Source organism: Sphaerothrix gracilis Ecp01 (genome assembly GCF_030405905.1).
Classification (GTDB): Bacteria; Cyanobacteriota; Cyanobacteriia; order Phormidesmidales; family Phormidesmidaceae; genus Sphaerothrix; species Sphaerothrix gracilis.
On sequence record NZ_JASATW010000002.1, the window covers coordinates 1 to 52,413 of the forward strand.

Genomic DNA, 52,413 nt, shown 5'->3' on the forward strand with positions numbered 1-52,413 from the left:
AGTTCACTACCTTTTAATCGACTCTCTGCTGTGCAGTTCTCAAGGCTCTGCCTTAACTGCTTTCCTGGTGCTTATGGCGGTGTGGAACCACTCCGACCCATCCCGAACTCGGTTGTGAAACGCACCTGCGGCGAAGATACTTTGGGGGTTGCCCCACGGGAAAATAGCTCAGTGCCAGGGTAACTTTCAAACAAAAAGCGCTTGCCAAATTTGGTAAGCGCTTTTTGCATAGGTTACTCTTCTAGTCTGACCGGGTAGTCTTAACTTGCAGCTTTATTGTCTGCGATTGTACTTCTACTCAGGGATGATTTATTATGTCCAGCGCAGGATTGAACAAGTGGATTGTTAGCGGTAACTTAGCGGCAGATGCTCAGATTAAAGTAGTTGAACTCCGCAATGGAGAACAAGCTCAGGTCGCAACGGCCACGCTTTATGTACGAGGTGTCCGCGATCGCGAAAGCTCGTTTACCGTTGCTCTCAATATCTGGCAAAAATCAGCCGCTTGGCGAGCCTTGCCATATTTGAAGAAAGGATCCTTAGTTATTTGCACAGGCAGCATTGAGCCAAGCCCATACGTTTCCAACAGTGATGGACAGCCTAGAGCGGGACTGAAGATGACCGTGCTAGATGTAGACTTAGACCGGGTTCGCAACGAAGAAAACGAAGCGGCGGCAGAATCTGACAAGGTAGCTGCGATCGCATAGCCTAGATACAGTGCAATAGCTCAGAGTGTTAGAGCGATCGCAGTTTTAAGCAGCTTTCCAGCTTTGAGCCGCTTTGTTCAAGAACCGTAGGAGACGGGCTGCAATTCAAAATAGCTGTAGAGTGTATTTAGAATAGCTTCTTTTTGAGCTGTCATTTCTCCGCTCTGTGCAGCAATCTGTTCGCAGCGCTCAACGAGGGGCCTTGCCAGTTCCTGATCGAGTTTTGGTAAAAGGGCTTCTAGTGGCTTGGGTGCTCGTGCATTGTCTGCGATCGCTTGGGCTGACTGCTCGGAAATAGCTAGCTTTTGCAGTTCTTGAGAAATTTGTGACCAAGACTGCTCTGGGTAGCTAGCCAAAATCATGTGGGCTGTAATCTGATCCATGATGGCCTGCTGCTCAGTGATAGATTGCATGTATTTGGCTTGGTCACGCTGAATAGTTTCTGCATCCTGCTGGGTAAACTCACCGTTTTGCTTGGCTTGGTAGAAGCGGCGAGCTGCATATCCTAAGCCGTACAGCAGAACTAAGTTGCTGGAAGCGCCGACAACAGCGCCGACCCCAGGAATAATCTCAGCAAAACTAAAACCTGTTTTGAGCAAGCCAGATCCTCCCAGGGAAAGGCCAAAAATTGTCAGCACCTCTCCTCGCCTAGCCGGATTGTCTAGCGGAAAACCGTAGGCATAGGCAATCCGGTAAATCATCTCAGACTGCAGCTTTGTTGTAGCGGCTAAATCAATGGCCAATAAAGCAATCGCCACTGGAGGGATAATATTGGTCATCAGGCCAATGCCTCCAGCCTTTAAGGCTGTATCTACAATGATGCGATGGGCAATCTCGTCTGCGCTCTCAGAGGGGTACTGCTGCTTGAGCTGCTCAACATCCGATTCTGCCTGTTCGATATCGGCCTGTCCGAGCGATCCCATCCAGCCCAGGCCAGGAATTTTAGAGATAAGCTGCAGCAGCGGATTGTCAAGGATGGGTGCAATCAGCTGCCCGGCAATCTCAGTCGTTTGTTCAACCGACTTATGGGCTGTGGCTTCAGCTTGGGTGCTAGCCTCGGTAACGGTCTTCGAGGCCGTGCCTGCTATCCACTGCAGCCCCTTAACCGCAAAGTCAGCAGCAAATTCACCGGCCTGCTGCGCCGAAGCCAACGCCTCGGCAATGTTTTGAGAAAAATCTGTTTGATTCTCAGCCATGCTTTCTATCTCCCAAGCTAGGCCCACTTTACCGCTGACTGAGAGTAAATACGTCCAACTTGAGATAGGCGTTGCCTAATTAACGATGTTAACGATATTGCAGATTGAACTGATTGTCTTGATTCACGGTCAGCACTGAGCCGCAAATCGGCACGTTGCCCCAGTTGAGGGGCAGATAGTTACCGCCTAACTGAATCGTTAAGTTTGCTTGGCAGGCCGCATTTGCGTCTAAGCTGATTGTCTGGGTTTGTCCGGGCGCTAAAGTGCTTGCTAAGGCATCAATGCCTGCAATTTTTAGAGAGAGCAAGTCAACAGTACCTCGATTAATGACTAGGAACTGGTTATCGCTAGCGGGTGCAGGAATGCTGCTGAGATTGTCACCATTAGCAGCGCGATCGCTTGTCTGAGCATAGTTGATGACACAAACGGTTTGATAGACAGCATGTTCACCACACCCAGCGCCAGCTGCTGTCCAGCGAGGGTTGAACATATTAGTGCGGTGTCCTCGATTAGCTACCCCATCATCAATAATCAGGCTCATGATTACGGCTTCAGCGGTGCGAGAACCATAGTCAATGTTCTCACCTACTGATTGCCAGTTGACGCCAGCTTGAGTCAGTCGTTGGCCTACCGTGCTGCCATCAGCCCCGATATGACCAGTAGCACCGTTTCTTTGGTCTTGGGCCTGTCTTTTGGCTGCCTGAGCGATCGCTTCTGAGTCGATGAGAGAGCCTACAGATGGCTGATCTCGCAAAAACTGAATGGCTTCTATGACGGCGCGACGTCCTTCATTGGTGCGCAACGTGCAGCGAGGACCGCAGCCACCAGGAATATTACCTTGGGCATCCATGCGGGCTAGCCAAGATTCTAGCAAGGGAATATAGCTTTGCGGATCCTGCCGTACCTGGTTTTGCTCTGCAATAATTTCCTGTTCTAAAGTTGCCCAAGTGCTGATTTCTGGGGACTGAGTCTGAGCTATGGCTTCATTGAACAGACCAGGCAATGTTTGTGGCAATAGAGCTGTCAAACAAAATGCAGCGAAGCCGATCTGGAAGCGCCGTGAGAGCAGCATAGACCCGTAGCGGATGCCTAGAATATCCATTTTTTAGTCTGTCAAAACTCAAAGTCCCAACTTTAAAGAAGCTATCAGCGTCTCGATTGTTCCAAGCAGTTACAATCTTCTTGGCGACCATCAGGCAAAACAGTACGGCAGAGTTTGGCCCCTTCTAGCTCGTGTCCCTGCAGCTCGGCCCATCTCAACTCTGCATCTGTTAAGTCAGCTCCCCAAAATGCTGCTTTCCATAGCTCAGCCGCCCGCAGCGAGGCTCCCGTCAAATTTGCTTCCTGCAAACTGGCCCCGGTGAGAATAGCATCTCGTAGATTCGCTTTGTGCAGATTGACGCCACGCAGGTTAACGCCTTTCAGATTTGCTTTTTGCAAGTCGGCTCCCCTTAAATTGGCACCTCTAAAATCCACTCTTTGCAGGTTAGCGCCGCAAAGAATAACGCCTTGCAAATTTGCGCCTTGCAAATTGGCTTCAGGCAGTTCAATCTGGGCCAAGTTAGCCCCAGGGGCATCCAATCCTCGCAAAGAGATACCGTCGTGATGCAGATCTTGCAAGGCTCGCTGCCGTGCATAGCTAGTAGAAACTTTGGCCGCTGCTGCACTATCAATTACACGCCATGCCTCGTAATGCTTTTGAGCTTTGCGATCGGGAGCACCTTTGAAATACAGAATAACCGCCGCTACGATTGCGATCGATTCAGCTTCAGAGAAGAGGATTTGTAGAGCTTCGCGAGAAAATATAGTCTGAATAGAATCGACAGGAATTTCATTGACCCAAAGGGCGAGAACTGCCAGACATACAACTGAAATAGTAACTGCTAACCAAGCTGGAATTGTTTGAATACATTTTTCAAGGTGATGATGTGCTTTGAAGGGCTTCCATCTCATAGGGAAACTGGCCTCTGGCTGTTGCCGCGGTTGCAAGAGAACCCGCTAATAGAGAAACATTGCTGCATTGTTTGTATCGTGCTCAGTTTTTCAGAGATAAAAAGCTAGCAAAGGCCGGATGAATGCAAAAGTGCTGGATGTTCTCTAGGTTAATAGTCGGAATTTCATAATGGCCCAAGTAAGCGTTAGCATTGCAGGGTTGCTTTTGAGCAGCCTTTGGAATAGCGGCCTTGAGAAAACCGATGTGCCATAAAATTTTCTTGAGTTCTAAGTAGTCCATATTGATTACCCAAATAGCCTGATCGACATCGACATCACCGCAGACAATCGCCAGTATAAATAAATCAAGTTCATCTTTCGAGAAGTAGATACATTTGCCGCGAAATACTTCAAATAGATCAAGCAGATAAGGATACTGAAAGCGATACTCTGCTGCTAAATCCTTGATTTTTTGCTCAGAGTACATTTCCTCCGCGGCTAAAATCGCTGGTTCAGTCACCTTATTACCCTTGACGTGGCGTTCTAGACAAAGCTTACAAAACTGTAGTAATTCTCTTGGTCTAAGCTGAGTCCTATTGATAATATAATCTGCCGAATCTTCACGCCGAGATGATAGCTGAGCTGAAAAAACTGAATTCCAGCGACGATGACTGGTCAGCTTTTTGGCTTCTGGAAAAGAATGAACGATTCTTAGACCTAGCAGTTCGATCAGCTCGTCTCTGCCCCAGCGAATAATTTCAACGTCTTCTCGAATTTTCTGAGCATCGTCATAGATTTGTGGGATATTGTCAAAGAGTTCTTGCCGAATAGAAACATATACTTTAAGATTTGAGCTAATTAGATTTATCTTTTGAGTGGCCTGAAAAAGTCCCGCAATAAAGTAGCGAGCATCTTCTGAATTGTCCCAACCTTTGTCTAGCTCATCGACCAAGATTTTAATGCGAGTTTTTTGCAAGACTTTCTTCAAGCTTGGAACTAGCTCCTTGATTTCTTCTAAGCTGTAGAGAGCTTGTAGTTCTCTGGTTTTTGTAAAAGTTTCTTGAGATTCAAATTTAGCTTTTTCTAATCGCTTTAGATAGTTGACTAGAATACTAATTGAATTGAGCTGCTGGTTTTGTAAGTTATTACGGACATAGGCATAAATATCTTTTTGAGGACCAAGCAGTAAGCCTCGTTTATTGGCGGCGATCTTGCTAAAAATTAGATTGTAGAGTAGGTATTGCCAGGCAACAGAGTAGGCGCTTTGTTTGCCCCAGGAGCCTTCACTTTCGCTACGCAGGTATTCGCAGAGCAGCTCGTATGAATATTCTTCAGGGGAAAGCTCTAAGATCAGATTGCCTTTTCTAGCTTCTGTGAGAGCAATATATTTGAAAATTGCGCTTTTTCCCGTACCGCGATTACCTACCAGGATCGTTTTATGGCTTTTAAGAAATTTGTGGTAGGTTGAGTTTTGATAAAAATATTCGGATAGGCCAACTGCAATATCTCGTTCCGCAGAGTCTGATCCTAGATTAAGCTTGTGGATATCTAGCCGCATAAGCCAATATTTGACTACGTTTGGTTGTGTAGGTGAAACTTCAGCTTGAATGCTCAAATTTCCTCAAACTGATATAGCAGACTGAACTTTATGAGTAATATGCAATGTCAATCATACGCGATCGCTAATCTTTGCCAATACGTTGTCTATCAAATAAGCTCTGCCCGATGACCCAGGTGGAAGCACTGCGAGCCTTGTATTCTAAAAGTGCTGAAAATATAGATGCTGAGAAACGCGATGAGCGACTGGAAACGCCGACTATCGCAGTGGACAAGCCAGCTTAATGCTACTTTTGGTGCTTGGAAATCTGAGCTAAATAAGCTGCTTCATATTCGAGAGCCTCTAAAGATCGTGCCTTATCGCAGCTATGGAACGCCCAAGCGCGTCTGGCTGATGGGGCGCGTATTGCAGAATAAAGGCATCCGTTCACGACCTAAAGATGCTTCTCTCTGGAAAAACCTACTCAATATGTATCGTCGCTTTGAGAGCGATGAGGTGCCCAATGCCAGAGTGGCTGTTACTTTTGCTGAGCAGAGAGTAGAGGTTGTCACCAACCGTGAAGGTTACTTTCAGGCCGAAATCAAACTGCCAGAGGCTTTAGATGGCGATCGCCTTTGGTATTCCGCCTGCCTAGAATTGTTGCAGCCTCAGCCGCCGCAACAGCCACCAGTTATTAACAGGGGATCTGTGCTGGTCCCCACTGCCGCAACTCAGTTTGGCGTCATCAGTGATATAGACGATACGATTGTCCATACGGCTGCGACCGATTTTTTTCGTATGGTGCGTATTGCCTACCTGGGAAATGCCCGAACGCGCTTGCCCTTCAAAGGGGTAGCTACCTTTTACCAGGCTCTACAACAGGGCCACCAAGAACTAGCCGTTAACCCAATTTTCTACGTTTCTAGCAGCGCCTGGAACATGTATGACCTTTTCACGGAATTTTTAGAGCTGCAGGAAATTCCGGCTGGGCCGCTGCTGCTGAAAGATACTGAACTGTCTATAGAGAACCTGTTGAGCTTTGACCATATGGCTCACAAACGCGAAAAAATTGAGCCCATTCTGCGTTGCTATCCTGATTTACCGTTTATTTTAATTGGCGATAGTGGCCAAAAGGATGCTGAAATCTACACCCAAATTGCCCAAGACTTTGCAGGTCAAATTTTGGCTATTTATATTCGAGACGTGAGTCAGCAAAATGCTAAGCGGCAGCGGCAGCTACAGGCGATCGCGCAGGCAGTGAGACGAATCGGTACTCAGTTCTTAGTGGTTGCGGATACCGAAATGGCGGCTATGCACGCTGCTGAACAGGGTTGGATTAGGGCGGAAACGCTGGAAACGATTGCTCAAGTTTCAAAACAGGAGCGGCAGGTTGCCTAGCCCCTATTTGCGTAGCAGGGCCGTTTTGTTAAAAAATTAAGCTTCCTGACAGTCTGCTGCAAATGTGGCATAAGCTGCCTTAAGTAGGGAAAACAAAAACGTTTGGTCAAGCGGTTAAAACATGGGGACTTGGATAAAAGAAACGGCACAGGCCATATACCTCATGCAGGGGGGCTACTATATCGACAAAATCGAGAAGCGTCCCTACAACGACGAATATCGTCTCACTATTGTCAAGATGCACGAATGGTTTAGTCGCCTTGATGCACCGGGAGGAATGACAGTAGCTTGGGAAACCGACGAGCCAGAGCCAGAACCGAAGCCCACTCCCCGGCAGAAGATTGAGCTTACTCAGGTGCCTAAGTCTGTTGAGGTTAAGGAGCTTTTTCAGATTGAGGGTAGGGCTGACCGCAGCTATGTCGGTCAGTCAGTGTCGCTTTATTCAGGTGATTTTCTGGCCACTTCTGCGCCCAGGGTGAAGCCAGAAGGAACCTGGCTGATCAACTACCGCTTCTTTAGTGAAGGCAGGCGCAACCTGAAGATAAAGATTGAAGATCAAAGCATAGACTTCGTGATTGAGGTTGTCGATCCCCAGCCAGAAGCTAAAGTGATTTCTTTGAGCGGCAGCGTGGGGCGGGGCGGAAAAAATTATGCTGAAGATGTTTTGCAAGTCAAAGAACGTTTGGCGGAACTAGGGTACGTTTTTTTTCGGCCTGGAATTTATGTCGATTCCGGAATGCTGCGAGCGATTCAGCTTTTCCAGTCAGTTATTGCGGGTAGGACTACGCTGGGCGGGGATGGGCGAATTGATGTCGGGCAAAGAACCCATCAGTTTCTCCAAGCGGCTAATGCGCCTAAATGGATGCTGATGCCGATTAAGGGAGATGGTTTTATCAACTTTGAGCGGGCTGACCTGAGCGATCAGCACGACTACGGCACCAGTTGGCTGGTAGACGTGATTATTGCGGCGGGCGAACACTATGAGAAAAATCATCGCCGAGGACGGCGGTCGATTTCGCTAATTCCGGTCAACGATGTCAGCTATCCCAGCGGTGGTTACACTCCTGACCACAGCGGTCATCAATGCGGCAATGCCTGCGATCTTTCAATTCCGCGCACTGATGGCAGTTACGGAACCACTTGGCAAAGCAGCAACTACGATCGCGCTGCTACCCGCGCGATTATTCAGGCGCTGCGATCGCAGCGTTTGGTTACACGAGTTTTCTTTAACGATCCCCAGTTAATTAATGAGGGACTGAGCCAGTATATAAGGGGACATGACAACCATATCCACTTTGAGATTGGGGTACCTGCCATCTCCTAGTAGACAAGGGAGTAAGACTGAGCGCATGCCCTTGTAGCGAGTAATTGGTAGCTAAAAACTATTTTTCCTGACTGCTGTGAGTCTAGCTGTTCTGGGTGCGAAGCGATTTGAAGAGGCTGCAGCCCGCAGGCTGAAAAAACTGGAGAAAATTTCAAATAGCCCAGATTAGAGCACTTACTCAAAGACTGAATCAACTAGAGTATAAGTATTAAGTTCACAGAGGTTGACTTCGTAATCTTCAACGAGTACGTCGTCTGCGAACACGGCTAAGATCTTGTATTGGCAAGTATTTAGCTCCTCTACCTCAATCATGCCACCGCCCCCCTGGGGAACAGCCGAGAATAAGATATTTTCTTCCCAGTCGGCGCTGTTAAGGGGGCTGAGATATAGTTCAACTAGCGTTCGGCTAGTTTGATTTTCCAGCGTGAAATAAAGATTTTCTGCGCGAACAGCATGAGTGATCGTACCGGGGACGAAACTGAAGAGGGCCGCGGCAGTTGTTAAAAATACCTTTCTCATAGTCAGTAGAGTTGTGTGTGGCGCCTATCTCTAGAGTGCCCGAATAAGGGCTTTTCAGGCATAAAGAGTTGGTAAGATTTCAATAACTTTAGTTAAAGTCTTGAGCGCTGAATTCTACGTTAGCTCAGTGAAACTACGGAAAACCGCAAATTGTATCAGTCATGCTCATTAAAGCTGTTGGCTGGGTCTATGTGAAAGCTCGCCGACTTCTCTGCGTCCGCTCTGCAGGTAAAGATGCGTTTTATTTGCCAGGGGGGAAACCAGAGGTGGGCGAGTCAGACTGGCAGGCCCTATCCCGCGAGGTCCGCGAGGAGTTGCGGGTTGAGCTGTCTCAGTCATCTTGGCAGCTTTGGGCAACAATTGAGGCTCCGGCTCATGGGTATTGCCCACCGGCTTGGGTGTGTCTGACCTGCTATCGGGCAGAATTTGTCGGAGTGCTACAGCCTGACTCAGAAATTGAAGAACTGGCTTGGCTGCAATATGGCGATCGCGATCGCTGCGCCCCGGCGACGGCTGAGGTGATCGCGCTACTATTCTCGCAGCGGCTAATTGACTAAAGTTTTTTGACCGAGACAGGTGAGACAAACTGAGCGCCCCTTACTTCAAGGCTGAGCTATGACTCTTAATCAGTGGACTTCTGCCGACCATGCTTTAGACTATCTGGCTAGGGCAGATAAAATCCCTCATCGTACGGAGGGAGAAGCTGTGCTGCTAGCTCATGTGCCGCTTCAAGCCAAGCGTGTTTTAGATCTAGGTACGGGAGATGGCCGTTTGCTGGGCTTAGTCAAGCTGGATCGGCCTGAACTTCAGAGCATTGCTTTGGACTTTTCCCCCACAATGCTCAAGACGGTTCGGGCCCGCTTTGCCGAAGATGAGACAGTATGCGTCATTGATCATAATTTAGACAAGCCGCTGCCAGCGCTGGGCCAGTTTGATGTAGTTGTCTCCAGCTTTGCTATTCACCATCTCAGTCATGAACGCAAGCGATCGCTCTATCAGGAAATTTTTGCTCATCTAGAGCCTGGCGGCATCTTTTGTAATTTAGAGCATGTTGCCTCACCCAGCCAGCGCCTACACGAACAATTTCTCGCTGCCATTGGCTATGGGCCGGGCGAAGAAGATCCGTCTAATCAGCTGCTAGATGTGGAAACTCAGCTTCAGTGGCTGCGTCAAATCGGTTTTGTGGACGTGGACTGCTATTGGAAATGGCTAGAATTAGCTTTGTTAATCGGGCTTAAACCTATAGCCTAAAATTCTTTCAGCTTGGACTAGCGATAGCGAATCCAGAAATCCAGTTCGCGGCGAACGGCATCTCGTTCAGCAGGGGTGCTGGTGTAGCGAAGCTGGTGGCGCAGTTCTTGAATGATCTGGTTGCGATTGTTGCGATCGCGGCGTTCTGACTGATGCATAGTTCATACCTAGCGCTTTCAGTCTCTAGCCTAGATCAAAAAGGAAAGAAAGGAGATGTTTTGTAGCGTATTTTACAGAAATAATTTATTTCATTCTGGCGGAAGCGTCCAAATTTCAATATCGGGGCTGTCTATGCTGGCGGTAATGATAAATCCCTGAGGATGAACAACGAGATGGTCAATATGATTGGTGTAGCCAACTGTATCTAGCTGGAGTTCGCTAGTGCGAACGTCCCAAAACTTAACGCTGCGATCGGCTCCGGCACTCAAAACGAGGCTGCCATCGCTGCTGATAGCCAGATCGTTGACATAGCTTGTGTGGGCGGGGAGGGTCTTTTCTAAGGCTCCAGTTTCCACGTCCCAGAGCCTGAGAGTGGTGTCGGCGCTGCCGCTGATTAGATCAGCTCCGTCCGGGCTAAACTGAATCGCATTGACAAAGCTGGCATGACCCGACAAAACATGGATGGCTTCACCGCTGTTTAAATCCCAAAGCCGGATAGTTTTATCGGCGCTGCCGCTTGCTAGAAGCTGATTGCTAGGACTGACGGCAAGAGCGTTAATGGCGCTGGTGTGGGCTGTCCAAGTATCTAATAGGTCTCCGGTAGACAAGTCCCAGCGCTGAATGACGCCTTCAGCATTACCGCTGATGATCTGCTGGCCGTTGCGGGTGATAGCTAAGGCATTGATTGAAACTGAGCTATCTGCAAACGTTTGCCGCGTTTCCCCAGATGCCAAATCCCAGAGCCGAATTTCACCGTCGGCGCTACCGCTGGCTAGCTGCTGCCCGTCTGGACTCACCGCGATCGCGTTGATAAAGCTGGTGTGCCCGCGCAGGGTTTGTAAAACTTCGCCACTGGTAAGATCCCAAACTTTAACTGTTTTATCGGCGCTAGCGCTGATGAGCTGATTATTACCCAAAGTCAGCAGCAGAGCATTGATGGGGTTGGCGTGTCCTTGTAAAACCTGTAGGGGATTAACCGTAGCGACTTCGGCAGGCACCGACGGAGAGCCGTTCCACGGAAACCAGGTTTCTTGCTGAACGCCGTGCCAAATCCCAGCCGTGAGCGTGACCAGCAGCCCCAAAACGGCAAGCCCTATGAAGCGGGACTGCCAGCTAGAGCGCGATCGCATCTGAGTCAGGAGTTGGCTTTGCCAGGCTGTGTGATTATCGGGCTGCGTAAACTCAGAAGATGGAACGGTGGAAGTGATGTTTCGGCTGGGGGGTCGAGAACTGGAAGCAGCGGTTTGTAGTGCCTGTAGCTCCGTCAAAATGGCCTGTGTGTCGGGAGGACGATCCATCGCTCTAGGCGAAATCATTCGATCGAGTAGCTGAGCAAAGCGAGGAGAAAGCTGAGGGACGGCGGTGCGCCAGTTGAACTCGTTGCTAAAAGAGTTGTAGATACCGCTGTCTGTAGGATGTTTAGCCGTGAGCAAATAGATCAGGGTGCGGCCTAGAGCGTAAAAATCGGACTGGGGAACTGCCTGCCCCTGCTCTTGTTCGGGGGGCGTATATCCGGCTGAGCTGAGGGCAGTGATGCCGCCCGACTGACCGAGCTGAGCTAGATAGGTGGCGGTGATGTGCCGGGCGGCCCCAAAGTCCACCAGCACTAGCTGGCCGCTGGAGCGCAGCATAATATTTTCGGGCTTGATATCGCGGTGGAAGTAGTTTTGGTGATGGATCAGGTGCAGGACTTCTACAAGCTGATACAGCCAGTCTAGAGCCTGCTTTTCGCTAATCGGATTGTTGCCCTGCTGCTGCATCCACTGACGCAGATTCGGTCCGTCGATTTTCTCCATGACGATGCAGTGCAGCGGCTGGCTGCTGTCAGAAGGAATGAAGGTGAAATATCCGTCTGCTTCAACCTGGGGAATGCCAGGATGCTGAAGCTGACTTAGCACTCTGGCTTCTTGCTGAAATAAATCGATGACCTTGGCGTTATGGTTAAAGTCTGCTTTGAGAACTTTGAGAATTTTCGGTTCGCTGCGCTCGTAGGCTTCGTAGACTTTGCCGAAGCCGCTATCGCTGCTGATCAGCCGCATGACGCGATAGCGATTTTGCAGCATGAGTCCAGAGCCACAGCTCTGGCAAAACTGGCTGCTGCTATTACCTGGATGATCCGGCTGACGACACTGAGGATTAATACAAAGGCTCATTAAAATTAACGGTAGCGCATCCCTGCCACTTTCTATTTTTCATGGCGATTACGGCTTCTGGCTAAAAAACAGCAATATCTTTCAGGTTCTCAAGGTTTTAATTGAAGGAGGCGATCGCTAGACATGACGTTTCAATATCTCTCATTGGCTGCTGTAGATGCAGTAGAACCGCTAACAAGCGTAATGGCTCAGTGCTTTGTAGAGACGCCGACGGCGATCGCCAGCTACCTGCGGCGAATTGGCAACCCAAATTTACGGGCGCTCTATCGAGACAATACTTTCTTAGGCGGACTGGCGCAAATTCCAATGGGGCAGTGGTTTCACGGGCGCAGAATTCCCATGACGGGGATTGCTGCAGTGGCGATCGCCCCAGAGTGCCGCAATCAGGGGGCGGCCATCACGCTGATGCAGCATACGGTTGAAGATCTCTTTGAGCAAGGAACAGTGCTTTCGGTGCTGTATCCGGCAGTGCAGCGGCTTTATCGGCAGGTGGGCTATGAACAAGGCGGTAGCTATTGTGGCTGGCAAATTGAGAGCGATCGCATTGACATTACCAAGCCTGTTTTGCCGGTTGAGCCAGTTGCCCTTACCAACAAAGAACTACAGCAGGTCTATAACCAGCAGGCACCGCGCCACAGCGGTCATCTAGATCGCCATCCCTATTTCTGGCAGCGTTTACAGCCGGAGGCAGGGGACGGCCCCGTGTATGCTTATCGTTTGGGTACCGCTGAGAACCCTCAGGGCTACGTTATTTTTGAGCAGAAGCGTCTGCCGCAGGGAACCTGCTTGGAAATCAAAGACTGGGCTGTTTTAACGCAAGCGGCCACCCAGACTCTTTGGGCGCTGTTGGCCTCCCATCGCTCAATCGTCAAAACAATTCGCTGGCAGAGCGGCCCAATCGATCTGCTGACGCTAACCTTACCAGAGCAGCCAGCTACGCCCCGATTTGCCGATCGCTGGCTGCTGCGCATTATCAACCTGCCCCAGGCGCTAACCCTACGCGGCTATCCTACTGGCTTAGACGCTGAGCTACATTTGGCAGTGACCGATGAGAATTTGCCCGCTAACACCGGGCGTTATGTGCTGTCTGTAACGCAGGGGCAAGGCCACGTTAAACTAGGCGGACATGGCGCTTTGCAGCTCACCTCAGCCAGTTTGGCCCCGCTGTATAGCGGCCTGTTTTCAGCGACGCAGCTATACTATGCCGGATATTTAGAGGGAGATGAATCTACGAGAGCGATCGCCGACCAGCTCTTTGCAACGACTTCTCCCTGGCTGCCAGATTTCTTTTGATTTAGCTCTGGGCTAAGGTGACTAAGGGATAGCTAGAAGGATGCATAAACCGGCTGCGTTACCTTTTGCTTGGCCTTGACTGGCGGCTGGGGCAGCGCAACTTGAGCTTGCTCTGTTTCAGCGGCTTCAAGCAGTTGCTGATCGGCTTTAACAGCTTCTGCTTCAGCAATTGTCTGCCGCTCAATTAACCGCTGTTCTGTCCAATAAAAAGCATGAACAATGGCGGCTATTCCCATATAGCCGAGGCCCCCATAAAACGTCATAGAAATTAGCGCATCAATGGTTGGCATGGCTTTTTACCTTAAGCTTTAATGATTAATTCTAGTGTATTTGCCGTGGGGATCAAGTGACTGATGCAAACGTATCAATCCCCTGGCAGAGACGATCGATGACAGAGCTATCTGTATAGGGATTGAGCAAAACAACTTTTAGCCAGCGCTGTCCCTGATAGCTTGGCAGGGAAATAAAGACATCATATTTCCGCAAAAGATACTGCTGCAAATTGGCATTCCATTGATCCCAATCGGCAGGTGAAATCCAGTCTGGCGTACCTCTAAAACAGAGAATATTCATTTCTGGCTGGCTGGCTAGCTGCAGGTAGGAACGCTGGTGCAATTGTTCTAATAAATAGGCTGTCACCTGATAGTTTTGTCGAATAATGTGGGCGTAACCCTGGGCGCCAATGTGCTGCAGCGATAGCCAGAGCTTCAAAATATCGGCATGACGCGTTCCCTGGACTGAAAGCTCGCCTAGATTAGGCCACTGGGCATCTTCTGTCATGTAAGGAGCGGCGACTTTAAAGGCTGACTGCAATACCTCAAACTGACGAAACAAGACCATAACGCAGGTTTTCGTGACGTAGAGCCACTTTTGTGGATTAAAAGTCACTGAGTCTGCCTGGTCAATGCCCTTGAGGCGATGGCGATGCTCTGGCGAAAAAATCAGCGCCCCGCCATAGGCGGCATCTACATGGAGCCAAAGCTGATACTGCTGAGCGATCGCCGCAATTTGAGGCAGCGGGTCAATGTTGCCAGTGATGGTGGTTCCTGCCGTTGCCACAACTGCGAAAGGCTGTTGTCCCTGGGCGATCGCTTGCTCAATAGCGGCCTGTAGGCTATCTAGCTGCATCTGCGCATTTTGATTGACAGCCACCGGAATGACGGCGTCAGTGCCCAAACCCAGAAGCATAGCGGCTTTTTGCACAGACGTGTGCGCTAACTGAGAAGCCAGAATCACAGGAAGCCGCGATCGCTGGCTTAGCCCCTGTTTTAGCGTTTGCAGCTTGACATTTCGGGCCACGGCTAAAGCTTGTAAGTTAGCGAGACTGCCACCGCTCAAAAGCAGTCCTCCCGCCGCGTCCCCTAGCCCAAACAGTTGGGCCATGTGCTTAAGCAGTTGAGGCTCCAAGCGAGATAAAAGCGGCGACATCTCGACGCTGAGCATGTTGTTGTTCATGCCTGCCGCCAGTAAATCCCCCATGACAGAGGCAACTGCTGCCATCGGATCCATGTGACCCATGTAGCCCGGATGGGCTGGATTCATTGAATTGGCCAAGACTGTCCGCACCGCAGCTAAAAGCTCACCGTCTGTCAGACCTACTTCTGGAACGGTGGCAGGCAGCAGGGTGCTAACCTCTGGCAGCGGCGACTGCTGCTCAGCGCTGGCTAGAAAGTTTATTAGGGTTGATAAAGTTTGAGTCAGCAGGGCTTCTGCCGACTCATGGTTAGTTCCAGTGGGAGCAATGAAAGCAGATTTTGGCAGCGGTGAATCAGGCATCGGGCTAGATCAGCATGAGCTGGCCTATGTATGGTATCGCTCTTAGCTGGTCTATTTAAGTGCTCAGAGCCGCTTTAGGGTTTCTGAAGGGGACTCGCCAAACATCGCCTTGTAGTCCACTGAAAAATGACCCATATGGTGAAACCCCCACTGACGGGCAATATCAACCACTTTTTCTGTGCGCGGATCAGCTAGCTTCAGATAGCGGCGTACTTGGTTAAGCCGCCTCGCCTTCAGGTAAGCCATCGGACTCATATCAAATAGATCTTGAAAGGCGTAGTGTAGCGATCGCTCACTGATTTCCATCGCCTCACAGATTTGCCCCAAAGTCAGCGCTTGCTGCATATGGTCTAGCATGTATTCCTCTACCCGTCTGGCGAGGGATGTCCGCCTCAGAGGACGTAGGCTACTTGAAGGGGCGTCTTGGGATAGCTGGATTGAATTGAGCAGTAGGCGAACGATAGTCTGCGTGGTGACGAGGCTAACCTGAGCGTCGTAAACGCAGAGGGGATTGTCCTGCACCTGCTGAAAAACATTCTGCAGGTAGCTGCGAAGCTGGTCTAGCTGCTGCGGAATACCGGCTACCAGGCTTTTTTGATCTAGCTCTTTGACAATATCTTTGCGATTGAGCTGGTAGGCAATTTCTGACAAGGTTTGGCGATGAATTGTAATCACGAATAGCTCGTAATTATCAGGCGTGGTGAAATCAACCTCGCGGTTTGTATTGAGCAAAATCTGATTATGATCGCACTCGTAGCCATGCCAAATGGCTCTACCCGGTACCTGCAGCGGAATGCCAAATGCCAGAGTACCCTGGGGAGAGCTGCCTAAGCTTCTGACAGAGCGATTTATCTGACTGCGAAAAATTTGAATACTGCCAATCTGAATTTGCTGCAGACAGCCACAAACCGCACCGGGCTGTAGCTGCTCATAATGGATATCCCACAGACGCAGAGATTCTGAAAGCTGGTCAATGTCATAGCTCCAGAGCGACATGACCGAAGGATTAAATCGAGATTGTGTACTTTGAGCCATTGAAGACCCTCAACTAAGGAAAACATCTACAGGGGAAACTGGTCTGAGTGAGATAACTCTGTTACTCTCTTGTACTCTCTTGACAGCTTATTGACAGGATGCCACTAAACTAGAACGCTGGCTCTACAACTCTAGTTAGAATCTGAGAGCCGTAAAACGGGAATTTCAACTGGATCAATAGCTGGTGTCTTCCTCGGTCAACTCGAGGACAGAAGACGCTGCTATTGCCATGAGTGGCAGCTAATTCAGCGATACTTGCGGCTTATCGGCCTATCGTAGAACACTGCGGCAGTCCTGCGTTCTAAAAAGGAAAATTTCGCAATAGTGTAAGGCTAGCTTTGGGTAGATCCAACGAGCCTATAAATTTACCAAATGTCCAGGCTGTTTGGGTTTGCAGTTTCTAGATAAGCTCATAGAATAAGGGAATCTGAGCGACCATTTAATTGGCAGCGCTGAGAGAACCATGATTTTTCTGTTATAAGATGTGGATTGCTTGCTAATTGTTCCCTAAATGCCGAAAATTCCTAAGGAGTGACTAAGATCTCTAAACCCTCTGAAATAGCTTGGGATTTAACCGATAATCCACACGCTAGCTCAGCAGATAGGATCCTGCTGTATTTAGCCATCAATACGATGAAGCTGGGAGGGCATCGCTACGGCACGTTTCTAGATGCAGCGGCAACTGCAGCAAAATTTGCTATCTACAGCACGTATCTAGAGCAGGGGCGTAACTTGCGCAAAACGGGCTTTTTATATCACGTTGAACCCAAGCGAGTCAGGGCGATCGTGAAAGAGGTAGAATTTGCTGTGCGAGAGGGTAAATCTCTCAAGTCACTGGATGCCGATGCTCCTTACTATCTTATCGGAATTCCGCATCTTTGGCAGGAGAAGTACCCCTGGCTATCGGGTCAGCCCCGGGTTGCTTGGGAAGGCTTGATGCCTAAGGAAAAGGAGCAGCTAGAGGAGTCCTTGCCTCAGGATTTGCCCCCGGCACAGCTACTCAATTCGTTTCAGTTTATTGAGCTGTTGGGCCTGCTGCACGTCAAGTCTCAGGAGGACTTGCCGCCGGAACACCGGACGCCGCTGAGCGATGCCATGCTAGAGCATATTAAATTTCGGCTGCTGTATTCGGGAACGGTGCTACAGATTGAATCACCGCTGCTGAAAATTCCTTTTTACGCCCTGACCCGGACTCACTATTCCCCCAGGGGCGATCGCGAGCGCGCCTTTGTCATGCTCAAGGATGTGGCTCAGTTCTTTCAAATTTTGCAAGCTTGGGCTCAAGGTGAAGAGGGCGTGTTTAGGGGCGTTGAGGCTTTTGACATTGACATTCAGCAGCGGGAACAGGCCCTGAGCGAATTAGATACCCTACTGCAAGCCTGGGCTGATAAGTACCACCAAGATGGCGGCTATCCAATGATGCTACAGCTAGCCGTGGGAACGCGAACCGGAGATCACGCTGAATGTTGACCGCTGACGGGGCCACAGACTGCCTGATTATTTTTACTCGCTATCCGACGCCGGGCAAAACCAAAACGCGGCTGATTCCGGCCCTGGGCGAAGCTGGAGCAGCAGCACTGCAGCGGCAGATGACGGAGCATACTTTAGGGCGGGCACAGGTCTGTCAGCAGCAGCGATCGCTGGCAATAGAAATTTGCTTTACAGGTGCTACCCAAGCCGCCATGACGACTTGGCTGGGGCCGCAGTGGGCCTATCAGTCTCAGGGAACTGGCAGCTTGGGCGATCGCCTAGAGCAAGCCTTTCACCGAGCTGAGAAGGTCGGCTATAGCCGCACCGTCGTCATTGGCATTGACTGCCCGGCCCTAGAAGCGGCTCACCTCAATCAGGCGTTTGAGCAGCTAGGCGATCGCGACGTAGTTTTAGGGCCAGCCGCCGACGGTGGGTACTATCTCATCGGCCTTAAGCGGCCTGTTGCCGCCTTGTTTCAGTCCATAGCTTGGGGAACAGAGACTGTCTTGAACCAAACGGTGGCGGCGGCTGAAGCGGCTGCCCTTTCAATTGCCTATTTAGAGGTTTTAAAAGACGTAGACTATCCCCGAGATCTTGCTGTCTGGGAGGCAGTCCGTGACGCCTGCTAAGCGCATTTCCGTAATTATTCCGCTTTTGAATGAGGCCGCAACTCTGCCTGCTACACTGGCCTCTCTCACCCCCTCTGCGCAACTGGAAATTATTGGCGTAGATGGTGGCAGTCAGGATGACACGGTAGCGTTAGCTCGCCGTCTGGGCATTCAGGTGCTGGAAACTAAACCAGGCAGGTATCACCAGCTCAATCAGGGGGCGGCGGCGGCAACGGGGGAGATTTTACTGTTTTTACATGCAGATACGCGCCTGCCTGCGGACTTTGAGACGGTGGTGCAGCAGACCTTAGCGCTGCCTCAGGTGGTAGGCGGTGCTTTCCGGCTCAAAATTGACGCTGAGCTACCGGGTATCCGCCTAGTTGAGTGGGGCGTTTATTGGCGATCGCGCCTGCTACAGCTGCCCTACGGCGATCAGGCTTTCTTCCTGTACAAAAGTCAGTTTGAGCAGCTAGGCGGTTTTGCGGCCATGCCCATCATGGAAGACTATGACTTTGTCCGTCGCCTGGGACGCTACGGCAAAGTTGTCATGCCTGCAGCAGTCGTTACGACTTCCGGTCGCCGCTGGCAGCGGCTCGGCGTTTGGCAAACAATGCTGCTCAACCAGCTAATTGTTTTAGCCTATGCCTGCGGCGTTTCCCCCCGGCGACTAGCGAATTGGTATCGTTGCGGTGTTACCCCTAAAAAGTAGCGATCGCCTGCGTAAGATCCCGGAATACTGAAGGCCACACAGCAAAATTGAGCAATCTTAGTTTATTCAATTTAATCACGAAGTAATTCGCTCAGCTAACTTTCTTGAAGAGAATTGTCAAAACCCAATAAGTCTTTTCAAGCGCTCGCGAGAGCGACTTTAAAGATCTGATAAATTCATCGAGAATGGGTGACAGAGCGCTTTGCTTGGACCATTCAAGCTACCCGAAAGCTAGTGAAATCAGGCTTTGAGGGAACTTCGTATCTGGATAGGACATTCGTTCTCTAGGCATTTAGCCATTAAATTGCTATGGAGCAATAGAACGGCCCAAGCGGCTGCTTTCTTGCAAAAGATAGACGAGATTCTGATATATTTGTAGTAATAGCAAAGAACTTTGAAGTAATCGCTTTTGGCAAAGGTTACAAATTGACCGAGGTACTTACGTCTTTAGTAGCTGCTTTTATTTGACCATTCAGCCCCGTTCCAAAAATTAGGTAAACCGGCACGTTTGTTGCTGAATCACTGTGCATTTACGGCTGCATCAACTTTGTTAAAAATCATCTGACAACTCTGGGGGTTTCAGTGATTGCGATTTCAACACCTTCGGCTGCTCATCAGTGGGGACGTCTAAGTTTTCCGTCAACGCTCTATCTGCGTCCTATTTTAGATTTGCTACTGGCAAAAGTACCGCGTCGATGGCAGGCAGAAGTTCGCCTTGGACTTCAGGAAGCCCTCGTCAATGCGGCCAAGCACGGCAATCAGCTTGATCCTTGCAAAGCCGTTTCTGTCAAATTTTCGGTTGCCGCTGACTGTCACTGGTGGATTATCGCCGACCAAGGCAAGGGCTTCCGACTGCCGGGAGTCTGCGGCCTACCTGCTGAGACTGAGGTCGCCTACGACATGGGGGAATGTGGTCGTGGCCTGTATATTCTCTATCAAATTTTTGATGAGGTGCGCTGGGTTGAGCACAGCAACGAGCTACATCTCTGCAAGCGGGTTAAGCGCTGGACGCGGATTCCGCTAGTGCGATAGCGCTACTGCTGGCTGGCCTGAGCAGCTTTGGCCTGCTGCTCTCGGTGAGTGGGGCAGGGCGGGGCTGAGATGGAGCGATCGAGCCAGCCTGTTGCCTGCTGTAGCCGTATTTGGGCTTCTGCTGGCTGATCTTTGAGTAGGTAGACTAAAGCGGCGGCTATCTGTTCTTGGGCCCGCACTTGGCGATTGGCGCTGAGACGGTGCCAGTCGTGGGGCTGAATAGCGAGCTGAGCGGCTAAAGCCTGGGCAAGTTCTAAACTGCTAAAGTGTTTGAGAGCGTCTGCGCTAGCTGAATGAGACATGGCTGAAAGCTGGTTTGATAAATGGCGATCGCGGGCAATAATCCCAGTTCCATACTAGTGTCTAGTTAGGCTCTCAGACATGAAGTCGGCTCGTGGTTCCGGTGCTAAGGCAAAGACATTTCGCCCCCTAACGGCTGAGGACATGGGCCAGTTTGAAGCCGCTTTGAGCGAAACCGCCCAAACTTTTAAAGCTGTGAGACAGCGCTACCGCGAGGTGCGGCAGGCTCAGCAACAGCATCAGCAGCTCAGTCAAGCAGATCTGCCCCGGCAGGAGCTAGCGCGATTGCAGGCGGAGTTGGAACAGCTAGAGCTGACTTTAGAGAGTCGGCTAGTCACCTGGCGTAATTTTCAAGAACCTTTTTGGCAGGCAGTGCGTTTTGGTGGTTTGGGGCTTTTGCTGGGATGGCTGCTGCGAGGCTGTGCCGGGTAGTTTTTGCGGGCGGTTATCTAAATAGGTAGGCATCTGCAATAGCGCTCCGGCCCAGTGCAAACCTGTCAAAATGAGGATTGGTAAAAGGCTAGAAAGGGTGTCAACCTAGTATCAGCCACTCGTAGACGAATACCGACAACTACGCTAATGACCATTCGACGTGTCAAAGAGATTTTGCAAGCCGGACAGCCGGGAGACAACATTACGGTTCGTGGCTGGGTCAGAACCCGGCGAGAGGCAAAAGGTTTCACTTTTATCGAGATCAACGATGGCTCTTCAATGGCGGGCTTACAGGCGATCGCGGCTGAAGATTTGCCCAACTATGCGGACTTAATGAAGCGACTGGGGACGGGGGCGTCGGTAGAACTGTCAGGTCAACTAGCGGCCTCACCGGGGAAAGGTCAGCGCGTGGAACTGCAGGCCCAGTCTCTAGAACTCTACGGCGAGTCGGACGCGGAAACCTACCCGCTACAGAAGAAGCGTCATTCATTTGAGTTTTTGCGATCTCTAGGGCATCTGCGATCGCGCACCAATACTTTGGGCGCGGTGTTTCGGGTACGCAATGCCTGCGCTCAGGCGGTGCATGAGTTCTTCCGGCAGCGAGACTTTTTGTGGATTCATACGCCAATTTTGACGGCGAGTGACTGTGAAGGGGCTGGAGAAATGTTTGCCGTCACCAGTCTTGATCTGAAGAACGTGCCGCTGACGGATGAGAAGGTGGTGGACTATAGCCAAGACTTTTTTGGTAAGCCGACCTATTTGACCGTGAGTGGTCAGCTTGAGGCGGAAATTATGGCGATGGCCTTTACCCATGTCTACACGTTTGGGCCAACGTTTCGGGCCGAAAATTCCAACACCTCGCGCCACCTCGCTGAATTTTGGATGATTGAGCCAGAAATGGCCTTCTGCAACCTGGAAGGCAACATGGATTTGGCCGAGGCGTTCTTGAAGTATGTCTTTCGCTACGTGCTGGAGCACTGCGGAGAGGATATGGAGTTTTTCAACCAGCGGATTGACAAAACCGTCCTGGAAACAGCAGATAACATTATCAGCAGCGAATTTGAGCGCATTAGCTACACCGACGCTATTAAGCTGCTAGAGAAAGCTGATAAAAAGTTTGAGTATCCGGTGTCCTGGGGGCTAGATTTACAGTCGGAGCATGAGCGCTATATCTCGGAAGAGGTGTTCAAAAAGCCGGTAATCGTGACGGATTATCCGACCGAAATTAAAGCTTTTTATATGCGGCTGAACGAAGACGAAAAGACCGTTGCGGCGATGGACGTTCTAGCGCCAAAGGTGGGCGAGATTATTGGCGGTTCCCAGCGGGAAGAGCGCCTAGACGTGCTGGAGCGACGGATTCAGGCCAGTGGCCTACCGTTGGAAGACTACTGGTGGTACCTCGATCTGCGGCGCTATGGCACCGTGCCTCATGCTGGTTTTGGCCTCGGCTTTGAGCGCCTGATTCAGTTTATGACCGGGATGGCGAATATTCGTGACGTGATTCCTTTTCCGCGGACGCCAGATAACGTGGAGTTCTGAGCGCTGCTGTGGCTCGTGTTAGACAAAAAAACTGCGATCGCTGTGGCGAAACCGCCTCTGTGCTCTATCGCGTCCAGATTGATGCTGCTGGAGGCTGGCTGTTTGTCTGCGATCGCTGCTGGTCTGAGGTCAGTCCGAATAACCCGGACTATGTCTATGGCGGTACCTGGAAAGCTCGCAAAAAACGTTAAACAGCCAATTAACACATCAAGGTTATATCTGTGTCACAGCTTCGTCACATCCCGCTCTTATAGTTTTAGACAGTTTCGTTTGCTCCTTTTTATTGGTATCGCCGGGAAGTTTGCCTTCTCGGCTTTTTTCTTACGTTACAGTCTTTATCCGAATATTGCCATCACTTCCTGACATCATCAATGATGAGAGGTATTAATGGACTAGGTAGCCCGTTGCAAAGGATTTAGGTGATGGTAGATTATCAAGCTGCTCTTGTATGCGCCCGGCTAAGCCAGGAAGTCTACCGAGACTTTGTCAGTGATATCCAGTTCGCTGCCCTGCCTGTCGCTAAGGTGACGCTGTTTGAAAGTGACGATCAGGGAGTGACTGATACTCAGGTCGCTTTACTCTACGAGCCTGAAATTAGTCAAATGCACATTATTTTTCGCGGCAGTGATAAGGACATCGATTGGTTCAATAACTTTCAGCTGCGGCAGAAGATTTATCCCTATGGCGATGATGATTCTACTAATGTGCGTTTCCATCGCGGCATTATGGCAGCTTACTTTTCGGTGCGCGATCGCCTGCTAGCGGCTGTGCGAGAGGTCACAGTCAACAGGCTTATCGTCACCGGGCACAGTTTGGGCGGAGCGCTTTCTACCGTGGCGGCGCTGGATATTCAATACAACATCACCCAGCACACCCAGCAGCAACTAGAAGCCTACAGCTTTGGTTCACCGCGGGTAGGCAACGACGCCCTCACTGAGTCATTTGAGCGACGGGTGCCAGAAAACTATCGCTTTGTCTACGGCTGGGACTTGGTGACACAGATCCCTCGCATCTGGCAGGGCTACGCTCACGTCGAGAAAGAAGTCAGGCTTGGCCCCTGGTTTACCTGGAATATTTTTAGCCGCCAGCTTCGAGATCATGAGATTATTCGCTACATCACGGCGCTAGAAGAAAAGGTTGCTAACGGCGGCTAGGTCATAATTGAGGCATGTGCCGCCATGAGGAAGTAGTTTCATGGAGCAGATCGCTAGCCTGCGTACAGATGCCTGGATTTCGGCTCCTTGGTCAGTCTTTTTGCAAACTGCTGCAGATCCCGGCTCAGGTCGGCACATGGCTGCTGCAGCGGTTGCAGTCAGGACCGAATCAGTCAGCCGAATAAGCCAGTTTAGCGATTCAGGATTTCACATCGCAGCTTATTTTTGCCGCTCTGCTTGACGGTATACATGAGCTGGTCGGCTTGCTGAATCAGGCTTTCTGCCGACTGAGGCAGTGTCATGGCTGTCAAAGCGCCAATGCTGAAACCCACGGCCCACGACTGGGACAGACTGAGCTGGTTCAGCTCTTCGTGTAGACGGCTGAGGGCTACTTGGGCCTGAGCATGCTCAATCTGGGGCAGCAGCAGGGCAAATTCATCGCCACCCAGCCGAGCCACGACGTCACTGGTGCGTAGCGAGGTAATGATCTGCTGGGCGATCGCCTGCAAGACGCGATCGCCTTCACTATGGCCGAGGCGGTCGTTGACCTGTTTGAAATCATCAAGATCGAGGTAAGCCAGGGTGAGCGGATAGCCGTAGCGGTGGGCACGCTCACATTCAGCCTGCAGGGTTTCTAAAAAAAAACGGTGATTCAACAGACCCGTGAGGCCATCAGTCCGGGCCCAATACTTTTCCCGCTCGTAAGCCTTTTTTTGAGCTGCTAGCAGATAGGTCACAATGACAAAAAAGCCGAGTCTAACAGCCGCATTCCAGTAGGCTAGCAGCGGTGAGGTATAGGTCTTAGCGACAATATCTGCTTGGAACCAAAAGATGGTAGAAAGCGCTGCCACTGAGAAACCAGCTTTGATATTGATATACCAAGCCGCCAGGGCAATGGGTGCGAGATAGAAAATTGACAGCGCTATGTCTGTCTGCACAAAGTAATCCAGGCTGCCAATTAGCAGACACAGCATTAGGCTAAAGCTGAAGATGAGTAACTGCGATCGCGTCTCTAACCAGTTCACTAAAGCGGCAAACATGCAAATAAGGGAAAACACAGAACTGCATTTTCTTACTTTCTGGGTGAATTTACGTGATCGGCGATCGCAAAATTAACTGACTAGATTTGAGTCTACGTCCTCAGAGCGGCGAAGAAAGCCCTTGGAGTCCGCTCTGAGGACGTATAGGATATTACCTGCTGGCTAAAGGCTAGTTCTAGGACTGCGGTACCCAGACCGAAACTGAACCTGCCGGACAGCGGAAGTCTGCCCAGCCCTCATCGTTTGTCGTAATCGGCTGATCGATGTGTTCAGTAATGTCTACGTAAGAGGTGTTGGGCTGGCCCACTTCCATCCACTTCGAGCCTTCATCGCCATTGCTGAGAACAACAGCCATACCGCCAGGATGTTCCTCATCCCCCAACCGTGTCCAGCCAATGGTATTGGCGTGATCAAAATAGTCATACTGATCGCCATAGGCATAGGTCTGGCGGGCATACAGGAACTTGTCGATCAACCATTGATGACTGTCTAGCCAAATTTCGTACTCGTTGCCGTCATTCCCCGTGTCTTTGTAATGCGCTCCGTAATAGTCGGCGTAGAAAATGCAGGGATAGCCATCGCGGCGCAGCAAAATCAGGGCATAGGCCAGCGGCTTGAACCAGCCTTCTACAACGGACTCCAGCGCCTGCAAGGGCTGTGAATCGTGGTTATCGACCAAAGTAACGGCCAAAGCAGGCTGCTGCTGTACCAGCGTGTTGTCGAAAATCTGCCGCATATCATAGTCATTCCCGGCCTGACTGGCTTCGCTGAAATTGTAGTGCAGCGGGGCATCAAACAGGGCCACATCGCCACCCGTCACCTCGATAAAGTGATGCAGAGCTTCAATCTCGTAAGACCAGTATTCACCGACTGCAAACAGGCTATGTCCGGCATGGCGACGGCAGTGATTCAGCCAGTCAGGAAAAAAACCGGCCCGGACGTGCTTAACTGCGTCAAAGCGAAAGCCGTCTACATCAGTCGTATCTACATACCAGGCTCCCCATTCCTTCAGTGCTTCCTGCACCTCGGAATTTTCCATATCAAGATCGCAGCCCATGAGGTAGTCAAAAACGCCTTTCTCTAGGTCTACGTTGTCGTCAAATGACTTGCCTTTAAGCAGATAAACGGCGTCTTCGCCATCGTTGTAGGCGTTGTAGTCTACGGCATCAAAATGCCACCAGTGCCATTCCATATCGGAATACTTGCCTTGGCGACCGGGAAACGTGAAGTGAGTCCAGACCTGCGCTTTTTGGTATTCTCCAATCACCTGATGACGGTTCTCTGGGTCGAAGGGTGTCACCTCCACCTCTTCAGCCTCGTCTGCGCCCATCATGTGGTTGAGCACAACATCGGCATACACCCGAATCCCTGCTGCTTTGGCCGTTTTGATGGCGCTGACGTACTCGTCCTTGGTGCCATACTTGGTGCGAACTGATCCTTTTTGATCAAACTCACCTAGGTCGTAGATGTCGTAAACGCCATAGCCAACATCGTAGCCACCGGCTGTCCCTTTATAGGCTGGTGGCAGCCACACAGAAGTAACACCCGCCTCAGCCAGAGATTCGGCTTCTGCGGCTAACTGATTCCACAGGCTCCCATCGGGGGGGATATACCAGTGAAAGTATTGCATCATCACGCCATTGGGTGCAGACATGACAAAACCTCTCTCCCAAGGAGACTAAAAAGTATTCGTAAATAGAAAGGGGTCAATCAGCTAGATTGCAACGGGTTAGCCTTGGCGGAGCGTACGGCTTTCATGGCTGATCAAAAGTAATGTGACATAAATTTAACTTTTCTCTATCGTTCTTCAGAACGATTTACGGCTTATTTTGATTCAGACGTAGAATCGGCTGCGGCTGCTTGCGAAACAGTGTCGGCTAAAGTTTGCAGAATCTCCTCGGCTGCAGTGCCCGCTTCTCCATCCGTTGGCGCTGGTAAAATCTCTTCTTTGGCCGAAACTTGTTCTAAGTTTTCCTTCAGAATGTCTAGAACGACCTGGGGATCGGCTGATTTTTTCATGATTTCGGCTTCCCAATCATAGCGATCGCGCATATTGGGCAGATCAGAACGTAGTTCTTCAATTAGCTGAATCAGCTTGGCAGTTTTTTGCTCGGTTAAAAGGTTGATTTGCAGGCTCAAATGCGATCGCTGCTCGGCTAGCTGATCCTGACGGGTCTGCCGTACTAAAACGCCTGTTGCAATCAGCAGCGAGGCCACATCTACCCCCATCTCCTGCAGGTCAAACTTGAGCAGGTTCCAGGGCAAGGGATCGGGGCCGAAGCGGCTGAACAGCCACCAGCAGACAAAGAAAATAAGCTGAAAATAGAGAAACTGGGGCTTGCCAAAAATAGTGGCAACTCTCTCTAAGATCCGTTCATGGAACGGCGCACTGCGTTCCTGCTGGGCCTGTAAATTGATAACAGTTTCAATATTTTTGACCACTTGCTGGGGCAAGGGATATTTTTCGCCGTCAATATACACCGCGCCTGAAGCTGTTTGAATAACTGAGGATGAATTAGAAATACTAGAGTCCACGCCAAGGGCATTTGTCTTATCTGCTCAAACCATAAACGATAGAAGTGCGGGTGCAAAGAGTACTAAGACAGAGATTGCAGACTTAAACAGAGGCTCTTACCCAGTAGCCGACGACAAGTCCGCCAATTGAAGGACCGGGAGTAATCCTTTTGAATGATGAGGCTTGCCTAAAAATTTTTTTACGGTATTAAAAGCCTGTCTGCTCAAGCTTTCAGCCATCGTAAGTAGACTGCCTTATGTGTTTGTAGGGTGGGCAAAGCCCGCCGGGCATGGCTGCGCTAAAGCGAAGCGTGACCCATGCAGGCGTTGGTTTATTACCTCCGGCAAGGCTACGCCAACGTTCCTCAACCGCAACCTACAAATGCTTATTTCATTTATGGCAACCTGTTTGGCTAGAAAAATTGCTAGCGACAGGCTAAGTAAATACAGCACCAACTTCTGAAATGAAATATTCTGAATTTCTCGACAAGACTCAGGCTGCAAGTCAGTTTAGCTCTGCTAAAGAGACGGAAAACTTTATTCAAGCGGCTTTTGAAGTTTTAAGTAACCGAATTTACGGCAACGAGGCTAAAGATCTAGCTTCTCAGCTACCCGAAGAAATCGGCCAGTACCTGCGCGGCCACGAAGACGAAAACGGCACCTACATGGAGCTGCAAACCTTTTATAGTCGTGTGGCTGAGCGGGCGGGTCTGAGTCCTCAAGCAGTCCCTCAAAAGCTGCGAGGGCTATTCTCCGCGATTCAGCTAGCCGTTACCCCCGGCCAGTTTGATCACCTCAAGGTGAATCTGCCAGAGGAGTACGCCGACTTGTTCCCAGCACAGTCTGCTAGCGTTTAAGACTTTGGGCCGCAGGCCAAACCGAATGCTCGGCTAGAAGAGAGACGTAGAGAGTCAGGAAAATGCTTTACTGCCTAGTTCCCTGCTCTCTCTGTCTCTGTTTTTTCCTAATCCAGCCTGATCACGAGCTTGGACGTCAATCAAAAGCACCAACAATGTAATCCTGCAAAAATAGCCGGGATGCCCCATTCCGTTGGCCAGCAGACCGACAGCCTACTAGCGCTACGTCAAAGCGACAGGGACAGTCAGCCCATTGCGGATGATGCGCTAAGAACAGACGGGCACTTTGCCAAAGCTTGGCCTGTTTAGCCTGGGTGATAGCTAGCAGACCATTTTGATCCCAGTTGCCACGACTGCGGGTTTTCACTTCTACAAAAGTAAGCTGGGTTGTAGACGGCGATAAAGCCTGATAGGCGATCAGATCGAGTTCACCCCAGCGGCAGCGCCAGCGACGATAGAGAATTTGCCAGCCTTGCTGCATTAGCCAGTTTGCCACTAGCTGCTCACCCTGCTGGCCTAGCTCTGCCCGTGAGAGAGAATGTGCCACCCCAATCTGTCCTTAGCGAAGAATAGACTCAGGATGGACAGACTCAGCCGCTGAGTAACGGTTTGGCCTGCTGCCTCAGCCCTCTGCATCATCGAGGTGGGTGTAGAATTCGCCAATCCAGGGAAGCTGCGCTAAGTCGGCAAAGGTGACATAGCGCTGGCTCTCTAGCTCCTGAATCCGCTGCTTTTCTGCATAAATTTGCTTTTGGTAATAGGCGTGCTGGTCGGGGGTGAGGGTACAGTCTTTCTCAGACCACAGATTGAGAAAATAGCGATAGCGCTTTTCGCACATATTCTTTTCCATACAGGCGATCGCGGCCCTCACCACTAGCGGCCCGCGCAGGATATCGCGCTGCGTTTTTTCATCTAGCTGCAGCAAATGATAAGACTGGCCTAGGCGCGGCTCTTCCACACAGCGATCGCGAAGCTGACGCAGATCGGCCGCTGGCAGCAAAGCCTGAATCTGTCGCCACAGAGCGCGGTGATGGGAAAAACTAAACTGCAAATCTCGCTCGTCTAGAGCCTCTAAGACGATGGGCCGGTGTTCAGCGCTATGGAGAAAAACCCGCAGCAGGGCAGCTTCTGCCTGCTCTAAAGCCCCGGCACTCCAGGATTTAGGTGGATCAATGTCAGGCTTGGACTGGCTGGGCGATCGCCGCTGTCGCCGCACCTGTACCATCAAGTTTTCGGCCAGCAGAGGAAAGATGCGGGCATCTCCCTGGCTAAACAGCTCGGCGCAGTGGCGAATATAGTGGGTACGAGTGTTGGCATTGGCAATCTCGCTCAGCAGCGACACCACCGCCTGGGTCGCCTGCTGAAACTGGTCAGCCTGTCGCAGATTGACCCCCTGCAAAAGCTGCTGAAGCTGCCAGTCTAGCCACAGCGGCGCGGCGGCAACTAAAGCCTGATAGTCGGCGGCTGAGTGACTTTTGAGGTATTCATCGGGGTCTTTGCCGGCGGGCATGGTCAGCACCCGCAACTGCACGTTGCCCTTGTGGGCCATGTCTGCCGCTTCCCCAATGGCCCGCTCTGCTGCCTTGACGCCTGCCGCATCGGCATCAAAGTTGAGCACCACCTGCTTAGATTCGGTATAACGCAGCAGCAGCTTCACCTGAGCCGCGTTCAGGGCGGTGCCCAGAGAGGCAACAGCGTTGGCAATTCCGGCTGCGTGCAGGGCAATCACGTCAAAATAGCCTTCTACCACGACGGCGCAGTCCGCCTTGGCGATCGCCGCTTTGGCCTGACTAAGGCCGTAGAGTGTCCTACCCTTGTCGAATAGCTCTGTTTCCGGCGAGTTGAGATATTTAGGCTGCTCGTCTCCGAAAGCGCGACCGCCAAAGCCAATGGTGCGGCCCTGAGCGTCCTGGATTGGAATCATCAGGCGATCGCGGAAGCGATCGTAATAGCCGCTGCCTTTCTGGCGCGGCATGATCAGGCCCGTTTTTTCAACCAGCTCTGCCGGATAGCGCTTTTGCTCTACCAGGTAGCCGTAGAGGGTTTGCCAGCCTCCCGGCGCGTACCCTAGCTGAAACTGCTGAATCGTTTCTGTTTGTAACTGTCGTTGCTCTTGGAGGTAGCGCAGGGCGGCTTCGCCGTCGGGGCGATGCAGGGCGTGCTGGTAAAACTTAGCGGCGATCGCCAGAATTTCAAAGAGCTGTTCCCGCAGAGAGAGCTGCTGCTGCAGAACCTGTCGCTTGGCCGGCTCTAGGGTTTTAACGGGTACCTGATAGCGACGGGCTAGATCTAGCACCACATCGGCAAAGGGGCGCTGATTCAGCTCCATCAAAAATTTAAAGACATTCCCTCCGGCCCCGCAGCTAAAGCAGTAGTAAAACTGTTTGCTGGGGCTGACGCTAAAACTAGGCGACTTGTCATCGTGGAACGGACAAAGCCCAACAAAATCTTTGCCCTGCTTTTTCAGCACTACCTGCTCTGAGACAATATCAACCAGGTCAGAACGATCCCGGACTGCTTCAATGGTATCGGGGTGCAGGCGGGGGACATCCATAGGGCGATCGCCAAAAACAGCTAGCTAAAACGCTACCGCTAGCGCCTCTGCTGCTCAGGGAAGATTATTTAACGCTAGGCTTAGTATTCTAAGGCAGCAACTCAATAGCTGCCAAGAGAGATTGGGTCAAAGTTTGGGCGGCGCTTAAGCTATCTCAAATTTTAGTGCAGATGCACTAGGTTAAAGCGTCTATTCGTTTTTCTGCTGGCTGTCCTGAGAGCGCCCTGGCAGGTTTTCAATCGCGCCTAAAACCGCCTCTTGGGCCGCTAGAATATCGCGCTCTTCCCCCCCTAAATACAGCCGACCAAAGCTCCCCACTGCGTTGATAGAAAGAATGTTGATGAGGGCGGCTTTTTCAGCTTCATTGGCGGCGAGGGAGGCATAGGCAGCAGGTTCCACCTCAAACACGTAGAGAGTTTGTCCGGCCACGATCATGTTGCCGCGACGGCTGCGGTTAATCAGCTGAACGTGGTGGGGATCTAGATTACGGATCACCTGACTGGAGACAATACGCGGCTTCAAGCAGTCTGTACTTCTCACCTCTAAGGCATCTAGAATAGCGCGGCTGGCCGCCCGCACCTCTCCCTGTTTGCTGGAGTGAATTTCTAGCAGACCGTAGAGCCGCTCCACCATCAAAATGCCGGGGCGCACCGCAGCTGACTTCAGCGCTACGTCTGTGATCCGGTTAATTTCAATGCCGGGGGAAATCTCAATCCAGAGCGAGGCATCACCGGGCAGCGGCAAAAAACCAATGGCGACGGTGCCCATATAGGCTGCATGCTGGGGCTGCAGATTATCAATGTATACGTAGCTGCGAAGTTCAACGCCCAAGATTGCCAGCCTAATGCACAAACAGGCTCAAGTATACGGTTAAAGGGGATTTGACGCTAAGAGATTTGCTATCTAGTAGGCAGCTTAGCGCCCACAGGTAGCCGTGAGCTGCAAAATTTTCTCGAACTGAAAATCATGAATAAGCTGCTCAAGTCCAAGCCTGAGCGTTCTTTGCTCAGCCGGGATCTGCTCAATGAGCTGAGCTACTGCCACATCATCGCACAGTTCTGCGGCGCGCTTGACCTGAGCCACCCAGTCAGCGGGCATTGTCTGAAAGCTGGCTGTCGTCAGTTTGGGCGGGACAACTGACGCGCTAGCCCTATGGGCATCCTCTTCGCGGCTGGCGTAGCGATAGCGCAGGTGCAGGTGATTGGCCATCTTCAGGAATAGATCCTGCATCCGAAAAGGCTTACCCAGAAAGTCATCACAGCCTGCGGCGATGGCGCGCTGGCGATCGCGCGCCATCGCGCTAGCGCTCAGAGCAATAATGCATGTGGCTGGGTTGCTTCCCAAAGCCGCCTCCTGCTGGCGAATCCGGCGGGCCACCTCATAGCCATCTATCTCCAGCATCCGTAAGTCCAGCCAGATTAAATCGGGCTGCCAGGACTGCCAAAGCGTCAAGGCTTCATGACCGCTGGCCGCATCTTTGACCTGCAGGCCCACCGTCTCTAAAAGCTGTCGCAGCATGTAGCGATTCTCGGACTGATCGTCAACGACCAAAATGCGATGGTCTTTTTGCCCAGGTTCAAGGCCGATAACGGTCGGCAGTTCAGCGATGATGGTTCCAGTAGCTACAGGTGCGCTGAGATAGAGGCGGAAACAGCTACCGTGACCCAAAGCACTTTCCGCCGTTAGATGACCGCCCATCAGTTCGGCAAAATGACGGCTGATCGTCAGCCCTAGCCCCGTTCCTGCCGTAAAGCCTTGGCCGAGGCTGGTTTGCTCAAAAGCCGTAAAGATGCGCTCTAGATCTGCGGCAGCGATGCCGACGCCAGTATCGACAACTTCAAAGCAAAGCCGGACTGTTTTATCGGCGTTGCTGAGGGCTGTTGGCTGCTCGGCTGGCGGGCTGAGCGATAGGAGACGCAGCGAAACGCTGCCTGCAGGCGTAAACTTGATGGCGTTGCCAACTAAATTAATTAGAATCTGGCGCAGTTTGTGAATATCAACTTCGATGTAGCGAGTGACATCGCTGGCCTGCCAGGTGGTCAGCGTGAGTCCTTTGCTCTCGGCCTGCTGCTTTAGCATGGCAACCACTTCCTGCATCAGGGCTGCTAGGTCACAGCTCTCTGGCTGTAGGGTAATATGGCCTGATTCAATTTTTGAGAGGTCTAGGATGCTGTTGATCAAATCCAGCAGGTGAGCACCGCTGCGATTGATAATGTTTACCTGCTTTCGCAACGTGTCGGGAAGTTGGCGATCGCGGGTAATTACCTGAGCCAGCCCCAAAATTACATTGAGGGGGGTTCTCAGCTCGTGGCTCATATTGGCTAAAAACAGACTTTTGGCCTGATTGGCCTGATTGGCGGCAGCGGCGGTCTGTTTCAACTGCAGTGTTTGCTGCTGTACCTGGGCGAACAGCTCTGCCTGCTGTACGGCTACGCCGAGCTGATTGCTAGTTTGCACCACAATGTTCATATCAGATTCCTGCCACTGACGCGGATGGCGATTCTGATAGACCGTCAGCCAGCCCCAGAGCTGGTTGCCCTGCCATATAGGTGCGGCAATTGAGGCTTGGGCCTGAATTTGCTGCAAAAAGAACTGCTGGCTAGCCGGTAGCTGCGCTTGGGAAGCATCTTCAATGCAGAGGCAGAACTGTTCCGGGCAGTCTCCCTCGCGCTGACCTGACTGCAGGCGACTGTCAGCGACGCTGGCCTGCTGCCTAAACCGTTCCACGGTAGGTTCCTTCGCCGATGACAAAGCCTGGCGCAATTCTGCATCCGCTGAGAGGACGGACATCCATCCTGGCTCTAGAGACTCTGCCACAAACTGACCGCTGCCATCGTCTGCTAGCTGATAAAGAACAACGCGATCGCAGCGTAAAACCTGACGCAGTTCCTCCACAGTGGTGGCAAAAATTTGACTAATATCAAGTGTTTGCCGCATGTGCTTGATCAAGCGGGCCATAGCCTGCTCCCGCGCTAGTCCCTGACGCAGGTCGTGCTCGGCCTGCTTGCGCAAAGTCACATCTTCAAACAGGTAGAAATAACCATAGCGGGTCGCCTCGCTACGGACCTGACCATAAATCCGCCGCAGAATGCGACCGTCCTTGAGGGGCAGTTCGTCTTCAGTCACGTCAGTGTCCGGATGGGCAGGCGTCGCGGTCGCCAGCAGCTCCTCCAAGTCAGTAAGTTCAAGGCACTGTAGCAGCAGTTCCTTGTCGCTGAGTCTGCCTGCGGCTACGTCTGCTGCCAGTGCTTCCAGCCGCCAAATTTTAAAGAACTGACGGTTGACGGCCAAGACCTCGTGGGTCTGGGGATCGGCTACTAGCAGGCCCATTGGTAGGGCCTGATTGAGCGAGGCCAGCAAGACCTCGCGCCGCCGCAGCTCGGCTTCTATGCGCTTGCGTTCAGTAATATTGCGCACCATTACCAGCAGGCGATCGCTGGGCAGCGGCACGACGCGGATTTCTTCATCTACTGTTTGTCCCGCAATCTTGAACTGATGCTCGTAAATTTGCATTTTGCGAGTGGCACTTGCCCGGGCAATCGCCTGCATTTGCTTTTGCGCTAACGCAGGTGGTAGCAGATGATCAACGGTAGTGTGCTTGTCAGACAGCAGACCGCCAATGAGAGGGGTCACATTATGTCCTGGAATGTGATCTATGTAGTGACCGTCCGCATCGGTGTAGATCAGCAAATCAGGAATGGCCTGCAAAATTAAGCGATTTGTGGCTTCGCTAGCCTGGAGAGCGGCTTCTGCCTGTTTGCGATCGCTGATATCCTGCACGATTGCCATGTCAGCAAAGGCCTGTCCAGCTTCGTCATAAACCAGAGAGAGGGTAATGCTAGTCCAGATGGGGGTACCGTCTTTGTGAAAATAGCGCTTTTCAAAGGTGAAGGAGGGCAAATCGCCCTGGTAGAGCTGCTGCAGCTCGGTGCTGTAGATGGCGATATCTTCCGAATTGGAAACTTCCTGATAGGTAAGCTGCAGCAGCTCAGCCTCGCTGTAGCCTAGAAGCTGACAAAAGCTTTCGTTAACGCAGAGAAAACGGCCAGTCCTGAGATCTGCCTGATTGATACCGACCGCAGCTTGTTCAAATACGGCGCGAAACCGAGCTTCGCTTTGCCTAAGAGAGGCTTCAGCCTGCCGCTGGGAGGTGATGTTATGACTGACAATCAAAACAGAGGCGACCTGCTCGTCAATTAGTTCCGGAATTAGGCGGGCCTGCCAAAAGCTGCTGGCGGGCTGACCGGGATAGGTAAAGCGCAGCGTATATTCCTGCTGGGTTGAAAAGACCTGCCCCATCGTGGCTTCCCACAGGTCTACTAGATCTTGAGGAAAGCCTAGCTCTCGATTCGTTTTGCCAATGAACTCGGCGGGAGCAATGCCGGTAATCGCTTGAACAGCAGGGTTGATATAGCAATAGCGGTACTGGCGATCGAGGCGAGAGACAACATCAGGTGAATTTTCGACCAAGGCGCGAAATTCTCGTTCTCGCTGATGTAGCTGAGTGGCTGACTGCTCCTGCTGCCGGCGGCGTAAATGATGCTCTACTTTGGCAATGATTTCGGCTGTGACCAGGGGCCGAGGCAGGTAATCGCAGCCACCCACCTGCCAGAGTCGTTGGCGATCGAGATCGGTAGTCAGCGTCCCGATGAAAATAATGGGCAGGTGGGTGCTGCTAGCGCTGATCTGCTGACAAAGCTGATAGCCATCAGTATCAGGTAGCTGCGCGCTCAAAATAATAAGCTGCGGCTGAGTCTGCTGTAGATAACTCAGCGCTGACTGCGCCGTCGGCAGCGACTGGACTTCATAGCCTACCTGTGAGAGCGCATCGGCTACAAAGTGGGCCTCAGAATCGGGATGAATAACCGTCAGAACTGAAAGAGTAGAAGCCATAATGAGGTCTTCGTCTTCTATGACGCAGGGGGGCAGTAAGAGATAACAAAAACAAGTAAATTCCTGCTCTCGATTTAAGGCTAAGGGTCAGTGGTTGAACAGTTAAGTGACCTGGTAAAACGGGTTCCTGGGTATTGGTATCGTGCCCAATTTCAGCAAGAGGGGCTGTGATTCTGCTTCGAGTTTAAATTTTGTAGCGCTGCGGCGCTAGTTAAAAGGTCTGAGCTTTATCAAGGTCTCTCAAAAACAATCCAGTCAGCCTCTACCCGCCCATGAAATCCGCCTGGCAGGGAATCGCTTTGACTGCGGTTGGGGGCATCTATCAGCTTCACTAGCTTCTCAACGTGCCAAAAATTTGGCTGACTGGGCATGACCTGTTGCAGTAGTTTGCGAATGGCTCGCCGCTGCAGAGCCAGATGACTCTGCTGCAGCGTCGGCCGATGAATCCGCCAGCTGGGCGGCTGGGAAACTGCCGCGATCGCTTTTTGATAGATTTCCTGCGTCATCGCATCTAGGTAATCTGTTTCCGCCGCTAAGATTTCTGCCGTCTGAGCCAGCGTCTGCTCGACGCGAGGATTAAAGTGCCGTTGTAGGTAAGGCAGCACTTCTAGCCGCATCCGGCTGCGGGCGTAGGCCAAATCTATATTGCTAGCGTCAGCCCAAACGGCAATCTGCTGCCGCTGGCAAAACTGCCCCGTCTCTGAGCGTGTCATGCCTAGCAGCGGTCGCACCAGGTCAATCTCAGGCGCTAGTGATCGCTGCCAGGTTAGACTCTGCAGCCCGTCTAGGCCGCTGCCGCGCACCAGATTGTACAACACTGTTTCGGCCCGATCGCTAGCCGTATGCCCGGTGACGACGGAGGCGCACTGCCGGGCCTGGGCGATCGCAGTGAGGCTCTGGTAGCGCCACTGCCGCGCTCCGTTTTCTCCTTGAGGTACCGTTGTCGCCCGTTCTACCACCAGTGGCACCTGCCAGCGCTCGGCCACCGCCGCGACAAATTCAGCATTGCCCACATCTACCTCCCAGCGGTGGTCACAGTGAGCCGCCGTGAGCCGCCAGCCCCACTTGGGCTGTAAATCTAGCAGCAACCGCAGCAGGCAAAGGGAGTCTTGCCCGCCTGAAACTGCAATCAGCAGTGGACGCCGGGCCGGGAGCAGCCGCCGCGATCGCAGGATTTGATGTAGACGAGCATGAAGCGGAGTCCAGTCAGCCATAACTGCCAAAACAGTTAAAGATCTAGCGGTGGTCGGAACGATCTGGTCTAATATGTGTGTTCTGTAGGGGATGACTTTTTGCTAACTGCGATCGCATGACTTCAGACGTTTCACCCACGCCGATTACCCAACTGGCTCCAGAGTGCGAGGAGGCGGGTGCCCTGCCTCAAGTTCGCTTCAAAAGCGAAGGGGGACGCCTATTGCTGCTGTTGCCACCGGAGACAGATGCCTCTCAGCCTGCTGACTGGGAGGAACTCTGGCTGCAAATCAAGCAGCGGCTCAACGGCGGCGATCGCTTTTGGCAGCCCCAGACAGCGGTACATCTCGTCGCCCGCGATCGGCTGCTTGATGCTCGCCAGCTCCAAGCGATCGCTGAAGCTTTGGCTGAGCAGCAGCTTTCCCTGAGGCGAGTTTACACCAGTCGGCGGCAAACAGCGGTGGCTACGGCCACTGCAGGCTACTCGGTAGAGCAGCAGGCTGGCTTAGCTCACCTATCGCAGACGGCTGCCGATACAGGGCAGGCTCTAGATGAGCCGCTCTACCTCCAGAATACGGTGCGCTCTGGCATGGAGGTGCGGCACCGAGGCACGATTGTAGTGCTGGGGGACACCAACCCCGGCAGTATTCTGGTCGCAGACGGGGACATTTTTGTGTGGGGACGGCTGCGGGGCGTCGCCCATGCGGGAGCAGGGGGGAATTCTCAGTGCCGGATTATGGCGCTGCACCTAGAACCCACTCAGCTCCGCATTGCCGATAAGGTGGCGCTGCCGCCCTCAAAAACCCCTATTCGCTATCAGCCGGAAGTAGCCTATATTGGAGCGAGCGGGATTCATATCGCGATCGCGGCTGACTTTGCTCGGAACTACCTGGGCGACTTATCCCGTTAATGGGAGTCTACTTGGAAACTGTTGAATTCTCATCGCGATAGTTTATATGACGCGCATTATCGTTGTAACCTCTGGCAAAGGCGGCGTAGGCAAAACCACCTGTACGGCTAACCTGGGCATGGCGCTGGCTAAGTGCGATCGCCGGGTAGTGGTGATTGACGCCGATTTTGGCCTGCGTAATTTAGATTTGCTTTTGGGCTTAGAAAATCGGATTGTCTACACGGCGATCGATGTTTTAGGCAAGCAGTGCCGCCTTGATCAGGCTTTAGTCAAAGACAAGCGTCAGCCCAAGCTCGCGCTGCTGCCAGCGGCTCAGAATCGTTCCAAAGAGGCGATTACTCCAGAGCAAATGAAGATTTTGGTGGATGCGCTCAAGCCCCACTATGACTACATTTTGATTGACAGTCCCGCTGGGATTGAAATGGGTTTTAGAAACGCGATCGCCTCGGCTGAAGAAGCCATTATTGTCACCACGCCGGAGATCTCAGCGGTTCGCGATGCTGACCGGGTCATTGGTCTGCTAGAAGCCAACGACATTAAGCGACTGCATTTAATTGTCAACCGCCTCAAGCCAGCGATGGTGCAGGCCGATATGATGATGTCAGTCCAGGACGTGCAGGACATCTTGGCAATTCCGCTGTTGGGGGTCATTCCTGACGATGAGCGCGTGATTGTCTCAACTAACCGGGGAGAACCGCTGGTTTTAGAGGAAAAGCTGTCCCTAGCTGGTCTGGCATTTGCTAACATTGCTCAGCGGTTACGGGGAGACAAGGTACCTTTCCTCGACCTCAGCGCTCCCCACGACGACCTGTTTTCTCGGCTTCGCCGTTTATTTCGCGGCTAGTGCCTGCGATCGCCTTTGATATCTGTGTCCCTTAACTAGATTTCTGTAGTCGGCAATGTCCATCCTCAGCGAACTTCTAGAACGTCTGTTTCCCAAGACTTACTCCGAAAGTAGCCGCTCTGAGGTGAAACGCCGCCTACAGTTTGTTTTGGCCCATGACCGGGCCGATCTCAGTCCTGAAATGGTTGAGAAAATGCGGCAGGAAATCATCGAAGTGGTGTCTCGCTATGTCGAAATTGATGCGGATGGCTTAGAGTTTTCTTTAGAAAATGATCAGCGAGTCACAGCCTTAATTGCAAGTCTGCCAATTCGCCGGGTCAAGTCTGAACCAGAGGCCGCGCAGACAGGCTCAAGTCCCGGTGTCACGGGTGATGCGCCTAGTGCCTCTTAGCAAGGACTTACAGGATAGACAAAGCCTGCCCATCTGAAGTTAATCTTCCTGATGGATACAGACCGTCGCTTTTGGCCTAGCCTGGGATCTGCTAGAACTGCCAACTCAGTACCGTCGAGCTTTATTGTGAGTGACAGCCCTACGATTGATACCTCTCTAGCCGCTACCGCTCAGTCCCTGGGGCTTGAGCAGATTCAGCGGCACCTTTTTCTCTGCGCCGATCAGACCGTTCCTAAATGCTGTGACAAGGCCGCTAGCTTGGAATCCTGGAACTATCTCAAGCAGCGACTCAAAGCCCTCAAGCTTGACGTTCCGCTAAAGGAACGTCCTGCCTGCATCTTTCGCACTAAGGCCAACTGTTTGCGCGTTTGCCAGCAGGGTCCGATTATGGTGGTTTATCCCGATGGCGTCTGGTACCACAGCGTCACCCCAGAAGTGATAGAGCGGATTATTCAAGAGCACCTTTTGCGCAATCAGGTGGTGCAGGACTATGCCTTTGTCGCGCAGCCGTTGGGTGGCGATCGCCTTTCTCTGTCTCTTTCAACGCCTGCCCCGACCCAAACTGATGGTGAAGAAATCCCTGCTCAAAAGGAAGCGGAAACTACTTAAATCGCCTGCTACATAAAGCATTGACTAACATGCCGTAGCTGCTTCAGCAGTTGTACTTAGCCAGAATTGCTGACTTGAATGTTTTTTAAATGATCAGAATGTCTAAAATCTAGGTAATTCTGGGAATAACTAGTCCATAGCAACTAATTTGAATTCAGGCAACCGTGTATCTCGATTTGGAAACAAGACGCACATTGACCCGGTCAAATAGCGCTTCGACTCCCTAAACATTCACCTTGAAAGATGTCAGTCAACCTCATCAACACCGTAAATCGCATGAAGGACGCTAGCTCTGGAGACCAAAAGCAGTTATTGCTCATTGACGATGACCCTAACTTGATCTTGCTGGTCAAAGACTACCTGGAGTTTCGAGGCTTTCAGGTCGTGACTGCCGATAATGGCCGGGAAGCCTTAGACCTGCTGGAAGATCAGACGCCTGACATGATTATCTGCGATGTCATGATGCCGGAGATGGATGGTTATGCCTTTGTGCAGCACGTGCGCGAAAATCAGCAGACCAGCTGGATTCCCATTCTTTTCCTTTCTGCCAAGGGGCAGAGCCAAGATCGGGTCAAGGGGCTAAATACGGGCGCAGATGTTTACATGGTGAAACCTTTTGAGCCAGAAGAACTGGTGGCTCAGGTAGAGTCTTCCCTCAAACAGGCAGCTCGCCTAGCTCAGCGGCAAGGCCCCGGCGGGGACAGTGCACCCACCATGCAGGTACCTTTCGATGTTGAGCTGACCCCAACCGAGCTGAAGGTGGTGCAGTTTGTCTCGCGCGGTATGGCGAATCGCCAAATTGCTGATGAGCTGAAGGTGAGTCAGCGCACGATTGAAAGCCACGTCAGCAACATGCTGGGTAAAACCGGCCTCCACAACCGCACCGAACTGGCGCGTTGGGCGATGGAAAATCGCAAAGTTTAGGCCCCAAGTTTGCTAAACTGGGTAACTGGACAAGCTGGTGTAGCTCAGTTGGTAGAGCAGCTGATTTGTAATCAGCCGGTCGCAAGTTCGAGTCTTGTCACCAGCTTCAACTCTTAAAAACCCTTGAGGCCAAAAGGTTTCAGGGGTTTTTAATTAGATCTACTGACGAATTAACGTCCACAGTCTCGGCACTTGTAGTTTTGCTTACCCCTTAGTGTCGTATCGTTCTTGGAGATGTCGTGGAAGCCGCAGGTGGGACAGGTCATTTCTATTGCTATTGCTGCTATGCCTCTGCAAGATGACCCATGTGTTGTTTATCCCGGTGAAGGATGCGTTGCCCCCGGTGCTGACGGTGTATGGCGGGGCTTGTGGGTCAGGGGGAATGCTTACGGAGTCTCAGGATTTCATTGCCGATGAGGATGGCCCAATCGCGGCAAAGTCGGCAGTGTATCTGTACGGCAAAGAGGTGAACAGGGAAACCTACGCCATCTGTAAGTCGGACATGATGATTAAGGGCAACAACCCGGAGAACATCAAGTTTGGCTCTACGCTGTCGATGGATGAATTTGCCGGGATGAAGTTTGACTTCATGCTCTCCAATCCGCCCTATGGCAAGTCTTACAAGTCTGAGCAGAAGTTCATCCTGGATGGAAAGGACATTCTCGATCCGCGGTTTCAGGTAGAACTGACGGATTTTAAGGGCAATATCGAGACGGTTGGGGCAACGCTGCAATCGTCCGATGGGCAACTGCTGTTCTTGATGGATATGGTCAGTAAGATGAAGCCGTTGACCGAATACTGCGAGAAGTCTATCGGAAGGAACGGTGATATGGACAAAAACTTGACGTTTTGCTATGACCGCACTGGGGACATTCTGTATATCGACCTCTGCCCTCCCTATGCGGAGCAGGAGTCAGAGGAAATTGGAGATGAGATTATTGCCCGGTTTAATCCAGAGTCGAATGCGATGGAGAATCTAGAGATTTTATTTTTCTCAAAGCGCTTTGCCGATAAGCCGTTGTGTGAGTTGCCGATTTTGGCTGATTTTAAGTTGGCGAGCTGAGTTCCAACAGAGATAACGCAATGACAAATTCCGACTGGCCGGAAAACTTAGTGAAACAACGGGTTACTTACACCTTGGAGCTAGAGGGCTCGTTGGTGCTGGTAGAGAATGTGCCTGCCCGCGTGAACCTAGAGACGGGAAAACAGTTGTTTATGCCCGAAACGGTGGAACAGCTACATGCCTTGATCTTAGATTCGCAGCAGTCTCCTGATCATTTCATCCAGGTACCTGTTTATGAGTTTGCCTCGTGAGGGCCACTGTATTAACGAATAGCGGGGAGTTTCAACAATATACAGCGAAATTTTATTCACTATTAACGGTAGCGATAATAATGGCGAAAGAGATGACAGCTCTGAACTATTGGGGAAAAGTTGAGTAATGCTGACTTTTCCAAAGCATCATGAGTTTTATACAGATAGTGTTATTCCAGATCTAGGCGAGGTTCCTGCTCATTGGAAAGTAGCACGAAACCGCTTTCTATTCCGAGAGCAGAACGATCGCTCTTTGGATGGCAAGGAAACTCATTTGTGCATGAGCCAAAAGCGGGGTCTTGTTCCAAGTAATGATTTTGAGGATAAAACACTCCAATCAGAATCATATGAAGGTGCGAGACCTTGCAAGCAGGGCAATCCTTTTCTTAATAGGCTAAAAGCATATTTAAGCGTTTTTGCTACTGCACCGTGCGATGGTTTAGTCAGTCCTGATTATTCAGTTTTTAGGCTTCAGGATTCGGAGATGGTGCCGAAATATTTTGAGCATCTCTTCAAAACACCTGTTTATCTCTCAGAGTTCAATAGGCGAGTTAGAGGAATCGTTAATATCAGCAACTCAAAGAGAAATAGATTCTCTCATGGAGTTCAAGCAAGTAACTATCGCTAATACTGTAACCGGAAAAATAAAAGTCTGAGGTTAATGTCATGGTCAGCAAAACTCACGACACCCCTCTCACCGCCGCCACCGTCCTCCAGACCTTGCGGGCACAGCCTGACCTGTTCGCTCAGTTCAAAATCAAAACCCTCGCCCTCTTTGGCTCCACCGCCCGCAACGAAGCCACCCCCCAGAGCGATTTAGATTTTCTAGTGGAGTTCGACGCCGACCCTACTCTGAGCCTTTACATGGATCTGAAATTTTTTCTCGAAGAGCTGTTTGGGAAAAACGTCGATTTAGTCATCAAAACCGACATCAAACCACAGATCCGGGACACGGTTATCCAGGAGGCGGTTCATGTCGCGTAACCTCAGCCTCTATCTCACCGATATTTTGACCAGTATCGGCAAGATTCAACGCTACACTGCTGGACTCAGCTACGAAGATTTAATACAAGACGAACGCACCCTGGATGCGATCGTCCATAACCTGCAAATCATCGGAGAAGCCACCAAACAAGTTCCTGACTCACTTCGTAGCCAGCATCCGCAAATTGACTGGAAGGCGATCGCTGGCATGAGAGACATCATTGCCCATGCCTATTTCAGCATCAATACCCGCATCGTGTGGAATGTCATTCAGCAGGATCTGAAACCCTTCAAAGATTGCATCGAACAACTTCAGCAAACCGAAAATCTCGACTCATGAAAACCTTAGCTGATGTCCAATCCATCCTACGGCAGCACCTTCCTGAAGTGCAGCAAAAATACCAGGTGCGGGAACTCGGTATTTTTGGCTCCTTCGTATGGGGTGAGCAAACCGACACCAGCGATGTCGATGTTTTGGTCGAGTTTGACTCTGATGCCCGCTTTGGCCTAGCGGTTGGGAAAGCAGTCGCAAGTGCCGCAGTAAAGTTGTTATGGTGATAAACGTGCTATCCAAGAGAAATTTCAATGATGTCGTTACTTAACCGGATTGCTCCGCTGGCTGTTGCTGCACTGTTGAGTTCGTGCGCAGCCGTAGCGACAACTGCCGAGGTCAAAATAACGCCCCTGGGTAGCCATACAGGAGAATTTTGTGCCTTAGATCGAGCGATTGTGCTGGAAGATCCCAACGGGCTGCGCATTCTCTATGATGCTGGCAGAACGGTGGCGGGCGCAGACGATCCGCGACTAGGCGATATTGATGTGGTACTGGTTAGCCACGTGCATGGCGATCATTTGGGCGATCGCCGGATTGAAGCGGTCAATCAGGGTACCTGCGCCTCACCCCAAACCGACATCAGCACCATTCCCAACTCCAACAGCGTGGAGATTGCCGTTGGTAAAGCCGCCAGCATCATCGTCGGCAGCGAGATGGCGAGTTTTCTGTCGAATAAAGTCGCTGGACTGGGAGGCGACCCTGAATCAGTGCAGCTAGTTCGCTTTGGGGCAGGGCAGAATGTTGAGGGTGTTAGCTTCACGACGGTACCTGCTGTCCATTCCAACGGTCTCAGCGGAGAGTTTATTGAAGGCGAACTGGGGGAAAGCCTCAGCGCTGCCGGACTGAGCGCCTATGTGGGGCCGCCCACCGGATACGTCATCACCTTCTCTAACGGTCTAGTGGTTTACCTATCCGGCGATACGGGGGTCACGGCCGAGCAGGAAACGGTGGTGGCTGACCAGTATGGGGCTGAGCTGGTGGTGATGAATATTGGCGATACCTACACGACCGGGCCAACCGAAGCAGCCTATGTAGTTGATGAGCTAATTAAGCCGCAGGCAGTGATTCCCTCTCACGCTAACGAAGCCGCGACTCGCGATGGGGCACTCCTACCCAACACCAAGACCGCAACTTTTGTGGCGGCCACTGAAACCCCTGTGTATCTGCCCCTCAGCGGCAGAACCCTGGCCTTTGATGCCGACGGCAATTGCACAGACGGCTGTGCTTTGAGCGATTGAAAATCTAAAATCATCGATTGACCGGCTAAACTCTACCGGGATTGTTTGCAGGTGCTAATGGCGCAGCGATTCAACGATGGCGGCGATCGCCACCAGACAGCCCATCAGCACTGAACCTCGTGTCAGCAATTGTTCCAGGAACGTAACAATCAGGTTGGCGATAGGGGTGAACTCTAGGGCGATCGCGGCAATATGAGCGATCGTCAAGCCTGCTAGACTCAGCAGGAAATATTTCAGCACTTTAGCTGTCAGTTCTAGCAGCCAGCGGCGAGAGCGTTGTTGTTTCATCCTGTTTGCCTCAGGGATTTAATCAGCAGGGTGAGTCCTTCGCGACCGACAATTTGTACAGGAGCACCGGGTTGTAAGCTGTCGGCAGACTGGGTATCCCAAAGACGAGCGGGCCAGTAGGTCGCCTGAAAACGCACCCGACCGGGATAGAAGGGTTTTACCGTGCGCTCGACGGTGCCGCGTCCTTCGAAGGGGAAGAGATCGGTGTTTTGGAAAAAGTCTAAGCTCATGATGTTTGGCTAAGTAGACGAATGGGCTTAGTTTGCTGGGAAGCCCATTGTCTTCTCAAGGAATGTTGGGCAGAATTATTGAAAGTTGGCGGAAACTTTGTTCCAGTTCGCTGAAAGCTATTCCTAATAAACGTTTCAGCACGCAGGCATTAATCAGAAGGATCGAATACTATCGATGCAAGTTGGGAAAGTTTCCTTTAACTTTCCGCTTTTTCCTGAGTTGTCATCTGCCCCCAGCAAGTCCCATGAGTCATCGTCAACTTGTGGTACTCACGAATCGTGGTCTTGATCGATTAGAGGCGACGATCGCAGCAGTACAGAGATCTAATGAGGCTAAAAAGTTTACTCAAGTTGAGCTAGCACAACAGGCAGGAACAAGCACGACAACCCTTCGCAAAATTCGGCGACGTACTGGATCAGTTTGGAAATCTTCTCTACAGAGAGTCTTTGAGGGCTTTAAGTTAGTTCTCAATTCATCTGATTGTAAGCTTCAAAATAGCTTGCCAGAGTCAAAGTGTGCGGATAAACGAGATCGCGGTGTGACCCTGACAAATCATGGTCTTACCAGATTGGAGGCAGCAATCTCATCAGCTCAAGCCGCTGAAAAATTTGGTCAACGCTTCACCCAAATAGAACTGAAGGAACGCACTGAACGCAAATCAGGCAGGAGTCTCTGCATCAAGACAATCAAGAAAATCCGCAATCGCATCAAGCCAGCGGATACAACCTCGATAAGGAACTTGTTCGAGGCATTTAATTTAGAGCTTGAAGCCGCTGATTATGGTCTACCAGACCATTCTGAGTTCGAGAGCCAGGCGGTTGTTTCCGAACCATTTGAGCGACCAAAAAGTCTATCTTTTCAAGTTCCGCCATTGCCGTACTACTTCGTAGAAAGACCAGAACATCAAAATGCCATCAAACAAATACTGCTAGAGACGCCTAACCAGCCTGGAACTCTGGTAATGAGCGCTATCTATGGCTTGGGAGGGATTGGTAAGTCAGTTTTGGCAATGGCGATCGCGAATGATCGAGATATTACAAATCGATTTTCCGATGGCGTACTTTGGATTACGCTGGGCCAGCAACCTAAAATTCTTCCGCTTCTGGGCAGTTGGGTTAGGGCACTTGGCGATCACAAGTATCAACCCAAAGACCCACTCGACACGACGACGTATCTTAGACGGTTACTGACCGATAAGAAGATGTTGTTAGTAGTGGATGATGTCTGGCATGCAGAACATGCTGAGGCTTTTCGGGTTGGTAGCTCGGATTGTTGTGTCCTGATTACGACGCGCGAAGCACGAATTCCACAAGCACGTCGATATTCTCTAGATGTGATGAGCCCCAATCAGGCACTTGACCTGATCACGAAAAAGCTAATGAAGGCATCGTTAAGCGACGACGAGAAGGAGCAAGCATATGCTTTCGCAAAGCGGGTAGGCTATTTACCACTTGCTTTAGAACTAGCAGTTTCGCACATTGAAGAAGGTATGACCTGGCACACACTGTTTGCCGCATTTGACACGGAAGTTGCCAGATTAGAAGCCTTTGATCTTTGCAGTCCAACTGACTTTTGCGATGTTTCACAGGAAACTTCCCTCGATCATAGAAGACGGAAATACAGCCTAATTGCATGTTTTAATTTGAGCCTGAAACGCCTGCTCCACTGTGAGCCTGAATTACTCACACACTTTGCCTGGTTGGGCGTTACGCCAGAGGACGTTAGCCTTACATCTACGATGGCAATGACGTTGTGGCAAACATCTCAAGCATTAGCTGAGCAGGTGTTGCATCGTTTGAGTGTCAAAGCACTGATTCAGCGAGCTGCTCAACCACAGACCTATCGTATGCATGACTTAATGCACGATTTGGCACAAAAACTCTTGATTGCGCCTCCAAATCCTCAAAGCGTGGATGAATTACCGGGATTAGGATTGACCAAGGTCAAGGCTCACAGAAATGTCATTGCGCGGTATCGACAGAAAACCGAACTGGAGCAGTGGCATACTCTTCCTGATGATGGCTACATTCACACTAACTTGACCTGGCATTTGGAGCAGGCTGAGCAGTTCGACCAAATTCACGCGCTGCTCCAAGAAACCATGCCGGATGGCAGAAATGGTTGGTATCAAGCCTGTGTCAGTCTTGGTCAGACAGCGATTTTTGTGGCTGATGTGGCTAGAGCTTGGCGGTTAGCAAATGGACTATTTGACAAACAGCCCGCTAGGGCAATTGCTCTGCAGTGCCGCTATGCCCTAATCAAAGCCTCATTAAACAGTTTGGCATTCAACTTTCCTCCTGAGCTGATTGGTGCATTGGTAGAAACGGGTAGATGGTCACCGGCTCAAGGACTGACCCACATTCAGCAGCTCACAATTCCCTGGCATAGATGGAAAAGCCTTGAAGAAGTCATTCTTCATCTGCCAGAGAGACTGTTAGAAGAAGCATTGAAAATCAGCAAGGGGATTCAAGATAAAGATTATCAGTCAATGGCAATGATTTATCTTTCCACTCGCATGCCTCGTCTCAAACCGTTTGCCCGCGAGATAGCTGAGGCTTTCTCAGATCCCTATTTCAAAACGTGTGCTTGGGGGCGCTTAGCCACTCAAGAACCCAGCCTATGGAACAGCGCACTTAAATCATTACAGTCTATTCGAAGAGAAATTCAACGAGCATGGGCAATCAAAAAAATAATTTTTGATATCCCGAATTCTTATTTAGAACAAGTTCTGGTAATCGCTGAAGATATCAAAGACGTTTATGCTTCATCTATTGCGATAGGAGCAGTTATTAAAACGATATTAAATCGAAGAAAGCAAACTCAAAAAGCTCTTAGCCGTAAATACCAGGAAAGTTTAAAAAGGGCTGAAGGGATTAATGACATTTGTCATCGAGCAGAAGCATTAGTTGCATTAGCGCCAATATTCATTGACCTTTGGCACGAGGTACTTGAACTTGTTAAAGATATTAAACATGAACAAGCGCAAGTTGAGATATTGAACGATCTCATACTCTATGTTCCGAAAAGCTTGTTAAGTGAAGTTATTGGGATTGCTCGTTCGTTTCAATCTAGTTTCCACAAGGCTCTGATTTTAGGCGTATTGACGAAACGTGAGCCAGAGCTCTGGCAAGAAGCACTCGAAGCTACAAAGATAATTAAGGATCAAGGTTTGCAAATCAAAGCTATCAGTCGCTTTTCTTCTGAGGCTGAAGAGCTTCAATCAAAAATCGTGGATTTAATCAATAGAGTTAAGCGACCGTATGATCGCGCTGTGGCTTTAAGCGCATGGGCCTCTCATAACCCTTCTCTATGGCCACAGGCATTAGCAGCTACACGGGATATTCGGGATGTCTATTCTAGAGCTCTAGCCTTCAAATTTTTAATTATAGAAATACCTGACATTTGGCCAGAGGTTTTGAAAACTGTTCAAGAAATTCAGGGTGCTATCTACCAAGTATGGGTTCTAGAAGAATTAGCTCCTGAAATTCCCAAACTTTGGCCAATTACTCTTAATGCAATACAACGATTGTGGTTTGAGTCTGATCAGGCTATTTCCTTGTATTTATTGGCTGACAAAATGCCAAAGTTTCATGCTTTGACGGCAATAAATGTTGCCGAGAGTATTCAAGATGAATCAGAACGTGTACTCGCACTCAGCGCTTATATAGAGAATGATTCAGTTATTTTTTCAAATACTGAAGAATCCTTCTTTTGCCTATTAAACGGGATTTCTAAAGAGTACTATTTCATTCTGATCCTGTGCGGTAGAGCGCTTAAACAGCCTGAAAAATGGTCAGAAGTGATTGATGCACTTGAAAAGCTTCAATCTGATGAGCAGAAATCTAAGGCTATTCAATATGTTGCATCAAAAATCCCATCAACAGTTTTTGAAGACGTTTTTAAGCTTAGTCTTGCTATTAAAGCTGATTTCTATAGAGCGATTGCTGTATTTTCTTTGCTCCCCTATGCCAATACGCTCAGCTTTGACTACGAGGAATGGTGTAAGGTTCTATCGGCTCTCTCCTGTCATAGCCGTGAAGCGATTTTGGAGATCATGCCACTGCTTACTAGCACCATCCTTGCTTTGGGAGGACAAGAGGCATTGGTCGAAACAGCTGATGCTATTGAGTCGGTTGGGCAACAATGGTGAATTATCTGATAGCTTTCGCTTCGGCGTCAGCAATAGCTCGCCCACTTCTACCCAAGCTGTAATTAGAATAGCGATCGCATCTTTGCGGTCGCCGCGCTGGATAATGGGTTAGGACTAATGACCATCGGCGTTCAACGCCATAGCAATCAAAAACGTCATCGATACTGATAATTCCTCTAATGCTATTTTCGATCAAAATTTCGCCTTCTTTCTCATGCCTCCTCTACCTCTAATCATCGACTGCGATCCCGGTGTGGATGATGCGATCGCCCTTCTGCTTACCCTCGCCGCTCCTGAGCTAAATCTGCTCGGTATCACCGCCGTTGCTGGCAACGTGCCGCTGGTGCTGACTGAGAAAAACGCCCGTAAAATTTGCCAGCTCGCAGGACGAACCGAGATTGGCGTTTATGCTGGTTGTCCCCGACCGATGATGCGAACTCTGGTGACGGCGGAGCACGTGCATGGCAGTAGTGGGCTAGAGGGGGCTGAGCTGCCAGAGCCAACGATGCCGCTGCGATCGCAGCACGCCGTCAGCTTTTTGATTGAGCAGTTAACCCAGGCGCAGCAGCCCATTACCATCGCCGCGCTGGGGCCGCTGACCAATATCGCGATCGCCCTGATTCAGCAGCCCGCCATTGGGCAAAACATTGAGGAAATTGTGATTATGGGTGGGGCGATCGCGCGGGGAAACGTCACCCCCTCAGCCGAATTCAACTTTTATGTCGATCCTCACGCTGCCAAAGTGGTATTCGAGTCAGGCGCTAAGCTAACGCTGCTGAGTCTGGACGTAACTCATCAGGTCTTAACCACGCCGGAACGCTTGGGGAAAATGCGGGCGATTGGTTCTCCTGTGAGTCAGGCCGCTGCCGATCTGCTGGCTTATTATGGTGTGGCTGATGCGGTGAAACATGGCCTGCCGGGGGCACCGCTACACGATCCCTGTGTCATCGCTTATTTACTAAAGCCCGATCTGTTTGTGGGGCAGGCGGCGAGAGTGGCGATTGAAACCCAAGGTGAGCTTAATTTAGGTCGCAGCGTCGTCGATTTTTTGCCGGGGGTGATGCAGTCGGCCAATGCCACGGTGATGCAAACGGTGGATGCCGCCGGATTTTATCAGTTGCTAATGGATAGTTTAGGCCGATATTGATCGTAGGTTAGAGTTCTTATTGCCTGCAGCGGGCTTTGTCAATACTAACTGCTCACGCGATCGCCCCCTATCGCCGGCGACCCTGATAGAATAAAGGCACCTTGCTCACCTGGAAGACTTGATGAGCTATACAACTGAGCAACTGCTGGAAATTCTGGATCAGGAACTCCGAGCAGCCTGGAGAGGCGAACGAGTGCTGCTGTCTTCAAGCGATCGCCTCAATAACTCAGTTGTTGCCAAAGCACTAGGCTCTGAAAAGCTCAGCAAGGTTTTTGCGATTCAAGATTTTAGAGCGCAGGTACATGAATATCAGCGCGAACACGATGTTTCCGGTTTGGTCTGGCATACCTGCCGCTTTAACGGGCAGTCGATTCGCTTCCCCGAACTGCACCCGCAGCTAACGGCGATCGCTCAGGACAAGCGCACCTTAATCGAGGCTAAGGCCGCTGTGATTGCTTTTTGGCGTCAGTCTATCGGTACTATGCGGCTGTGGTTAGCGGGGCGTCCGCCGCAGCCGACAACGCTGGACCATGTAGAATCGCTGATTGACTCGACCGAATGGGCCGAAATTGACGCTACCCGCAGCGAGCTATATCTGAGTCTCTGCTGGGGCGATCCAAAGGACTGTCGCTGTGACTGGGCCAGACCAGAATCAGGCTGCGAACGAATTATTGCGGCGATCGCTGAACCCAGCGCAATCAAGGTATAGTTAAGGGCTAGAAGCTTAGGAGTTAATTGAACATGCCGATTGCAGTGGGGGTCGTTGAAACCCAGACGTTCCCGGCAGTTTTAGCGGCGGCAGATGCGATGGTAAAAGCGGGTCGCGTCACGCTGGTAAAACAGGAGCAGGCTGATAGTGGTCGTCAGTTTGTGTCAATACGGGGGCCGCTGTCTGAGGTGAAGCGAGCCGTTGAGGCCGGCATTGTCGCCGCCAATGCCTGTCCCAATTTTGGTGAAATGACAACGTATTATATTGTGCCAAATCCCCCCGAAAATTTGGAGACTGTATTGCCAATTGCTTTCACCGAAGAATCAGAAGAATTTTGGATAATGGATCCCTCTCAAATTCTCCTGGGCTAACCTGGGGGCGGTTTGCATCGGGGACGGCTGATAAGCCGCCCCCCAAGACTATGATTCCGTCTGGTTGTTCACCACTCCATCCACATTCCCCACAATCGATCGCATGCCCTCCAGCGTTGCTGGAATGCTGCGCGGATCCATAAACATCACCTTGCTGCTGCCGCTGGTGCCAATTTCTTCAGTGGTTTCAATGTAGTTCATCGCCAGCAAGAACTGCAGCGCATCGCGGGCCGTAGGATCGGCTTTGAGGGTGCGGGCCACGACCTGCATTGCCTCTGAAGTTGCCTGAGCTTTCAATACCTGTTCTTGCCGAAACGCCTGTGCCCGCAGCACAATCGCCTTTTGATCGGCTTCGGCATCTAGAATTGCCGCTTTTTGCCGCGCTTCTGCCGCCAGAACGTCCGCTTCGGCCCGTCCCCTAGCGGAGTTGACGGCAGCTTCCCGTTCCCCTTCAGAGGTGAGCACCGAGGCCCGTTTGCGTCGCTCTGCTGCCATTTGCAGCTCCATTGAATCCTGCACTGCCTTAGAGGGGACAATGTCGCGTAGCTCTACTCGTGTCACCTTCACCCCCCAAGGGTCGGTAGAAATATCCAGTTCTCGCAGCAGCAGCTCGTTGATTTCAGAGCGGGCGGTGAAGGTTTCGTCCAGTTCCAGCTTGCCCATCTCCGCCCGAATCTGGGTCAGTACCAGATTGACCATGGCCGATTGCAGGCTCTCGACCTTGTAGTAAGCCTTTTCGATATCGACAATGCGCCAGTAGACGACGGCGTCAACGCTGATTGAAACGTTGTCGCGGGTGATGCACTGCTGCGGCGGCACGTCTAAAACCCGTTCTCGAATCGTCTGCTTGTAGACAATTTTGTCTACAAATGGCACTAAAAAGTTGAGGCCAGGGGACAGCTTTTTACCGTTGTATTTACCCAGGGTTTCTACCAAGGCTTCGTCGCTTTGGTTGACAATTTTGACAGAGCTGGCGGCAATAGAGCCGCCAAAAATTAAAACAATCAAAAACGTAAACGGATTCATAGTTTAAATTCCTAATTAATGCAGTTCACTTTCAGGTAGAACCAGCAGCGTATTGCCGTTGCGACCCACGACTAAAACGGGCTGATCGGCGGCGATCGCCAGCCGATTGTCTTCACAGCGGGCCTGCCAGGAGTTGCCTTCATATAACACTCTTCCCGGCTGGCCGGGGGCAATCGAAGTTAGGGTGCGGGCTTCAGTAGAGTCCATCAGAATGCGGGGGGTCTTTTGCGGCACGAGTCGCTTCAGCAAAAACAGCAGCGCCAGCGAAAAGACCATCCACAGTCCCACCTGAAACTCGAACTGCGGTACAACTGGCGTTAACAGGGCTGTTAAGAAAGCGCTAATTCCTAGAGCAGATTCTATAAACTCTGTA

At 51.1% G+C, this 52,413-nt stretch carries 54 protein-coding genes, 1 tRNA gene, 1 rRNA gene and 2 pseudogenes; 34 read left to right on the forward strand and 24 right to left on the reverse strand.

What is annotated here, in order from left to right; genetic code table 11:
* The first annotated feature begins 63 nt into the window (after positions 1-63).
* Positions 64-180 (forward strand): 5S ribosomal RNA (rrf, locus tag QJQ48_RS01770).
* Between the two features lie 134 nt (positions 181-314).
* A complete protein-coding gene (locus QJQ48_RS01775) occupies positions 315-704 on the forward strand; it encodes a single-stranded DNA-binding protein (RefSeq protein ID WP_346289472.1) in 390 nt (129 codons plus the stop codon).
* Positions 705-781: 77 nt separating this feature from the next.
* Here QJQ48_RS01775 and QJQ48_RS01780 read toward each other — a convergent pair whose 3' ends face one another.
* The 4 genes from QJQ48_RS01780 to QJQ48_RS01795 all read right to left on the reverse strand — a co-directional run bounded on the left by QJQ48_RS01780 (position 782) and on the right by QJQ48_RS01795 (position 5,447).
* On the reverse strand, positions 782-1,900 hold the full coding sequence (locus QJQ48_RS01780) for an EcsC family protein (protein WP_346289473.1): 1,119 nt from the start codon (positions 1,898-1,900) through the stop codon (positions 782-784).
* Positions 1,901-1,988: 88 nt separating this feature from the next.
* Entirely contained in the window at positions 1,989-2,915 is a 927-nt protein-coding gene (locus tag QJQ48_RS01785; protein WP_346289474.1) for a CAP domain-containing protein, read from the reverse strand.
* Positions 2,916-3,046: 131 nt separating this feature from the next.
* Positions 3,047-3,853 (reverse strand): pentapeptide repeat-containing protein, encoded by an 807-nt coding sequence (locus QJQ48_RS01790; protein WP_346289475.1) that lies wholly within the window; start codon positions 3,851-3,853, stop codon positions 3,047-3,049.
* A gap of 82 nt (positions 3,854-3,935) precedes the next feature.
* The gene (locus QJQ48_RS01795) at positions 3,936-5,447 is read right to left on the reverse strand and encodes a P-loop ATPase, Sll1717 family (RefSeq protein WP_346289476.1); all 1,512 of its coding nucleotides are present in this window, start codon (positions 5,445-5,447) and stop codon (positions 3,936-3,938) included.
* A 180-nt stretch (positions 5,448-5,627) separates the two neighbouring features.
* Between QJQ48_RS01795 and QJQ48_RS01800 the strand changes: the two genes are divergently transcribed.
* On the forward strand, positions 5,628-6,767 hold the full coding sequence (locus tag QJQ48_RS01800) for an App1 family protein phosphatidate phosphatase (protein ID WP_346289477.1): 1,140 nt from the start codon (positions 5,628-5,630) through the stop codon (positions 6,765-6,767).
* 121 nt (positions 6,768-6,888) lie between these two features.
* Positions 6,889-8,091: a hypothetical protein gene (locus QJQ48_RS01805; RefSeq protein WP_346289478.1), complete on the forward strand. Its 1,203-nt coding sequence runs from the start codon at positions 6,889-6,891 to the stop codon at positions 8,089-8,091.
* Positions 8,092-8,265: 174 nt separating this feature from the next.
* Here the strand turns inward: QJQ48_RS01805 and QJQ48_RS01810 are convergent, their stop codons facing one another.
* Complete coding sequence (locus QJQ48_RS01810; RefSeq protein ID WP_346289479.1) at positions 8,266-8,610, reverse strand: hypothetical protein; 345 nt, start codon at positions 8,608-8,610, stop codon at positions 8,266-8,268.
* A 161-nt stretch (positions 8,611-8,771) separates the two neighbouring features.
* Between QJQ48_RS01810 and QJQ48_RS01815 the strand changes: the two genes are divergently transcribed.
* Both QJQ48_RS01815 and QJQ48_RS01820 read left to right on the forward strand, forming a co-directional pair.
* Entirely contained in the window at positions 8,772-9,167 is a 396-nt protein-coding gene (locus tag QJQ48_RS01815; protein WP_346289480.1) for an NUDIX hydrolase, read from the forward strand.
* A gap of 58 nt (positions 9,168-9,225) precedes the next feature.
* A complete protein-coding gene (locus QJQ48_RS01820) occupies positions 9,226-9,861 on the forward strand; it encodes a class I SAM-dependent methyltransferase (RefSeq protein ID WP_346289481.1) in 636 nt (211 codons plus the stop codon).
* Between the two features lie 17 nt (positions 9,862-9,878).
* Here QJQ48_RS01820 and QJQ48_RS01825 read toward each other — a convergent pair whose 3' ends face one another.
* On the reverse strand, positions 9,879-10,019 hold the full coding sequence (locus QJQ48_RS01825; protein WP_346289482.1) for a hypothetical protein: 141 nt from the start codon (positions 10,017-10,019) through the stop codon (positions 9,879-9,881).
* Between the two features lie 90 nt (positions 10,020-10,109).
* Complete coding sequence (locus QJQ48_RS01830; RefSeq protein WP_346289483.1) at positions 10,110-12,173, reverse strand: protein kinase domain-containing protein; 2,064 nt, start codon at positions 12,171-12,173, stop codon at positions 10,110-10,112.
* A 123-nt stretch (positions 12,174-12,296) separates the two neighbouring features.
* On the opposite strand from QJQ48_RS01830, the gene QJQ48_RS01835 reads away from it, so the two are divergent.
* The gene (locus QJQ48_RS01835; RefSeq protein WP_346289484.1) at positions 12,297-13,466 is read left to right on the forward strand and encodes a GNAT family N-acetyltransferase; all 1,170 of its coding nucleotides are present in this window, start codon (positions 12,297-12,299) and stop codon (positions 13,464-13,466) included.
* A gap of 32 nt (positions 13,467-13,498) precedes the next feature.
* On the opposite strand, the gene QJQ48_RS01840 is transcribed toward QJQ48_RS01835, so the two are convergent.
* The 3 genes from QJQ48_RS01840 to QJQ48_RS01850 form a co-directional block, all read right to left on the reverse strand.
* Positions 13,499-13,756 (reverse strand): hypothetical protein, encoded by a 258-nt coding sequence (locus tag QJQ48_RS01840; protein WP_346289485.1) that lies wholly within the window; start codon positions 13,754-13,756, stop codon positions 13,499-13,501.
* 52 nt (positions 13,757-13,808) lie between these two features.
* Positions 13,809-15,242 carry a pyridoxal phosphate-dependent decarboxylase family protein gene (locus tag QJQ48_RS01845; RefSeq protein ID WP_346289486.1) on the reverse strand — a complete coding sequence of 478 codons (1,434 nt, stop codon included), beginning with the start codon at positions 15,240-15,242 and terminating at the stop codon, positions 13,809-13,811.
* A gap of 63 nt (positions 15,243-15,305) precedes the next feature.
* Complete coding sequence (locus QJQ48_RS01850; RefSeq protein WP_346289487.1) at positions 15,306-16,277, reverse strand: helix-turn-helix domain-containing protein; 972 nt, start codon at positions 16,275-16,277, stop codon at positions 15,306-15,308.
* 558 nt (positions 16,278-16,835) lie between these two features.
* Here QJQ48_RS01850 and hetR point away from each other — a divergent pair.
* From hetR to QJQ48_RS01870, 4 genes are all read left to right on the forward strand, one after another.
* A complete protein-coding gene (gene hetR, locus QJQ48_RS01855; RefSeq protein WP_346289805.1) occupies positions 16,836-17,747 on the forward strand; it encodes a heterocyst differentiation control protein in 912 nt (303 codons plus the stop codon).
* The gene (locus QJQ48_RS01860) at positions 17,741-18,376 is read left to right on the forward strand and encodes a TIGR04282 family arsenosugar biosynthesis glycosyltransferase (protein ID WP_346289488.1); all 636 of its coding nucleotides are present in this window, start codon (positions 17,741-17,743) and stop codon (positions 18,374-18,376) included. The genes hetR and QJQ48_RS01860 overlap by 7 nt, the downstream gene beginning before the upstream one ends.
* A complete protein-coding gene (locus tag QJQ48_RS01865; RefSeq protein WP_346289489.1) occupies positions 18,363-19,064 on the forward strand; it encodes a TIGR04283 family arsenosugar biosynthesis glycosyltransferase in 702 nt (233 codons plus the stop codon). Before QJQ48_RS01860 ends, QJQ48_RS01865 begins: the two co-directional genes overlap by 14 nt.
* Before the next feature lie 582 nt (positions 19,065-19,646).
* Positions 19,647-20,096 carry an ATP-binding protein gene (locus tag QJQ48_RS01870; RefSeq protein WP_346289490.1) on the forward strand — a complete coding sequence of 150 codons (450 nt, stop codon included), beginning with the start codon at positions 19,647-19,649 and terminating at the stop codon, positions 20,094-20,096.
* A 2-nt stretch (positions 20,097-20,098) separates the two neighbouring features.
* Here QJQ48_RS01870 and QJQ48_RS01875 read toward each other — a convergent pair whose 3' ends face one another.
* Positions 20,099-20,398, reverse strand: a complete 300-nt coding sequence (locus QJQ48_RS01875) for a DUF6439 family protein (protein ID WP_346289491.1) — start codon at positions 20,396-20,398, stop codon at positions 20,099-20,101.
* A gap of 79 nt (positions 20,399-20,477) precedes the next feature.
* Here QJQ48_RS01875 and QJQ48_RS01880 point away from each other — a divergent pair, with 79 nt between their 5' ends.
* The 4 genes from QJQ48_RS01880 (at position 20,478) to QJQ48_RS01895 (ending at position 23,521) form a co-directional block, all read left to right on the forward strand.
* Complete coding sequence (locus tag QJQ48_RS01880; protein ID WP_346289492.1) at positions 20,478-20,828, forward strand: sll0565 family protein; 351 nt, start codon at positions 20,478-20,480, stop codon at positions 20,826-20,828.
* 147 nt (positions 20,829-20,975) lie between these two features.
* Positions 20,976-22,367 (forward strand): asparagine--tRNA ligase, encoded by a 1,392-nt coding sequence (gene asnS / locus QJQ48_RS01885; protein ID WP_346289493.1) that lies wholly within the window; start codon positions 20,976-20,978, stop codon positions 22,365-22,367.
* Between the two features lie 8 nt (positions 22,368-22,375).
* On the forward strand, positions 22,376-22,558 hold the full coding sequence (locus tag QJQ48_RS01890; protein ID WP_346289494.1) for a hypothetical protein: 183 nt from the start codon (positions 22,376-22,378) through the stop codon (positions 22,556-22,558).
* 231 nt (positions 22,559-22,789) lie between these two features.
* A complete protein-coding gene (locus QJQ48_RS01895) occupies positions 22,790-23,521 on the forward strand; it encodes a lipase family protein (RefSeq protein ID WP_346289495.1) in 732 nt (243 codons plus the stop codon).
* A 191-nt stretch (positions 23,522-23,712) separates the two neighbouring features.
* Here QJQ48_RS01895 and QJQ48_RS01900 read toward each other — a convergent pair whose 3' ends face one another.
* The 3 genes from QJQ48_RS01900 to QJQ48_RS01910 form a co-directional block, all read right to left on the reverse strand.
* The gene (locus QJQ48_RS01900; protein ID WP_346289496.1) at positions 23,713-24,561 is read right to left on the reverse strand and encodes a GGDEF domain-containing protein; all 849 of its coding nucleotides are present in this window, start codon (positions 24,559-24,561) and stop codon (positions 23,713-23,715) included.
* Positions 24,562-24,736: 175 nt separating this feature from the next.
* Entirely contained in the window at positions 24,737-26,215 is a 1,479-nt protein-coding gene (locus QJQ48_RS01905) for an alpha-amylase (protein WP_346289497.1), read from the reverse strand.
* 170 nt (positions 26,216-26,385) lie between these two features.
* The gene (locus QJQ48_RS01910; protein ID WP_346289498.1) at positions 26,386-27,096 is read right to left on the reverse strand and encodes a DUF1003 domain-containing protein; all 711 of its coding nucleotides are present in this window, start codon (positions 27,094-27,096) and stop codon (positions 26,386-26,388) included.
* A 443-nt stretch (positions 27,097-27,539) separates the two neighbouring features.
* On the opposite strand from QJQ48_RS01910, the gene QJQ48_RS01915 reads away from it, so the two are divergent.
* Positions 27,540-27,932, forward strand: coding sequence for a DUF2267 domain-containing protein (locus QJQ48_RS01915; RefSeq protein WP_346289499.1), 393 nt, complete (start codon positions 27,540-27,542; stop codon positions 27,930-27,932).
* Positions 27,933-28,068: 136 nt separating this feature from the next.
* On the opposite strand, the gene QJQ48_RS01920 is transcribed toward QJQ48_RS01915, so the two are convergent.
* The 5 genes from QJQ48_RS01920 to tilS all read right to left on the reverse strand — a co-directional run bounded on the left by QJQ48_RS01920 (position 28,069) and on the right by tilS (position 36,593).
* Positions 28,069-28,479 (reverse strand): YraN family protein, encoded by a 411-nt coding sequence (locus QJQ48_RS01920; RefSeq protein WP_346289500.1) that lies wholly within the window; start codon positions 28,477-28,479, stop codon positions 28,069-28,071.
* 75 nt (positions 28,480-28,554) lie between these two features.
* Positions 28,555-30,486 (reverse strand): DNA primase, encoded by a 1,932-nt coding sequence (gene dnaG, locus QJQ48_RS01925; protein ID WP_346289501.1) that lies wholly within the window; start codon positions 30,484-30,486, stop codon positions 28,555-28,557.
* Positions 30,487-30,675: 189 nt separating this feature from the next.
* Positions 30,676-31,317 carry a beta-carboxysome protein CcmP gene (ccmP, locus tag QJQ48_RS01930; protein WP_346289502.1) on the reverse strand — a complete coding sequence of 214 codons (642 nt, stop codon included), beginning with the start codon at positions 31,315-31,317 and terminating at the stop codon, positions 30,676-30,678.
* An 84-nt stretch (positions 31,318-31,401) separates the two neighbouring features.
* A complete protein-coding gene (locus tag QJQ48_RS01935; protein ID WP_346289503.1) occupies positions 31,402-35,379 on the reverse strand; it encodes a response regulator in 3,978 nt (1,325 codons plus the stop codon).
* A gap of 230 nt (positions 35,380-35,609) precedes the next feature.
* Complete coding sequence (gene tilS, locus QJQ48_RS01940; RefSeq protein WP_346289504.1) at positions 35,610-36,593, reverse strand: tRNA lysidine(34) synthetase TilS; 984 nt, start codon at positions 36,591-36,593, stop codon at positions 35,610-35,612.
* A gap of 95 nt (positions 36,594-36,688) precedes the next feature.
* Here tilS and minC point away from each other — a divergent pair, with 95 nt between their 5' ends.
* The 6 genes from minC (at position 36,689) to QJQ48_RS01970 (ending at position 40,354) form a co-directional block, all read left to right on the forward strand.
* On the forward strand, positions 36,689-37,480 hold the full coding sequence (gene minC / locus QJQ48_RS01945; protein WP_346289505.1) for a septum site-determining protein MinC: 792 nt from the start codon (positions 36,689-36,691) through the stop codon (positions 37,478-37,480).
* A gap of 46 nt (positions 37,481-37,526) precedes the next feature.
* On the forward strand, positions 37,527-38,324 hold the full coding sequence (gene minD / locus QJQ48_RS01950; protein ID WP_346289506.1) for a septum site-determining protein MinD: 798 nt from the start codon (positions 37,527-37,529) through the stop codon (positions 38,322-38,324).
* Between the two features lie 61 nt (positions 38,325-38,385).
* The gene (gene minE / locus QJQ48_RS01955) at positions 38,386-38,715 is read left to right on the forward strand and encodes a cell division topological specificity factor MinE (RefSeq protein ID WP_346289806.1); all 330 of its coding nucleotides are present in this window, start codon (positions 38,386-38,388) and stop codon (positions 38,713-38,715) included.
* 51 nt (positions 38,716-38,766) lie between these two features.
* Positions 38,767-39,324, forward strand: a complete 558-nt coding sequence (locus QJQ48_RS01960; protein WP_346289507.1) for a (2Fe-2S) ferredoxin domain-containing protein — start codon at positions 38,767-38,769, stop codon at positions 39,322-39,324.
* A 276-nt stretch (positions 39,325-39,600) separates the two neighbouring features.
* Entirely contained in the window at positions 39,601-40,248 is a 648-nt protein-coding gene (locus QJQ48_RS01965) for a response regulator transcription factor (RefSeq protein WP_346289807.1), read from the forward strand.
* 33 nt (positions 40,249-40,281) lie between these two features.
* Positions 40,282-40,354: transfer RNA gene (locus QJQ48_RS01970), tRNA-Thr, on the forward strand.
* A gap of 67 nt (positions 40,355-40,421) precedes the next feature.
* On the opposite strand, the pseudogene QJQ48_RS01975 reads toward QJQ48_RS01970, so the two are convergent.
* Positions 40,422-40,514, reverse strand: a pseudogene (locus tag QJQ48_RS01975) (IS1/IS1595 family N-terminal zinc-binding domain-containing protein); the annotation flags it as partial.
* Between the two features lie 32 nt (positions 40,515-40,546).
* On the opposite strand from QJQ48_RS01975, the pseudogene QJQ48_RS01980 reads away from it, so the two are divergent.
* The 8 genes and pseudogenes from QJQ48_RS01980 to QJQ48_RS02015 all read left to right on the forward strand — a co-directional run.
* A pseudogene (locus QJQ48_RS01980) lies at positions 40,547-41,044 on the forward strand (HsdM family class I SAM-dependent methyltransferase); the annotation flags it as partial.
* A gap of 33 nt (positions 41,045-41,077) precedes the next feature.
* Positions 41,078-41,311: a DUF2283 domain-containing protein gene (locus QJQ48_RS01985; RefSeq protein ID WP_346289808.1), complete on the forward strand. Its 234-nt coding sequence runs from the start codon at positions 41,078-41,080 to the stop codon at positions 41,309-41,311.
* Positions 41,312-41,331: 20 nt separating this feature from the next.
* The gene (locus tag QJQ48_RS01990) at positions 41,332-41,562 is read left to right on the forward strand and encodes a hypothetical protein (protein WP_346289508.1); all 231 of its coding nucleotides are present in this window, start codon (positions 41,332-41,334) and stop codon (positions 41,560-41,562) included.
* Positions 41,563-41,689: 127 nt separating this feature from the next.
* Positions 41,690-42,190: a restriction endonuclease subunit S gene (locus QJQ48_RS01995; protein ID WP_346289509.1), complete on the forward strand. Its 501-nt coding sequence runs from the start codon at positions 41,690-41,692 to the stop codon at positions 42,188-42,190.
* Between the two features lie 38 nt (positions 42,191-42,228).
* Positions 42,229-42,546 (forward strand): nucleotidyltransferase family protein, encoded by a 318-nt coding sequence (locus QJQ48_RS02000; protein ID WP_346289510.1) that lies wholly within the window; start codon positions 42,229-42,231, stop codon positions 42,544-42,546.
* Positions 42,536-42,886 (forward strand): HepT-like ribonuclease domain-containing protein, encoded by a 351-nt coding sequence (locus QJQ48_RS02005; protein WP_346289511.1) that lies wholly within the window; start codon positions 42,536-42,538, stop codon positions 42,884-42,886. Before QJQ48_RS02000 ends, QJQ48_RS02005 begins: the two co-directional genes overlap by 11 nt.
* On the forward strand, positions 42,883-43,104 hold the full coding sequence (locus tag QJQ48_RS02010) for a nucleotidyltransferase family protein (protein ID WP_346289512.1): 222 nt from the start codon (positions 42,883-42,885) through the stop codon (positions 43,102-43,104). The genes QJQ48_RS02005 and QJQ48_RS02010 overlap by 4 nt, the downstream gene beginning before the upstream one ends.
* Positions 43,105-43,131: 27 nt before the next feature.
* A complete protein-coding gene (locus QJQ48_RS02015) occupies positions 43,132-44,118 on the forward strand; it encodes an MBL fold metallo-hydrolase (protein ID WP_346289513.1) in 987 nt (328 codons plus the stop codon).
* 54 nt (positions 44,119-44,172) lie between these two features.
* Here the strand turns inward: QJQ48_RS02015 and QJQ48_RS02020 are convergent, their stop codons facing one another.
* A complete protein-coding gene (locus QJQ48_RS02020; RefSeq protein ID WP_346289514.1) occupies positions 44,173-44,406 on the reverse strand; it encodes a hypothetical protein in 234 nt (77 codons plus the stop codon).
* Positions 44,403-44,636, reverse strand: a complete 234-nt coding sequence (locus QJQ48_RS02025; protein ID WP_346289515.1) for an NfeD family protein — start codon at positions 44,634-44,636, stop codon at positions 44,403-44,405. Before QJQ48_RS02025 ends, QJQ48_RS02020 begins: the two co-directional genes overlap by 4 nt.
* A gap of 245 nt (positions 44,637-44,881) precedes the next feature.
* Here QJQ48_RS02025 and QJQ48_RS02030 point away from each other — a divergent pair, with 245 nt between their 5' ends.
* The 4 genes from QJQ48_RS02030 to QJQ48_RS02045 all read left to right on the forward strand — a co-directional run bounded on the left by QJQ48_RS02030 (position 44,882) and on the right by QJQ48_RS02045 (position 51,014).
* On the forward strand, positions 44,882-48,787 hold the full coding sequence (locus tag QJQ48_RS02030; RefSeq protein WP_346289516.1) for an NB-ARC domain-containing protein: 3,906 nt from the start codon (positions 44,882-44,884) through the stop codon (positions 48,785-48,787).
* 214 nt (positions 48,788-49,001) lie between these two features.
* The gene (locus QJQ48_RS02035; protein ID WP_346289517.1) at positions 49,002-49,934 is read left to right on the forward strand and encodes a nucleoside hydrolase; all 933 of its coding nucleotides are present in this window, start codon (positions 49,002-49,004) and stop codon (positions 49,932-49,934) included.
* Between the two features lie 121 nt (positions 49,935-50,055).
* Positions 50,056-50,643 carry a hypothetical protein gene (locus QJQ48_RS02040; RefSeq protein WP_346289518.1) on the forward strand — a complete coding sequence of 196 codons (588 nt, stop codon included), beginning with the start codon at positions 50,056-50,058 and terminating at the stop codon, positions 50,641-50,643.
* 32 nt (positions 50,644-50,675) lie between these two features.
* Positions 50,676-51,014: a carbon dioxide-concentrating mechanism protein CcmK gene (locus QJQ48_RS02045; protein ID WP_346289519.1), complete on the forward strand. Its 339-nt coding sequence runs from the start codon at positions 50,676-50,678 to the stop codon at positions 51,012-51,014.
* Between the two features lie 48 nt (positions 51,015-51,062).
* On the opposite strand, the gene QJQ48_RS02050 is transcribed toward QJQ48_RS02045, so the two are convergent.
* Positions 51,063-52,040, reverse strand: coding sequence for an SPFH domain-containing protein (locus QJQ48_RS02050; protein ID WP_346289520.1), 978 nt, complete (start codon positions 52,038-52,040; stop codon positions 51,063-51,065).
* 15 nt (positions 52,041-52,055) lie between these two features.
* Positions 52,056-52,413: NfeD family protein (locus tag QJQ48_RS02055; RefSeq protein ID WP_346289521.1), on the reverse strand; the 358-nt coding region annotated here is incomplete at its 5' end.

Coding starts and splice junctions, on each gene's coding strand:
- QJQ48_RS01965 (WP_346289807.1), top strand. CDS start 39,601: ATGAAGGACGCTAGCTCTGGAGACCAAAAGCAGTTATTGCTCATTGAC.
- QJQ48_RS01835 (WP_346289484.1), top strand. CDS start 12,297: ATGACGTTTCAATATCTCTCATTGGCTGCTGTAGATGCAGTAGAACCG.
- asnS (WP_346289493.1), top strand. CDS start 20,976: ATGACCATTCGACGTGTCAAAGAGATTTTGCAAGCCGGACAGCCGGGA.
- minC (WP_346289505.1), top strand. CDS start 36,689: ATGACTTCAGACGTTTCACCCACGCCGATTACCCAACTGGCTCCAGAG.
- QJQ48_RS01825 (WP_346289482.1), bottom strand. CDS start 10,019: ATGCATCAGTCAGAACGCCGCGATCGCAACAATCGCAACCAGATCATT.
- tilS (WP_346289504.1), bottom strand. CDS start 36,593: ATGGCTGACTGGACTCCGCTTCATGCTCGTCTACATCAAATCCTGCGA.
- QJQ48_RS01790 (WP_346289475.1), bottom strand. CDS start 3,853: ATGAGATGGAAGCCCTTCAAAGCACATCATCACCTTGAAAAATGTATT.
- QJQ48_RS01840 (WP_346289485.1), bottom strand. CDS start 13,756: ATGCCAACCATTGATGCGCTAATTTCTATGACGTTTTATGGGGGCCTC.
- QJQ48_RS02035 (WP_346289517.1), top strand. CDS start 49,002: ATGCCTCCTCTACCTCTAATCATCGACTGCGATCCCGGTGTGGATGAT.
- QJQ48_RS02005 (WP_346289511.1), top strand. CDS start 42,536: ATGTCGCGTAACCTCAGCCTCTATCTCACCGATATTTTGACCAGTATC.
- minD (WP_346289506.1), top strand. CDS start 37,527: ATGACGCGCATTATCGTTGTAACCTCTGGCAAAGGCGGCGTAGGCAAA.
- QJQ48_RS01985 (WP_346289808.1), top strand. CDS start 41,078: ATGGACAAAAACTTGACGTTTTGCTATGACCGCACTGGGGACATTCTG.
- QJQ48_RS02010 (WP_346289512.1), top strand. CDS start 42,883: ATGAAAACCTTAGCTGATGTCCAATCCATCCTACGGCAGCACCTTCCT.
- QJQ48_RS02025 (WP_346289515.1), bottom strand. CDS start 44,636: ATGAGCTTAGACTTTTTCCAAAACACCGATCTCTTCCCCTTCGAAGGA.
- QJQ48_RS01860 (WP_346289488.1), top strand. CDS start 17,741: ATGTTGACCGCTGACGGGGCCACAGACTGCCTGATTATTTTTACTCGC.
- QJQ48_RS01830 (WP_346289483.1), bottom strand. CDS start 12,173: ATGAGCCTTTGTATTAATCCTCAGTGTCGTCAGCCGGATCATCCAGGT.
- QJQ48_RS01780 (WP_346289473.1), bottom strand. CDS start 1,900: ATGGCTGAGAATCAAACAGATTTTTCTCAAAACATTGCCGAGGCGTTG.
- QJQ48_RS01875 (WP_346289491.1), bottom strand. CDS start 20,398: ATGTCTCATTCAGCTAGCGCAGACGCTCTCAAACACTTTAGCAGTTTA.
- QJQ48_RS01775 (WP_346289472.1), top strand. CDS start 315: ATGTCCAGCGCAGGATTGAACAAGTGGATTGTTAGCGGTAACTTAGCG.
- QJQ48_RS01880 (WP_346289492.1), top strand. CDS start 20,478: ATGAAGTCGGCTCGTGGTTCCGGTGCTAAGGCAAAGACATTTCGCCCC.
- QJQ48_RS01935 (WP_346289503.1), bottom strand. CDS start 35,379: ATGGCTTCTACTCTTTCAGTTCTGACGGTTATTCATCCCGATTCTGAG.
- QJQ48_RS01905 (WP_346289497.1), bottom strand. CDS start 26,215: ATGTCTGCACCCAATGGCGTGATGATGCAATACTTTCACTGGTATATC.
- QJQ48_RS01805 (WP_346289478.1), top strand. CDS start 6,889: ATGGGGACTTGGATAAAAGAAACGGCACAGGCCATATACCTCATGCAG.
- QJQ48_RS02040 (WP_346289518.1), top strand. CDS start 50,056: ATGAGCTATACAACTGAGCAACTGCTGGAAATTCTGGATCAGGAACTC.
- QJQ48_RS01960 (WP_346289507.1), top strand. CDS start 38,767: ATGGATACAGACCGTCGCTTTTGGCCTAGCCTGGGATCTGCTAGAACT.
- QJQ48_RS01850 (WP_346289487.1), bottom strand. CDS start 16,277: ATGGCTCAAAGTACACAATCTCGATTTAATCCTTCGGTCATGTCGCTC.
- QJQ48_RS02000 (WP_346289510.1), top strand. CDS start 42,229: ATGGTCAGCAAAACTCACGACACCCCTCTCACCGCCGCCACCGTCCTC.
- QJQ48_RS02015 (WP_346289513.1), top strand. CDS start 43,132: ATGATGTCGTTACTTAACCGGATTGCTCCGCTGGCTGTTGCTGCACTG.
- QJQ48_RS01815 (WP_346289480.1), top strand. CDS start 8,772: ATGCTCATTAAAGCTGTTGGCTGGGTCTATGTGAAAGCTCGCCGACTT.
- QJQ48_RS01800 (WP_346289477.1), top strand. CDS start 5,628: ATGAGCGACTGGAAACGCCGACTATCGCAGTGGACAAGCCAGCTTAAT.
- QJQ48_RS01845 (WP_346289486.1), bottom strand. CDS start 15,242: ATGCCTGATTCACCGCTGCCAAAATCTGCTTTCATTGCTCCCACTGGA.
- QJQ48_RS01810 (WP_346289479.1), bottom strand. CDS start 8,610: ATGAGAAAGGTATTTTTAACAACTGCCGCGGCCCTCTTCAGTTTCGTC.
- QJQ48_RS02020 (WP_346289514.1), bottom strand. CDS start 44,406: ATGAAACAACAACGCTCTCGCCGCTGGCTGCTAGAACTGACAGCTAAA.
- QJQ48_RS02030 (WP_346289516.1), top strand. CDS start 44,882: ATGAGTCATCGTCAACTTGTGGTACTCACGAATCGTGGTCTTGATCGA.
- QJQ48_RS02045 (WP_346289519.1), top strand. CDS start 50,676: ATGCCGATTGCAGTGGGGGTCGTTGAAACCCAGACGTTCCCGGCAGTT.
- QJQ48_RS01820 (WP_346289481.1), top strand. CDS start 9,226: ATGACTCTTAATCAGTGGACTTCTGCCGACCATGCTTTAGACTATCTG.
- QJQ48_RS01995 (WP_346289509.1), top strand. CDS start 41,690: ATGCTGACTTTTCCAAAGCATCATGAGTTTTATACAGATAGTGTTATT.
- QJQ48_RS01895 (WP_346289495.1), top strand. CDS start 22,790: ATGGTAGATTATCAAGCTGCTCTTGTATGCGCCCGGCTAAGCCAGGAA.
- QJQ48_RS01915 (WP_346289499.1), top strand. CDS start 27,540: ATGAAATATTCTGAATTTCTCGACAAGACTCAGGCTGCAAGTCAGTTT.
- dnaG (WP_346289501.1), bottom strand. CDS start 30,486: ATGGATGTCCCCCGCCTGCACCCCGATACCATTGAAGCAGTCCGGGAT.
- QJQ48_RS01990 (WP_346289508.1), top strand. CDS start 41,332: ATGACAAATTCCGACTGGCCGGAAAACTTAGTGAAACAACGGGTTACT.
- QJQ48_RS02050 (WP_346289520.1), bottom strand. CDS start 52,040: ATGAATCCGTTTACGTTTTTGATTGTTTTAATTTTTGGCGGCTCTATT.
- QJQ48_RS01900 (WP_346289496.1), bottom strand. CDS start 24,561: ATGTTTGCCGCTTTAGTGAACTGGTTAGAGACGCGATCGCAGTTACTC.